Source organism: Rhodosalinus sp. FB01 (assembly GCF_041365715.1).
GTDB lineage: Bacteria > Pseudomonadota > Alphaproteobacteria > Rhodobacterales > Rhodobacteraceae > Rhodosalinus.
The window spans coordinates 1-54,890 of record NZ_JBGFSH010000004.1; the positions used below are offsets into that span (position 1 = coordinate 1).

Annotated in this window: 53 protein-coding genes, 2 tRNA genes, 1 other RNA gene and 3 pseudogenes (1 of these 59 running past the window's edge); 19 read left to right on the forward strand and 40 right to left on the reverse strand. The window is 69.1% G+C overall.

What is annotated here, in order from left to right:
- A pseudogene (locus AB6A65_RS06950) lies at positions 1-105 on the reverse strand (IS5/IS1182 family transposase); the annotation flags it as partial.
- Positions 86-517 (reverse strand): annotated as a pseudogene (locus AB6A65_RS06955) (hypothetical protein); the annotation flags it as partial. The pseudogenes AB6A65_RS06950 and AB6A65_RS06955, both read right to left, overlap by 20 nt.
- Before the next feature lie 213 nt (positions 518-730).
- Here AB6A65_RS06955 and AB6A65_RS06960 point away from each other — a divergent pair.
- A complete protein-coding gene (locus AB6A65_RS06960; RefSeq protein WP_371037652.1) occupies positions 731-1,816 on the forward strand; it encodes a calcium:proton antiporter in 1,086 nt (361 codons plus the stop codon).
- Positions 1,817-1,878: 62 nt separating this feature from the next.
- Here the strand turns inward: AB6A65_RS06960 and AB6A65_RS06965 are convergent, their stop codons facing one another.
- The 5 genes from AB6A65_RS06965 to AB6A65_RS06985 are packed head-to-tail and all read right to left on the reverse strand — an operon-like array spanning position 1,879 to position 4,832.
- Positions 1,879-2,511, reverse strand: coding sequence for a DUF6441 family protein (locus AB6A65_RS06965; protein ID WP_371037654.1), 633 nt, complete (start codon positions 2,509-2,511; stop codon positions 1,879-1,881).
- 5 nt (positions 2,512-2,516) lie between these two features.
- The gene (locus AB6A65_RS06970) at positions 2,517-2,828 is read right to left on the reverse strand and encodes a hypothetical protein (RefSeq protein WP_371037655.1); all 312 of its coding nucleotides are present in this window, start codon (positions 2,826-2,828) and stop codon (positions 2,517-2,519) included.
- Entirely contained in the window at positions 2,828-3,841 is a 1,014-nt protein-coding gene (locus AB6A65_RS06975) for a major capsid protein (protein ID WP_371037656.1), read from the reverse strand. Before AB6A65_RS06975 ends, AB6A65_RS06970 begins: the two co-directional genes overlap by 1 nt.
- 41 nt (positions 3,842-3,882) lie before the next feature.
- Entirely contained in the window at positions 3,883-4,248 is a 366-nt protein-coding gene (locus tag AB6A65_RS06980; RefSeq protein ID WP_371037657.1) for a head decoration protein, read from the reverse strand.
- Complete coding sequence (locus AB6A65_RS06985) at positions 4,245-4,832, reverse strand: ATP-dependent Clp protease proteolytic subunit (protein WP_371037658.1); 588 nt, start codon at positions 4,830-4,832, stop codon at positions 4,245-4,247. Before AB6A65_RS06985 ends, AB6A65_RS06980 begins: the two co-directional genes overlap by 4 nt.
- A gap of 22 nt (positions 4,833-4,854) precedes the next feature.
- Between AB6A65_RS06985 and AB6A65_RS06990 the strand changes: the two are divergent.
- From AB6A65_RS06990 to AB6A65_RS07000, 3 genes and pseudogenes are all read left to right on the forward strand, one after another.
- Positions 4,855-5,076 (forward strand): annotated as a pseudogene (locus AB6A65_RS06990) (DUF2924 domain-containing protein); the annotation flags it as partial.
- Complete coding sequence (locus AB6A65_RS06995) at positions 5,073-6,398, forward strand: recombinase family protein (RefSeq protein WP_371037659.1); 1,326 nt, start codon at positions 5,073-5,075, stop codon at positions 6,396-6,398. The pseudogene AB6A65_RS06990 and the gene AB6A65_RS06995, both read left to right, overlap by 4 nt.
- Complete coding sequence (locus tag AB6A65_RS07000; protein WP_371037660.1) at positions 6,398-6,580, forward strand: hypothetical protein; 183 nt, start codon at positions 6,398-6,400, stop codon at positions 6,578-6,580. The genes AB6A65_RS06995 and AB6A65_RS07000 overlap by 1 nt, the downstream gene beginning before the upstream one ends.
- Before the next feature lie 204 nt (positions 6,581-6,784).
- Here AB6A65_RS07000 and AB6A65_RS07005 read toward each other — a convergent pair whose 3' ends face one another.
- The 13 genes from AB6A65_RS07005 to AB6A65_RS07065 form a co-directional block, all read right to left on the reverse strand.
- Complete coding sequence (locus AB6A65_RS07005) at positions 6,785-7,621, reverse strand: DUF3883 domain-containing protein (protein WP_371037661.1); 837 nt, start codon at positions 7,619-7,621, stop codon at positions 6,785-6,787.
- A gap of 388 nt (positions 7,622-8,009) precedes the next feature.
- Positions 8,010-8,099 (reverse strand) — tRNA-Ser (locus tag AB6A65_RS07010).
- Between the two features lie 47 nt (positions 8,100-8,146).
- Positions 8,147-8,869 (reverse strand): alanyl-tRNA editing protein, encoded by a 723-nt coding sequence (locus AB6A65_RS07015; RefSeq protein ID WP_371037662.1) that lies wholly within the window; start codon positions 8,867-8,869, stop codon positions 8,147-8,149.
- A 46-nt stretch (positions 8,870-8,915) separates the two neighbouring features.
- Positions 8,916-11,306 (reverse strand): DUF3772 domain-containing protein, encoded by a 2,391-nt coding sequence (locus AB6A65_RS07020; protein ID WP_371037663.1) that lies wholly within the window; start codon positions 11,304-11,306, stop codon positions 8,916-8,918.
- A gap of 4 nt (positions 11,307-11,310) precedes the next feature.
- On the reverse strand, positions 11,311-12,345 hold the full coding sequence (locus AB6A65_RS07025) for a cysteine synthase A (protein ID WP_371037664.1): 1,035 nt from the start codon (positions 12,343-12,345) through the stop codon (positions 11,311-11,313).
- 72 nt (positions 12,346-12,417) lie between these two features.
- Entirely contained in the window at positions 12,418-13,551 is a 1,134-nt protein-coding gene (locus tag AB6A65_RS07030) for an NUDIX domain-containing protein (RefSeq protein ID WP_371037665.1), read from the reverse strand.
- Positions 13,548-13,988, reverse strand: coding sequence for a TrgA family protein (locus tag AB6A65_RS07035; RefSeq protein ID WP_371037666.1), 441 nt, complete (start codon positions 13,986-13,988; stop codon positions 13,548-13,550). Before AB6A65_RS07035 ends, AB6A65_RS07030 begins: the two co-directional genes overlap by 4 nt.
- A complete protein-coding gene (locus AB6A65_RS07040; protein WP_371037667.1) occupies positions 13,988-15,196 on the reverse strand; it encodes a class I SAM-dependent methyltransferase in 1,209 nt (402 codons plus the stop codon). Before AB6A65_RS07040 ends, AB6A65_RS07035 begins: the two co-directional genes overlap by 1 nt.
- Positions 15,197-15,275: 79 nt before the next feature.
- Positions 15,276-16,697: a deoxyribodipyrimidine photo-lyase gene (locus AB6A65_RS07045; RefSeq protein WP_371037668.1), complete on the reverse strand. Its 1,422-nt coding sequence runs from the start codon at positions 16,695-16,697 to the stop codon at positions 15,276-15,278.
- A gap of 51 nt (positions 16,698-16,748) precedes the next feature.
- Positions 16,749-17,972: an aminotransferase class V-fold PLP-dependent enzyme gene (locus AB6A65_RS07050; protein ID WP_371037669.1), complete on the reverse strand. Its 1,224-nt coding sequence runs from the start codon at positions 17,970-17,972 to the stop codon at positions 16,749-16,751.
- Between the two features lie 132 nt (positions 17,973-18,104).
- Entirely contained in the window at positions 18,105-19,763 is a 1,659-nt protein-coding gene (locus tag AB6A65_RS07055; protein ID WP_371037670.1) for a BCCT family transporter, read from the reverse strand.
- A gap of 67 nt (positions 19,764-19,830) precedes the next feature.
- Positions 19,831-20,244: a universal stress protein gene (locus AB6A65_RS07060; RefSeq protein WP_371037671.1), complete on the reverse strand. Its 414-nt coding sequence runs from the start codon at positions 20,242-20,244 to the stop codon at positions 19,831-19,833.
- Positions 20,245-20,503: 259 nt separating this feature from the next.
- On the reverse strand, positions 20,504-21,493 hold the full coding sequence (locus AB6A65_RS07065) for an MDR family oxidoreductase (protein ID WP_371037672.1): 990 nt from the start codon (positions 21,491-21,493) through the stop codon (positions 20,504-20,506).
- 224 nt (positions 21,494-21,717) lie between these two features.
- On the opposite strand from AB6A65_RS07065, the gene ssrA reads away from it, so the two are divergent.
- The 5 genes from ssrA (at position 21,718) to AB6A65_RS07090 (ending at position 24,596) form a co-directional block, all read left to right on the forward strand.
- Positions 21,718-22,072, forward strand: a transfer-messenger RNA (tmRNA) gene (gene ssrA, locus AB6A65_RS07070).
- A 164-nt stretch (positions 22,073-22,236) separates the two neighbouring features.
- Positions 22,237-22,737, forward strand: coding sequence for an SspB family protein (locus AB6A65_RS07075; protein ID WP_371037673.1), 501 nt, complete (start codon positions 22,237-22,239; stop codon positions 22,735-22,737).
- Between the two features lie 67 nt (positions 22,738-22,804).
- Positions 22,805-24,196, forward strand: coding sequence for a class II fumarate hydratase (gene fumC / locus AB6A65_RS07080; protein WP_371037674.1), 1,392 nt, complete (start codon positions 22,805-22,807; stop codon positions 24,194-24,196).
- Complete coding sequence (locus AB6A65_RS07085; RefSeq protein WP_371037675.1) at positions 24,193-24,369, forward strand: DUF4169 family protein; 177 nt, start codon at positions 24,193-24,195, stop codon at positions 24,367-24,369. The genes fumC and AB6A65_RS07085 overlap by 4 nt, the downstream gene beginning before the upstream one ends.
- Positions 24,366-24,596, forward strand: a complete 231-nt coding sequence (locus AB6A65_RS07090) for a ribbon-helix-helix domain-containing protein (RefSeq protein ID WP_371037676.1) — start codon at positions 24,366-24,368, stop codon at positions 24,594-24,596. The genes AB6A65_RS07085 and AB6A65_RS07090 overlap by 4 nt, the downstream gene beginning before the upstream one ends.
- A 19-nt stretch (positions 24,597-24,615) precedes the next feature.
- Here AB6A65_RS07090 and AB6A65_RS07095 read toward each other — a convergent pair whose 3' ends face one another.
- From AB6A65_RS07095 to AB6A65_RS07110, 4 genes are read right to left on the reverse strand one after another with little or no spacing between them, the layout of a single operon-like run.
- A complete protein-coding gene (locus AB6A65_RS07095; RefSeq protein ID WP_371037677.1) occupies positions 24,616-25,515 on the reverse strand; it encodes a fructose bisphosphate aldolase in 900 nt (299 codons plus the stop codon).
- Between the two features lie 60 nt (positions 25,516-25,575).
- The gene (locus tag AB6A65_RS07100; protein WP_371037678.1) at positions 25,576-26,928 is read right to left on the reverse strand and encodes a cytochrome P450; all 1,353 of its coding nucleotides are present in this window, start codon (positions 26,926-26,928) and stop codon (positions 25,576-25,578) included.
- On the reverse strand, positions 26,925-28,169 hold the full coding sequence (locus tag AB6A65_RS07105; RefSeq protein ID WP_371037679.1) for a hypothetical protein: 1,245 nt from the start codon (positions 28,167-28,169) through the stop codon (positions 26,925-26,927). The genes AB6A65_RS07100 and AB6A65_RS07105 overlap by 4 nt, the downstream gene beginning before the upstream one ends.
- A 58-nt stretch (positions 28,170-28,227) precedes the next feature.
- Entirely contained in the window at positions 28,228-28,977 is a 750-nt protein-coding gene (locus AB6A65_RS07110; RefSeq protein ID WP_371037680.1) for a cytochrome c biogenesis CcdA family protein, read from the reverse strand.
- 93 nt (positions 28,978-29,070) lie between these two features.
- On the opposite strand from AB6A65_RS07110, the gene AB6A65_RS07115 reads away from it, so the two are divergent.
- Positions 29,071-29,295, forward strand: coding sequence for a sulfurtransferase TusA family protein (locus AB6A65_RS07115; RefSeq protein ID WP_371037973.1), 225 nt, complete (start codon positions 29,071-29,073; stop codon positions 29,293-29,295).
- A 9-nt stretch (positions 29,296-29,304) separates the two neighbouring features.
- Here AB6A65_RS07115 and AB6A65_RS07120 read toward each other — a convergent pair whose 3' ends face one another.
- The 7 genes from AB6A65_RS07120 to purC all read right to left on the reverse strand — a co-directional run bounded on the left by AB6A65_RS07120 (position 29,305) and on the right by purC (position 38,395).
- Positions 29,305-31,941, reverse strand: a complete 2,637-nt coding sequence (locus tag AB6A65_RS07120; protein ID WP_371037681.1) for a ribonuclease E/G — start codon at positions 31,939-31,941, stop codon at positions 29,305-29,307.
- 422 nt (positions 31,942-32,363) lie between these two features.
- Complete coding sequence (locus tag AB6A65_RS07125; RefSeq protein ID WP_371037682.1) at positions 32,364-33,698, reverse strand: sigma-54-dependent transcriptional regulator; 1,335 nt, start codon at positions 33,696-33,698, stop codon at positions 32,364-32,366.
- 7 nt (positions 33,699-33,705) lie between these two features.
- Positions 33,706-35,469 (reverse strand): ATP-binding protein, encoded by a 1,764-nt coding sequence (locus AB6A65_RS07130; protein WP_371037683.1) that lies wholly within the window; start codon positions 35,467-35,469, stop codon positions 33,706-33,708.
- Positions 35,470-35,505: 36 nt separating this feature from the next.
- Positions 35,506-36,174: a phosphoribosylformylglycinamidine synthase subunit PurQ gene (purQ, locus tag AB6A65_RS07135; RefSeq protein ID WP_371037684.1), complete on the reverse strand. Its 669-nt coding sequence runs from the start codon at positions 36,172-36,174 to the stop codon at positions 35,506-35,508.
- Between the two features lie 11 nt (positions 36,175-36,185).
- Complete coding sequence (locus AB6A65_RS07140; RefSeq protein WP_371037685.1) at positions 36,186-37,229, reverse strand: alcohol dehydrogenase catalytic domain-containing protein; 1,044 nt, start codon at positions 37,227-37,229, stop codon at positions 36,186-36,188.
- Positions 37,229-37,459 carry a phosphoribosylformylglycinamidine synthase subunit PurS gene (gene purS / locus AB6A65_RS07145; protein ID WP_371037686.1) on the reverse strand — a complete coding sequence of 77 codons (231 nt, stop codon included), beginning with the start codon at positions 37,457-37,459 and terminating at the stop codon, positions 37,229-37,231. Before purS ends, AB6A65_RS07140 begins: the two co-directional genes overlap by 1 nt.
- A gap of 174 nt (positions 37,460-37,633) precedes the next feature.
- Positions 37,634-38,395 (reverse strand): phosphoribosylaminoimidazolesuccinocarboxamide synthase, encoded by a 762-nt coding sequence (gene purC, locus AB6A65_RS07150; RefSeq protein WP_371037687.1) that lies wholly within the window; start codon positions 38,393-38,395, stop codon positions 37,634-37,636.
- A 156-nt stretch (positions 38,396-38,551) separates the two neighbouring features.
- Between purC and AB6A65_RS07155 the strand changes: the two genes are divergently transcribed.
- Together AB6A65_RS07155 and bmt are read left to right on the forward strand one after the other, a co-directional pair.
- Positions 38,552-38,866: a DUF1476 domain-containing protein gene (locus tag AB6A65_RS07155; RefSeq protein ID WP_371037688.1), complete on the forward strand. Its 315-nt coding sequence runs from the start codon at positions 38,552-38,554 to the stop codon at positions 38,864-38,866.
- A 100-nt stretch (positions 38,867-38,966) separates the two neighbouring features.
- Positions 38,967-39,983 (forward strand): betaine--homocysteine S-methyltransferase, encoded by a 1,017-nt coding sequence (gene bmt, locus AB6A65_RS07160; RefSeq protein ID WP_371037689.1) that lies wholly within the window; start codon positions 38,967-38,969, stop codon positions 39,981-39,983.
- A gap of 42 nt (positions 39,984-40,025) precedes the next feature.
- Here the strand turns inward: bmt and AB6A65_RS07165 are convergent, their stop codons facing one another.
- Positions 40,026-41,117, reverse strand: coding sequence for a PA0069 family radical SAM protein (locus AB6A65_RS07165; RefSeq protein WP_371037974.1), 1,092 nt, complete (start codon positions 41,115-41,117; stop codon positions 40,026-40,028).
- A 194-nt stretch (positions 41,118-41,311) separates the two neighbouring features.
- Here AB6A65_RS07165 and AB6A65_RS07170 point away from each other — a divergent pair, with 194 nt between their 5' ends.
- Both AB6A65_RS07170 and AB6A65_RS07175 read left to right on the forward strand, forming a co-directional pair.
- Positions 41,312-42,019 carry a corrinoid protein gene (locus tag AB6A65_RS07170; RefSeq protein WP_371037690.1) on the forward strand — a complete coding sequence of 236 codons (708 nt, stop codon included), beginning with the start codon at positions 41,312-41,314 and terminating at the stop codon, positions 42,017-42,019.
- A gap of 122 nt (positions 42,020-42,141) precedes the next feature.
- Positions 42,142-42,813: a DUF1638 domain-containing protein gene (locus AB6A65_RS07175; RefSeq protein ID WP_371037691.1), complete on the forward strand. Its 672-nt coding sequence runs from the start codon at positions 42,142-42,144 to the stop codon at positions 42,811-42,813.
- Positions 42,814-42,912: 99 nt separating this feature from the next.
- Here AB6A65_RS07175 and AB6A65_RS07180 read toward each other — a convergent pair whose 3' ends face one another.
- Positions 42,913-43,320, reverse strand: coding sequence for a SufE family protein (locus tag AB6A65_RS07180; RefSeq protein WP_371037692.1), 408 nt, complete (start codon positions 43,318-43,320; stop codon positions 42,913-42,915).
- Between the two features lie 134 nt (positions 43,321-43,454).
- Between AB6A65_RS07180 and AB6A65_RS07185 the strand changes: the two genes are divergently transcribed.
- Entirely contained in the window at positions 43,455-43,949 is a 495-nt protein-coding gene (locus AB6A65_RS07185; RefSeq protein WP_371037693.1) for a hypothetical protein, read from the forward strand.
- A 9-nt stretch (positions 43,950-43,958) separates the two neighbouring features.
- On the opposite strand, the gene rnd is transcribed toward AB6A65_RS07185, so the two are convergent.
- From rnd to AB6A65_RS07205, 4 genes are all read right to left on the reverse strand, one after another.
- Positions 43,959-45,125, reverse strand: a complete 1,167-nt coding sequence (gene rnd / locus AB6A65_RS07190) for a ribonuclease D (RefSeq protein ID WP_371037694.1) — start codon at positions 45,123-45,125, stop codon at positions 43,959-43,961.
- Positions 45,126-45,225: 100 nt separating this feature from the next.
- Positions 45,226-45,816, reverse strand: a complete 591-nt coding sequence (purN, locus tag AB6A65_RS07195) for a phosphoribosylglycinamide formyltransferase (RefSeq protein ID WP_371037695.1) — start codon at positions 45,814-45,816, stop codon at positions 45,226-45,228.
- Positions 45,813-46,856, reverse strand: a complete 1,044-nt coding sequence (gene purM / locus AB6A65_RS07200; protein WP_371037696.1) for a phosphoribosylformylglycinamidine cyclo-ligase — start codon at positions 46,854-46,856, stop codon at positions 45,813-45,815. Before purM ends, purN begins: the two co-directional genes overlap by 4 nt.
- A gap of 93 nt (positions 46,857-46,949) precedes the next feature.
- A complete protein-coding gene (locus tag AB6A65_RS07205; protein WP_371037697.1) occupies positions 46,950-47,510 on the reverse strand; it encodes a peptide-methionine (R)-S-oxide reductase in 561 nt (186 codons plus the stop codon).
- A gap of 339 nt (positions 47,511-47,849) precedes the next feature.
- Between AB6A65_RS07205 and AB6A65_RS07210 the strand changes: the two genes are divergently transcribed.
- Together AB6A65_RS07210 and AB6A65_RS07215 are read left to right on the forward strand one after the other, a co-directional pair.
- A complete protein-coding gene (locus AB6A65_RS07210) occupies positions 47,850-48,203 on the forward strand; it encodes a hypothetical protein (protein WP_371037698.1) in 354 nt (117 codons plus the stop codon).
- 119 nt (positions 48,204-48,322) lie between these two features.
- Positions 48,323-48,399: transfer RNA gene (locus tag AB6A65_RS07215), tRNA-Ile, on the forward strand.
- Between the two features lie 99 nt (positions 48,400-48,498).
- Here AB6A65_RS07215 and AB6A65_RS07220 read toward each other — a convergent pair.
- The 3 genes from AB6A65_RS07220 to AB6A65_RS07230 form a co-directional block, all read right to left on the reverse strand.
- Entirely contained in the window at positions 48,499-51,225 is a 2,727-nt protein-coding gene (locus AB6A65_RS07220; protein WP_371037699.1) for a calcium-binding protein, read from the reverse strand.
- A 583-nt stretch (positions 51,226-51,808) separates the two neighbouring features.
- Positions 51,809-52,198, reverse strand: a complete 390-nt coding sequence (locus AB6A65_RS07225) for a hypothetical protein (protein ID WP_371037700.1) — start codon at positions 52,196-52,198, stop codon at positions 51,809-51,811.
- A gap of 135 nt (positions 52,199-52,333) precedes the next feature.
- On the reverse strand, positions 52,334-52,879 hold the full coding sequence (locus tag AB6A65_RS07230; protein WP_371037701.1) for a transcription termination/antitermination protein NusG: 546 nt from the start codon (positions 52,877-52,879) through the stop codon (positions 52,334-52,336).
- A gap of 214 nt (positions 52,880-53,093) precedes the next feature.
- Here AB6A65_RS07230 and AB6A65_RS07235 point away from each other — a divergent pair, with 214 nt between their 5' ends.
- Complete coding sequence (locus AB6A65_RS07235) at positions 53,094-54,452, forward strand: nucleotide sugar dehydrogenase (RefSeq protein WP_371037702.1); 1,359 nt, start codon at positions 53,094-53,096, stop codon at positions 54,450-54,452.
- 6 nt (positions 54,453-54,458) lie between these two features.
- On the forward strand, positions 54,459-54,890 hold the 5' end (the start) of the coding sequence (wecB, locus tag AB6A65_RS07240) for a non-hydrolyzing UDP-N-acetylglucosamine 2-epimerase (protein ID WP_371037703.1). Its footprint extends 705 nt past the window's final position; only the first 432 of its 1,137 coding nucleotides appear in the window; its start codon is at positions 54,459-54,461; its stop codon lies off the right edge, out of view.

Genomic DNA, 54,890 nt, shown 5'->3' on the forward strand with positions numbered 1-54,890 from the left:
CATCTCGGGATCGAACCAGACCGTCAGCGAGCCCCAGCGCTTGAGCGCTTCGTTGTGGGCCGGCCAGTTTCTGGTCTTGTAGGTCGGGGGTGCCGGTCTGCTCATGCACCACAGCTACCACGCTGGATTCACAAGATGAATCCCTCACGGGGTTTGTGCAACAGAGCCCTCGACCGGCCAAATCGACCGGCCGGGGCGCCTCCGCCGCGGCCCAGTCGCAATGCCCGCCCAGCGTCCGGTCGGCCGCGAGCGCCACGCCGATGCTCGCGCAGAGCGCATCGAAGGCATCGTCACGGGCGGCGCCTTGCACGATCGCCTCGATCGCCGCGCGGTGCTGGTAGTGGTAGGCGAGCGGCGACAGCGTGACCTCCGGCTCTCCCGGTTCGCCATCGCGCATGATCAGAAGGCCCTCGGCCGGCACGCGCTCGGGCAGCACCTCGCCGCGCAGGGCCGTGGCGGGCAGCGCTGCCAGCCGCGCGTGCAGCGCGGTGAGGATGGTTTCACGGGGCGTGGGCATATGCGACCACTTGTCGAAAGGCTGAACGATACACTCGGGCCGAACTCAATCCGGACTGGATCGGTCGAACCTTGGCCGGCGCCGTCGGACGTATTGGGCGGTGCCGGAACACATTCCCAGATCGACTCGTGGGAACTGCGCGTTTATGGGAGGGCGAACACGGCGTCTTGCGAAAGCTTGATGGGCCAAGAAATCTTGCGGAGGTACGTCGTCGTGTCAGCCAATTCCGGAACACCGTGGTGGTCGTGGGCCGCGCCGACTGTCGCCATTGTTATGGGCGCTGCCGGGACCATCGTTCTGCACGGCCAATTCCCGGTCGCGGTCTTCGTGGTCGCGGTTCCCGTTCTTTTCGCCGCCGTCTTCGCAGCTGTGCACCATGCCGAGACCGTGGCCCTTCGGATCGGCCAGCCTTTCGGGTCCATCCTTCTGGCTCTTGCAGTCACCGTGATCGAGGTCTCGCTGATCGTGTCGATGCTCCTCTCGTCGCCAGAGGCCGACAGCAGCATCGCCCGCGACACCGTCTTCGCGGCCATCATGATCGTTCTGAACGGCATTGTCGGGATGTGCCTTCTTGTTGGCGGTCTCCGGTTCCATGAGCAGAGTTTTCAGGCCGGGAGCGCGAGTGCAGCCCTTGGAGTGCTTGGCACGCTGGCGGTTCTCGGTCTCGTGCTGCCGAACTACACGACGACGGTTCCCGGACCGGTCTATGCACCTGCTCAGCTGGCTTTCGTGGCAGTGGTCTCCCTCGCGCTCTACGGCCTGTTTCTTTATGTGCAGACGGTCAGGCACAAGGACTCCTTCCTCGAACTCGACGAGGACGACGAGCATCATGCGCCACCGGACCGGCGCACCTTTCTGATCGCCCTCGTCCTCCTGCCGCTCTCGCTGCTTGCGGTCGTTCTGCTGGCCGAAGTCCTGGCGCATCCAGTGGGCGATGCCATCGTCGGATCGGGCTTTCCTGAAGCTCTGATCGGCGTTCTTATCGCGTTGATCGTGCTCATGCCCGAGGGTCTGGCCTCCTTGCGGGCCGCGCGATCGAACCGGCTACAGACCAGCATCAACCTCGCCCTCGGATCGGCACTGGCCAGCCTGTGCCTGACCATCCCGACCGTCGCAATCCTGTCGATCGCCATGGGCCAGACGCTGATCCTTGGGCTCGAGGCCGAGCATATGGTGTTGCTGCTCCTCTCATTGTTCATGGCGACGCTGACACTGGCCACAGGTCGGACGACCGTGCTTCAGGGGGGCATTCATCTTGTGATCTTCTTCGCGTTCCTGACGATCTCTGCCATTCCCTAGCAACAATGTGCTGCGTGAGATCTTGCGCACGTATTTTCAGCTACCACGACCACCAGCAGCCTTCAGCGAACCCGACGTTCCACCCAGTTTGCCAGGATCAGCCCCGGCACGCTGCCGTGCGCGCGCTCGGCGTCGCGGTCGAGGTCGAGCCGCTTCGGCAGCTTGACCTGCGGCACCAGCAGGAAGATCGGCACTGTTGTGCGCCCTCTGCCGGTCTTCGAGCGTGACGCAACGCCGAGCCCCCGGCTGTTCAGTCGCCCTTCCGCCACAAGCAGGCTCGGCCCGCGGCGACGGTAGACAAATCGCAGGCGCAGGCCGCGGCGGCGCTCCCATTCCCCGGGGGTGATCTTGCCGCTGCGAAGGCCCCGGCCGGCGGCCTCGGTCGGGATCGCCAGCCAGAACCCGTCCTTCGAGCGGATCAGCGGGCCGGTGTCGTGGGCGCCAACGATGACCGGGGCCTTTGACCAGACCAGCGCCGCGGCGTTCAAGCTCTCGCCGGCCTTCGGATAGGTCTGGCTCCGGATCGAGTTAGCGAGCCGTCGGCCGAGCCCCGCGCCGATGATCTGACCGCGCCAGGCGGTCTTCAATCCGGTCCCTGCCTCGCGCATGGCGGCGGTCACTGCCTTTTCGCCGGCCTTCACCTCGGCGGCCATGGCGGCGACGAGATCGGGCGTGATGTCGAGCCTCAGCTTCATCACTGTCACGCTGGGCGCAGATCCACAGTCCAGACGAGCCGCTCGCGGTCACGGACGGGCTCGCCCTGAATAAGGAAGGCCTCGCCGTCGATCTCGATGCGGTCGCCCGGGCGCGGGTTGGCGATCTCGGCGAGGCGCAGGTCCAGCCGCGTTGTCTCCGACAAGATGCGCGCATCGCCGAAGCCGGTGGTCTCGTCCGCGCGGCGGGTCACCGCCCGGACGAGGACGGGGGCACCACCCTCGGGGGTGTAGACCGCGTCGCGGGCGACGTTGTCATCCGCGAAGAGCGCATCGAGGGCCATGGCGGCGGCGGTCATCACGTCCGCCGTGCGCTGCGCAGCACCTGCGGGCGGGTGCAGATCGGCAGCGGGTTGCTCTCGATCTCGAGCCGCACCCATTCGTCGCGGTCGCGATCCGGGATCATGCGCGCGTAGAGTGGCAGGCCCACGGTGTTGACCGTCTCGAAGGTGTCGGCGGGGGCGTAGTAGATCTCGAACAGCCCCTCGACGCCTTCGGGGTAGAAGTAGGCCTTGTCGGTGGGCACGCCGAAGCCCAGCCCGCCCCGGTAGCGCCGGAAAGTGATGCCGCCGAAGCTGACCTCCTCGCCCACGCGGCCGCGCAGATCGGCCGCCGCGGCGGTGTTGAGGTAGGTCTCGCGCACTTCCTTGTGGGCCACAAGATCGGCGAAGAAGGCCGAGCCGCATTCGGCGCGGATCTGCACCTGGCCGGCGGCGAGTCCGCCAAGGCTGTCCTCGACGCTCTCGATCAGCGCCTGGCATCGCTTGCGCAGCGCGCCAGAGGCGGGGCTCGTGTTATCCAGATCGAAGTCGACCTCCGCCGCGGGCGTGATGCCGAACTCGGCGTGGTAGTCGATCACCGTGGCGCCGTCGCGGGGATCCTTCACCACGCCCTGGATGCCGTTGAAGAGGTGGAACTCGAAGGTGGCCTCGGCGTCGTTCCTCAGCCGGCCGAGCTTGCGTGCCACCTCGGCCTGGACCTGCTGGACGGCGGTCTCGGACCCGAAGTCGCGGATGGACTGGATTTCCGAGGCCCAGAGCACGTCCTGCTTCTTGAACTGCCGGCAGACGAAGGCACGCATCTCGCGGCGTTCGGGGATCTGGGACTCGTAGGCCGAGCCCCGCTCCGAGAACGGGATCAGCGAGAGCGTGCCGTCTCGGCTCTCGATCATCACGGTGCGCGAGCGCACGCCGCGGGCGCCGAAGAGGTTCGCGCCCGACAGGATCGCGGGCTTGTAGGGGATGGTCTCGAGCGCGCGAGTGAGCTCGACAATGGTGAAGGCATCGCCTTCGAAGATGTCCATGGTGGCCATGGGAATGCCTCCGGATCAGGGATGGGTGTGGGGATACGCGGTCAGCGGACGAGGATGCCCGCGGCGAGGAGCGCCGTGTGGGCGGCCGCGATCTCGGGATCGCTCGGCGTGCCGGCGAAGACGAGGTCATGGCGATTGACGATGGCGGGGCCGCGGACCACCGCGACGGCCGGGGCGTCGCCGTCGCTCGCATCCGCCTTGCCCCAGAGAACGGCGACGGCGGTCTCGGTGCCGTCGGTGGCATTTGGATCGTGCGCGGCGTATTTGCCCGAGGCGGTGATCTGGCCCAGCACGGTGCCGGTGGAGAGCGTGCCGGAGGCGACGGTGATCGTCTCGCGGGTGTAGTCGCGATGGGCCTCCCAGACGAGGAAGCCGCCGGGATGCGTGCCCTCTGTCAGCGTGGTCATGGGATCATCCTTTCAGCATGAAGGTGCGGGCGATGACGTCGCCCCAGGGGCGGGTCGCGGCGCTGCGCCCGGGTTGCGGGTNNNTCCAAGCTCGCGTCCTCCTCGAGGAACCGCCCGGCCATCTGCGGCTGGCCCGCCAGGCGGCAGAGATCGACGACGGCCCGCGCATGGGCGATGGCCTCGGCGCGGATGGCCGCGGGGTCGGGGCCCGTGCTGGCAGCTGCCGCCGTGCCGTCCGGATCGTGCGCCTCGGGCTGCGGTGCGGCATCGGGCGGCGCCGCGACATCGTTGGCGTCTTCAACGATGTCGGATCCCGTCGTGGCGTCGTCCAGATCGGCGGTCTCGACCGCTTTGACCAGCTCAGGCGGCGCGTTCCGGAAGCGCGCGATGTCGAAGCTGGCGGCGATGCGCACGGGCTCGGCCAGCTGCGTGGCGAGCCCCGCCTCCAGCGCCTCGGCGGCCGAGAACCAGGTCTCCGCCGCCATCAGCGCCGCGATCTCGTCCTCGGTCTTGCCGGAACGTGCCGCGTAGCCGCGGGTCATGCCGGCCGCGATCTTGTCCAGCGTCCCGGCCATGTCGCGCATGTCCGACGAGGTCATGAGCGGCAAGCTGGATGGCATGGTTGCGGATCCGCGGAAACCGGCGCCCGGCACGAAGCTGGTCCGCGAATGGGGCGGCGAAGAACACATCGTCACGGTTCTGGCGGACGGCTTCGAATGGCAGGGCCGGAGCTTCAGGTCGCTCTCGGCCGCGGCCCGCGCGATCACCGGGGCGCACTGGAATGGCTGGCGTTTTTTCGGGCTCGATCAAATCGGAGGCGCGCGATGACCAGAAAGACCCAGACCGAACCAGCGCGCCGCCTGCGCTGCGCCATCTACACCCGCAAGTCGAGCGAGGAAGGGCTCGACATGGAGTTCAACAGCCTCGACGCGCAGCGGGAGGCCTGCGAGGCCTACATCGCCAGTCAGCGCGCCGAGGGGTGGGCGTGCCTGCGCGAGCGCTACGACGACGGCGGCTTTTCGGGCGGCACGCTGGACCGCCCCGCGCTCAAGCAGCTGATCGCCGATGTTGAGGACGGGCTGATCGACGTGGTCGTGGTCTACAAGATCGACCGCCTGAGCCGGGCGCTGATGGATTTCTCCAAGCTGGTCGAGATCTTCGACCGCCACGGCGTGACCTTCGTCTCCGTCACCCAGTCCTTCAACACCACCACGTCCATGGGCAGGCTGACGCTGAACATCCTGCTCAGCTTCGCCCAGTTCGAGCGCGAGGTCATCGGCGAGCGGATCCGCGACAAGGTCGCCGCCTCCAAGAAGAAGGGAATCTGGATGGGCGGCTACGTGCCGCTCGGCTACGACGTGGTCGACCGCAAGCTGATCGTGAACGAGGCCGAAGCCGCGCAGGTCCGCACCATGTTCGAGCTCTTCGCGCGGTCGGATTCCACGGCTGCGGTGATCCGGGAGCTGAACGCACGCGGCATCCGGTCCAAGCGCGGCCGGCCCATCGACCGCGGCGCGCTCTACAAGCTGCTACACAACCGCATCTATCGCGGCGAGATCACCCACAAAGACGAGACCTATCCCGGCATGCACGAGCCCATCGTCGATGCGAAACTGTGGGACGCGGCCCATGCCGTGCTGGCCGGCAACCGGAACCAGCGGGCCGGGCGCACCCGAAGCACCGAGCCGGCGCTGCTGCGCGGCTTGATCTTCACCGCGACCGGCGCTGCGATGACCCCGCACCACACGAAGAAGGGCAACAGGCGCTACTGTTACTACGTCTCGATGGACGTCATCCAGAAACGCCCGGCAGCCGAGCTGCGCGGGCCCCAGCGGCTTCCCGCGGCTATGGTCGAGGAAGCGGTCATCGGCGAAATCCGGCGGCTGCTGCGCACGCCGGAGATCATCGCGCGGACGGCGCGGGTTCTGAAGAAGGAACGTCCCGACCTCGACGAGGGTACCGTGACCAAGGCGCTCACGCAGTTCGACGATCTCTGGAAGGCACTGATCCCGGCTGAGCAGGCCCGCGTCGTCCAGCTGCTCGTGGCGCGCGTGACGGTGGGCGAGGACGGGCTCGACATCGACCTGCGCCACGACGGGCTCGGCGCGCTTGCAAGTCTGATGGCGCCCGCGCGGGAGGACGCCGCCTGATGCCCGCGAACGAGACCATCCGCGTCCACATCCCGCTCACGGTGCGCAAACGCGGCGGCCGGCCACGCATCCTGCCACCGAAGGACATCGACACCTCGGACCCGCCGCCGGGACAGGATCCCCGCGTGCTGCGCGCCATCGGCCGGACATGGGCGTGGCGGCAGCGGATGAAGCGCGGCTAGGTAACCACCATCGCCGATCTCGCCGCCGAGGAGGGACTTTCGGACCGCTATGTCAGCCGCCTCCTGCGCCTCGCATGGCTGGCGCCGGATGTTCTCGAGCGGCTGGTCGTGCGTCGCGAACCCTGCGCGATCAGCCTATACGACTTGTGCTTCGTGGCGTCCCTGCCGTGGGACGAGCAGCCGGCGCGCGCGTTCGACTGACGGTCAGTGAAAGCTGGCCTGAAACGACGTCGGGGTCAGCGAGACATGCGCATCAAGAGGCGGGTAGAGCTCGAACGCCCTTGGCTCTCGCGAGAAATTCCACATCCGGAACAGACACCACTCCGCGCGCCGCTCATCAGCGACGGCCAGTTCGTTCCGCGTGATGTGGAAAGGCGTGCGCTCCCACCCGTTCGTCGTCTTCACCTCGATCAGGCGCGGCCGGCCATCGGGCGCATAGCTGGCGATGTCATAGCCCGCGCCATCGCCTTCCTCCTCCGATACCCAGCGGACCCTTCGCGCGAGGTCATCACGCCCTGCGGTCTTCAGCGTGGCATGCTCGTGCGCCAGTACGCGCTCCTCACCCGCGCGGCCGAGGGCGCGATTGCGCTCGTCCCGGCCCGCCACGTCGAACTTCCGGGCGATGTGCAGCATCTGGTCCAGCTCCTGCGGCGGAGGCTGGTTTGACAGCGTGGGCGGAGGACCGATCCAGATCTGCGCCGCCTCGCGCATGCCGGTCGCAGGGAGCGTTCCTGGCAACCGGCCCAGCCAATCCGGATGCAGGTCCAGCCACCGCGCCACCGCGTCGACCAGCGTCATCTGGAAATTGAAGGCGGGCTTGTAGCCCAGGATCCAGTCCTCGCCGAGCCCCTTCAGCACCGCGCTGATGTTCTGGTGCTTGAACTCGACCGATCCCTCCGACCGATCGTTCAGCAGAGGCAGGAGGGCCCGGCGATGCTCGGCCTTGCTGTAGCGGTGCCCGGCGATGTCGTCAGCCAGCATCGCGAAGTAATCCGCGACGATCAGGTCGTTTTCTTCATCGGTCCAGGGGCCACTCGCCATGCCGCCAGGCTAGAGGCACGATGTGCGTTTGTCATCAATGGCTTCGCGAAGGCCGCAGCCGATTGATCCGCCACCGCTACGCGCCGTTCTGCCAGAGCACCTACCGGCTACGCCTCCTGCATGTTCGGTCTCCGTTTCGGTCGGTAGCGATGGAAACAGGGCGCGCAGTTTTGGCGGCGCTGCGAGTCAGGCCATTGGAAAGGCAAGGAAAATTTTGACCGAACCGAAATCGGCACGGTTCGCCCGACCAGAGACGAGAGGCCATTCAGAGACGGAAATCGCTGCATGCCGGGGTCTCAGCGGTTCGCACCCACCCGGCAAACCCCTTTGAAAACAGGAAAAATTCTGCTCCCGCCGGACGGCCTGCACCGGTTCGCAATGGTGATAGTGGCGGAGAGACAGGGATTCGAACCCTGGAGACGGTTTCCCGCCTACACGCGTTCCAGGCGTGCGCCTTCGACCGCTCGGCCACCTCTCCGTGAGGATGGTGTTTGCCTCAGGCGCGCGCGCGATGCAAGGGGGCGCTCAGTCGGCGAGGTGCAGCGTCACGCGTCGGTTCTGGCGGCCCTTCTTCTCGATCTTGCCGAGGCGCAGCCCCCCGATCTCGCCGGTGCGCGCCACATGGGTGCCGCCGCAGGGCTGAAGATCCACCTGGTCCTCGCCCGCGCCGATCCGGACGAGACGCACCCGCCCCGCGCCGCTGGGCGGGGCGACCGACATGGTCTTGACGAGGCCGGGGTTCGCGGCGAGTTCCTCGTCGGTGATCCAGTCCTCGGTCACGGGAAGATCGCGTGCCACCAGCGTGTCGAGCTCCGCCTCGAGCGCGGCCTTGTCTTCGGGCGCCTCGGGCATGTCGAAATCGAGCCTGCCCTTGCCCTCGCCGATGGCGCCGCCCGTGACCGGCAGCGGCAGGACCACCGACAGCAGATGCAGCGCGGTGTGCACCCGCATGTGCGCGTGCCGCCGCGCCCAGTCGAGGGTCTGCACGACCGCCGCGCCCACCGGCGGTCGCGCCGCGTCGCCATCGTCAGGCACGAGCACGATCGCGTCCCCCTCGCCCTTGACGGTCGTGGCCACGCGCAGCGCCCCACCCTCCCATTCGAGCGTTCCGCTGTCGCCCGGCTGCCCGCCCCCGGTGGGATAGAAGAGCGTGGCGTCGAGCACCACGCCGCCCTCGGGCGTCACCGCCGCGACGCGGGCGGGGGCGGTCTTGAGGTAGGGGTCCTCGCGGTAGAGAAGACGTGTCATGGGCCTGTCGGTCTCCTTAGGATTGGGGGGCGCGGCGGCCTCTGCCTCAGGCCTCGCGCGCGACGGGGGACCCGCCGTCCTGCGGCGTGCTTTCGTCGGGCGCGGCCGCCGCGGGGGGCGGCGGCGCGCTCTTGTGCAGCGTCTCGGGGGTTTTCAGCCACACGTCGCGCTGCGGGAAGGGAATCTCGATCCCCTCCTCGGCGAAGCGTTGGGCGATGTCGTGGTTCATGTCGGAATGGACCGAAAGCATCCAGTTCACGTCGCGCAGGATGGCGCGGATCTCGAAATCCAGGGACTTGTCGCCGAAGCCCTTGAAGAGAACGGCGGGCGGTGGATTGACCAGCACCATGGGATGATCCTCGGCCACGTCCATGAGGATCTTTTCCACCTTGCGGGTGTCGGTACCGTAGGCCACGCCCACGGGCACGATCACGCGGCCGATCGTGTTCCCGCGCGTCCAGTTGGTCACCACCCCCGAGACGAGATCGGCGTTGGGGATCACCACGTCCGTGCGGTCGAACGTCTCGATGCGGGTGGAGCGCACCGAGATCGCGCGCACATATCCCATCTGCCCGTTGACCTCGATCCAGTCGCCCTCGGAGACCGGGCGCTCGATCAGCAGGATGATGCCCGAGACGAAGTTCTCGACGATCGTCCGCAGCCCGAAGCCCACGCCGACCGAAAGCGCGCCCGCGACGATCGCGAGACCGCTGAGATCGATCCCCGCCACCGAGACCGCGAACAGACCGGCAAGCAGGATGCCCACATAGCCCACGCCCGAGACGATGGCGTTGCGCCCGCCCACGTCGATCTTCGTCTTGGGCAGGATGGAGTTGCGCAGCGTGCCCTGCAGCAGGCGCGTTCCGAGATAACCCAGCAGGAAGACGATCAGGAGGGTGAGGAAATCGCTGAGCGTGATGCGCGTCTCGCCGAGGACGACCCCCTCGCGCAGCGTCGCCCAGAACTCGGTCAGATCGGCCACGCGCGCGCCCCAGACGAGCGCGATGAACGGCAGCGCGAGAAGGCTCAACAGCATTCCCAGCATGACCGGAATCAGGCCCTCCGGATCGGCCTCGGTCCGCTTGGTGACGAGCCGGTAGACGTCGCGCACGAAACGCTGGAGGATCAGCACGATCCCCGCGATCGCGAGGGTGAGCACCCAGGGGTAGATCACCTCCGCAGCGGCGCGGTAGCCGATGCCGGCCAGCACCGGTGCGGCGACGGCGACCACCATGGAAATCCGGCCCGCGAGGCGGATCAGCCGGTGATGAAAGACCTCTTCGCCATCATCTTCGGGCTCCGCGCTGTAGTTCGACAGGATCTGCCCCAGCCGGAAAAGCACGAGCCCGACGAGGGCGATCACGGGAAAGGCGAGGACAGAAACGGATTCGGGCGCGTAGTTCTCCAGTTCGACGATGCGGCCCAGAATCAGGTGCAGGACCATCAGAAGAGCCAGCGCGGACGTGTACCACCGCGCCTCGAAGCGCGCGGTGCCCTCGATCGGGATGATCGCCTCGCGCTCGTGCTGACTGAAAAGGCGCAGACCGATCCAGCGATAGCCCAGAAGCAGCGCCGCCGCGCCCGGCAGCAGCGACAGCAGAAGCTCGCCGCGCACCCCGGCCCCGCCCCCGTCACGCAGCGCCAGCACGATGGTGGAAAAGCCCACGAGCGGCAGGATGATGGTCCCCAGCGAGACCAGCGTGGTCCACACGCCGGTGCCGCGCCGCGTGCTCTGTCGCAGCCGCGCGCCGGCGATCCGAACCCAGCGCGGGCCGCGCAGCGCAAGCAGAAGCCCCACGGCGATCATGCCGAGCGTCACGGGCGCGCGGTCGCGCATCTGCGCGCGTACGGTGGGAGACGCCCAGTTTTCGCGGAATTCGCGCTGCAGCGCGACCGCGGAGCGCGACAGATCCTCCAGCGCATCCGGCCAGTGGATCGGGTTCAGCGGACTGGGCCCGAGCGAGCGAAGTTCGCGCAGCTGGCGCTGGCGGATCGTGCCGTCGATCTCGCGGATCAGCCCGTCCGCGCGCTTGAACGCTTCCTCGGCCCTGAGCACCGGTGCGAGCAGCCCCTCGAGCTGGGTGCGCAACTCGGCGCGCCGCGCGGCGATCTCATCGCTTTCGGTGCCGTCCTCGGGCACGGGGCCGAGCGCGGCGAGCTGGGTGCGCAGGGTCGCGATCCGCGCGGCATTCTGGTCCTGCGCCTCGATGAAGCGCATCCGCCACTCCGCGATCTGCCCGCGAAGATCCTCCAGCGCTTCGTTCGACGCGCGCCCGGCCTCCACGACCTGTTCGGCGCGATCGGCCACCATGGCCCAGCTTTCGTAATCGATGGGGCCCACCGGGGCATCCTGCGCAAGCGCGCCGACCACCATCCAGAAAAGGACGGCCGCGGCAAGCGCCGTGGCGCGGATCATCCCGAACGCGGATCTCGACATGCGCTCACTTCCCTTCGAATACCGACGGCAGCGACGCCGGCGCGCGCGTCAGGAAGCCCGGCATCGGCAGATCCTTCTCGCGCAGGAACTCGGGGTTGTAGAGCTTGGACTGGTAGCGGGTGCCGTAGTCGCACAGGATCGTCACGATGGTATGGCCCGGGCCCATCTCACGCGCCATGCGCATGGCGCCCGCCACGTTGACGCCCGAAGAACCCCCGAGGCACAGCCCCTCCTGCTCCAGCAGGTCGAAGACGACCGGCAGCGCCTCCTCGTCGGGGATCCGGTAGCAGAAATCGGGCGTGAAGCCCTCGAGATTGGCGGTGATCCGCCCCTGCCCGATGCCTTCGGTGATCGAGCTGCCCTCGGCCTTGAATTCGCCCGTCGTGTAGTAGCTGTAAAGCGCCGCGCCCATCGGGTCGGCAAGGCCCATCTTGACGCCCCTGGGCTGCAACGCCTCTGCCACGCCTGCCAGCGTCCCGCCCGAGCCCACCGCGCAGATGAAGCCGTCGACCTTCCCCTCGGTCTGCGCCCAGACCTCGGGCCCGGTGCTCTCCACATGGGCCTGGCGGTTGGCGGTGTTGTCGAACTGGTTGGCCCAGATGGCGCCCTGCGGTTCCGACTGCGCCAGCCGTTCGGCCAGGCGGCCGGAATAGCGGACGTAATTGTCCGGGTTGCGGTAGGGCGCGGCCGGGACCTCCACCAGCTCCGCCCCCGCAAGGCGGATCATGTCCTTCTTTTCCTGGCTCTGGGTTTCGGGGATCACGATGACGGTGCGAAAGCCCATCGAGGCGCCCACCAGCGCAAGCCCGATGCCGGTGTTGCCCGCCGTGCCCTCGACGATGGTGCCCCCGGGGCCGAGCGCGCCCCGCTCCACCGCGTCGCGGATGATCCAGAGCGCCGCGCGGTCCTTGACCGACTGGCCGGGGTTCATGAACTCGGCCTTGCCCCAGATCTCGCAGCCGGTGGCCTCGCTCGGGCCGTGGAGCCGGATGAGCGGCGTATTTCCGATCGCATCGGCGAGATTCCCGGCCACGCGCATGAGGCACCCTCCCTTCACGCTGTTTCGCCCTGTCTATGGGCGGCTCGCCGCGAACTCAAGCGGCCCCGAAGATCACGCCTGCGTGCGCAGACGCGCCCGGTGCCGCGCCAGCCAGTAAAGCGCCAGCAGAAGCGGGCCGACATCGAGCTCCGCGGCCTCGGCGAGCGCCATCGCGGTCTCGAACGGCATCACGTGGCGGCGGATGTCCTCCGCCTCGTCGTCGAGCCCGCCGGTGCCCTCGACCCGCTCGGGCAGGCGGCAGATCCCGACATAGACGTGGAAGTATTCGGTGGTGCTTCCGGGGCTGGGATAGTTGCGCGACACGAATTCAAGCCGGTCGAAGGACAGGCCGGCCTCCTCCGCGCCCTCGCGCAGGGCGGCCTGCTCGGGCGTCTCGCCGCCATCCACGCGCCCGGCCACCGGTTCAAGGCACCAGGGCCGGGGATCGCCGCGGAAATACGGGGCCGGCCGGAACTGTTCCAGCAGCATCACCCGGTCCGAGACCGGGTCGTAGGGCAGCACGATCGCGGCATCGGTGCCCATCAGCGCCGCGCGCGTCACCACCGGGCCGTAACCGCCCTCGAAGCGCGGGTAGGAAAGGTCGCGCTCCTCGACCGAATAGAACCGCGCGTAGGGGATGCGGCGCGCTGTCTCGCGCACGGTGTCCGCGCCGAAGCCCTGCGGGGCGCGATCCGGCGCGGGCGCCTCAAGCGCGTTCAACCGGGCCTGCGCGCGGGCGCGGATCATCGGAAACATCGCCGCGACGCTATCGGCGTCCCGCTGCTCGCGGTGGATCATCACCTCCTCGGCGGCCGCCACGCTGAGCGCGCCCCACCGCGCGGCCCACGCGTCGAGGCGGAAAGGCGCGCCCGGCGTCCAGCGCCCGGGCGGGCAGGCATAAACCTCGGCCCTGCGCGGCCCCTGCCCCGTCTCGACCGTCACCTGCCGGCGCGCGAAATCGAAGCCGCCCTCGTAGAAATCGAGCCGGGCGCGCCCCTCCGCCGAAAGCCGCTCGAGCAGAAGCCCCTCGGCCCGGGCGCCCGGCTCCTCCAGCAGCATCGGGAAGGGTTCGTCCTCGACCCGACGCACCGCGTGGTCGTGAAGCGCGGCGGGCACGGCGCCCGCGTCCCCGGCGGGCGCGCCCAGCACCGTTTCGAGCAGGGGCGGATGGCGCAGCGTTCCGTAAAGGAAAAGCGGCGCGCTCATCGCCAGCGGCGCGACGCGAATTCCGCGACGAGCCCCGACAGAAGCGCCCCGGCAAGCAGGGTCCAGATCACCTGCCCGTCAAGCAGGTAGGCGCCGTATTCGACCAGAAGTTCGAAGACCGCCGCGATCGCCTCCATCGGGCCGTCGTAGACCCGGCGCAGCGACAGCCGCACCATCTCGTTCACCGCTTGCAGGAACAGCGCCCAGAACACCAGCGCCGCACCCCCGGTCAGCCCGTTGCCGATCGCGGCCGAGTAGCCGCGCCCGGCGCGGCTGCCGACCACGATCCAGCCGCAGAGCGCGCCCAGCACCGTGTTGATCAGCGTCAGCCAGCCGAAATCCATCTCCTGCTCGATGACGGATTTCACGATTTCCGAGGCCAGGAATCCCGTCGCGGCGAGGATCAGGGCGGCGACGAGACGCGCGGCGGTCGGCATCAGACAGGCCTTCGGATCGAGATCTGCGTGACGTCACAGATACCGCTGTGAAACAGCGCCGCGCAAGAGGTGAGGTAATAGTTCCACATCCGGCGGAAGCGGTCGTCGAACCCGGTGGCCGCGATCCGGTCCCATTGCGCGTTGAACGTCTCGTGCCAACGGCGCAGCGTCAGGCTGTAGCTTTCGCCGAATTCGCGGCTGTCGTCGAAGGCCAGACCCGCACGCTCCACCTGCTGGCGCAGCACCGTGGGCGACGGCAGCATGCCCCCCGGGAAGATGTATTTCTGGATGAAGTCGACGCTCTTGCGGTAACTCTCCCAGCGGCGGTCCTCGACGGTGATTATCTGCAGACCCGCCGAGCGTCCGGGCTTGAGCCGCTCGCGCACCGTGTCGAAGTAGACCGGCCAGTAACGCTCGCCCACCGCCTCGAACATCTCGATCGACGCGACGCCGTCGAACTGCCCGCGGATGTCGCGGTAATCCTCGAGCCGGAATTGCACGCGGTCGGAAAGTCCTGCCTTCGCGATCCTTTGCTGGGCGTAGTTGAACTGTTCCCGGCTGATCGTGACCCCGGTCACGCGCAGGCCCCGCTCGCGCGCGGCGTATTCCGCGAAACCGCCCCAGCCGCACCCGATCTCGAGGACGTGCTCGCCGGGCTTCACGCCGATGCTGTCCACCAGCGCGGCGTATTTTGCCTCCTGCGCGCGCTCGGTGCTTTCCTGGCCCGTCTCGAAGAGCGCCGAGGAATAGGTCATCGTGTCGTCGAGCCAGAGCGCGTAGAAATCGTTGCCGAGATCGTAATGGGCGGATATGTTCCGCCGCGCCTGCCGCTTCGTGTTGGACTGAAGCCAGAAGCGCAGCCGCTCCAGCGCGCGCACCAGTCCCATGCCGGGAAAACCGTCGTAGACGACATCGTTGTCGTTGTGCACGAGGTCCATGAAGGCCTGAAGGTCCGGCGTGCTCCATCCGCCCTCGAAATAGGCCTCGGCGAAGCCCAGGTCGCCGTCGCGCAGAAGGCGCGCGAAGATGTCCGGGTCATGGACATGCAGTTCGGCAACCGGGCCCGGGTTGCGCCCCTCTGCGCGAAAGCGTCGCCCGTCCGGCAGCACGAAATCGGCGCGCCCGTTGTTCATCCGGCAGGCCATGGCGAACACCCGCGCGAAATAGAGCGGCAGGCCGGTCTGGCCCTCGGTGGTGGTCAGGATCATGCGCGTCTCCATCGGGGATCATCCGGAACAGCTATGCCGAAACAGGCCGAAGCGGCAAGCGCGGGCATGTGGATACCGGTCAGAAATCCTTGTTTTCATAGGCTTCCAGGGCAATCTTGCGCCCTTCGGAGGCATCGACCACCGGGTCGGGATAGTCGTCGTCCGGCGAAAGCGCCCAGGATCGCGGCACGGCGTCGAAATAGGCCAGCGCATCGGCCGGCGGGTCGTCCTGACCCTCCGCGATCCAGCGGCGCAGATAGGCGCCGTCGGGATCGAACCGCTTGGCCTGCGTGAGCGGGTTGAAGACCCGGAAATAGGGCGTGGCGTCGGGGCCGGAGCCCGCGGACCACTGCCATCCCATCGCGTTGGAGGCCGGGTCCCAGTCGATCAGGTGCTCCTCGAACCAGCGCATCCCGATCTTCCAGTGCGTCAGCAGGTGCTTGGTGAGATAGCTCGCCACGACCATCCGGGCGCGGTTGTGCATCCGCCCCGTGACATACATCTCGCGCTGGCCGGCATCGACGAAGGGAATGCCGGTACGCCCGCGGCGCCAGGCGGTCACGCGCGGATCGTCCTCGTCCTTGTTCCAGGGAAAGGCATCCCACTCTTCCCGCCAGTTCGAGGTTGCAAGGCGCGGGGTGTGATGGAGCAGGTGATAGGCGAACTCGCGCCAGACGAGCTCCTTCATGAAGGTTTCCGCGCCCGGTTTGCCCTCCTCGCGGGCGCGGATCGCGGCGTGCCAGCACTGATGCGGGCTGATCTCGCCCAGCGAGAGGTTCTCGGACAGCGCCGATGTGCCGTCCTCGGCGGGCAGATCGCGGCTGTCGTCGTAGCCCGCCACGATCCCGTCCATGAACTGCTCGAGCCGATCGCGCGCGGCGGCCTCGCCCACGCGGGCGAAGCGCGCCACCACCTCCGCGCCGCGCCTCATGGCGCGCCCCAGTTCCCAGTCCGAAAGGCTTTCGCTTTCGGGCCAGGCGTCCGGGGCCGGCACACGGCCCGGTGCGGGGTGCGGCGCGTCCACGTCGCGGCCCGACACGGCGCGCCAGAAGGGCGTGTAGACCTTGTAAAAGCTGCCCTGCCCCGTCTCCACGGTCCAGGGCTCGAACATCAGGTGGCCGCCGAAGCTGCGCGCCTCCATCCCGTCCTCGCGGAGCGCCGCCTTGACCTCCTTGTCGCGCGCCACGCTGTCGGCATCATAGGCGCGCGTCCACCAGACCGCGGCGGCCCCCGTCTCGGCGGCGAGGGCCCGCAGCACGGGCAGCGCGGCGCCGGCGCGCAGAACGAGGCGGCTGCCGGCATCCTGCAACTCCGCCGCGAAGCGTTCCAGCCCGAGGCCGAGGCGGAACTTCGGCGCGGCGCCAAGCCGATCGACCAGATCGTCCCGCAGGAAGACCGGGATCACCGGCCGCCGCGACGACACGGCGGCGTGAAGCGCGGGGTGATCGGCCATCCGCAGGTCGCGGCGAAACCACAGAATGATGGGCGCGTTGTCGCTCAAGACGCTCTCCGGCTCAGGTCAGAGCGGGAACATAGCCCGCGCGGGGCGGGATCAAAGGGCCGCGTCGAGCGCGGCGATCAGGCGGTCGACCTCCTCCGCGGTGGTGTAGTGCACGAAGCTCACGCGCAGCACCCCGTGTTCGGGATCGATCCCCATCGCGCGAAGGGGCCGGTGGGCGTAGAAATCCCCGCCGCCGGCCATGATGCCGTGCGGCGCGAGCCGCGCGGCCGCCTCCGCGCCCGGCCGCTCCAGCGCCACCGCGACCGTGGGCGCCCGCGCTTCGGCGCGGGCCGGACCCAGAAGGCGCATGTCGTCGCGCCCGGCCACGTGATCGAGCAGCGGCTGAAGAAGCGCCGTCTCGTGGGCGCGGAAAAGATCGTGCACCGCGGCGGCGCGATCGGCCGCGCGCTCCGCGGTCACGCCGTGATGGGCGGCGAGCGCGTCCCAGTAATCCGCGATCCCGGCGCAGGCCGCCACCTGCGCATGATCCGGCCCGGCGGGAACGAAGCGTTTCTCGGGAACGTCCGCGTTGAAATGATGCCCCTGCACCGGCAGCAATTGCGCGAGCGCGCGCCGGATCACCATGGCGCCCTGGTGCGGCCCGTAGGTCTTGTAGGTCGAGAAGAGGTAGATGTCGGGTCCGAGCCGGCCCACATCGGGCAGCCCGTGGGGCGCATAACTCACCCCGTCCACGCAGACGAAGGCGCCGGCGGCATGGGCGATGGCGCTGATCTCCACCACGGGGTTCACCTCGCCCACCACGTTCGAGCAGTGGGGAAAGCAGACGAGCCGCACCTTCTCGTCGAGCAATGCGGCCAGATCGTCGGGGTCGAGCCGTCCGGTTTCGGGGTCGACAGCCCATTCGCGGATCTCGAAGCCCTCCTCGGCCAGGCGCCGCCACGGGCCGGAATTGGCCTCGTGGTCCTGGTCGGTGACGACGATCGCCTCGCCCTCGTCCATGAACCCCGCGAAAGCGCGCGCGAGCACGTAGGCGTTCTGGGTGGTGGAGGGCCCGAAGGACAGCTCGTCCTCGCCGACACCCAGCAGGGCGGCCATGCGGCCGCGCGCCTCGTCCATCTCCTCTCCAGCCAGCCGGCTTGCCTCGAACGGGGCGTAGGGTTGAACCTTGCGCGCCCGGTAGAACCGCGTGAGGCGCTCGATCACCGGGGCGCAGGCGTAGGACCCGCCCGCGTTCTCGAAGAACGCCTGACCCTCGAGCGAGGGCTCGGCGAAGGCGGGAAACTGCGCCCGCGCGAAATCCACATCCAGCATCATGGGGCGCACTCAAAGCGTGTCGGGCGCGCACCGTCAAGCGCGCGCCCGATCCTTGTTCTCAGCCGGGTCCTGTCTCGGGCCCGGCGATGCCGGGCGGGACGCGAGGGGACGAACGCCCCCTCGCGTCATGTCTCAGCCCCGGGGCTCGGACATGAGCCCGCGAAGGATCGCGTAGCAGATCATCAGCAGGATCAGCGTGAAGGGCAGACCGGTGGAAATCACCATCGCCTGCAAGGCCGTCAGCCCCCCGCCGACAAGCAGCGCGATCGCCACGAGCCCCTCGAAGGTGCACCAGAACACCCGCTGCGGCACCGGCGCGTCGACCTTGCCGCCGGCGGTGATCGTGTCGATCACGAGGCTGCCGGAGTCCGACGAGGTGACGAAGAACACGATCACGAGCACGATCCCGATGGTCGAGGTGATCGCCGCCAGAGGCAGGCTTTCCAGCATCGCGAAGAGCGAAAGTTCAGGCGAATAGCTGTCGATCACGTTCGCCTTCACCGCGCTGGTGTCGGGGTTCGCGATCATGTCGCTGATCGCCGAACCGCCGAAGACCGCCATCCACAGGATGCAGACAAGCGACGGGATGATCAGCACGCAGGTGATGAATTCGCGCACCGTGCGGCCGCGGCTGACCCGCGCGATGAACATGCCCACGAAGGGCGACCAGCTGATCCACCAGGCCCAGTAGAAGGCCGTCCAGCCCTGCATGTAGCCGGTGTCCTCGCGCCCGAACGGGTTCGACAGCGGCACGACCTCGCGCGCGTAGGCGCCAAGACCCGCGACGAATTCCGAAAGGATCGTCGCCGCGCCGGCCGTGAACAGCACAAAGATCAGCAGCAGCGTCGCGATGCCCATGTTGATCTCGGACAGCACCTTCACGCCGCCGTCGAGGCCGCGCAGCACCGAGATGAGCGCGATGCCCGTGATCGCGACGATCAGGAACACCTGGAAGCCGACGCTGCCCGGATCCTCGGGGAAGCCGTAGACGTAGGACATGCCCGCGGCCGCCTGCTGCGCCCCGATGCCGAGCGACGTGGCAAGGCCGAAGAGCGTGGCGAAAACGGCCAGCGTGTCGATCGTGTGGCCCCACCAGCCCCAGACGCGCTCTCCGAGGATCGGGTAGAAGGCCGAGCGGATCGAGAGCGGAAGGCCCTTGTTGTAGGAGAAGAGCGCCAGCGCGAGGGCCACCACGGCGTAGATCGCCCACGGATGCAGCGCCCAGTGATAGGACGTGGCCGCAAGCGCCATGCGCCGCGCCTCCTCGACATTGGCGGCGATCAGGTTGCCATCGTCGTCGAAGGGTCGGACGGTGCCGAGTGGCGCATCCCCCCAGGGCGTGCCGAAGTAATAGGCGGGCTCGAGCACGCCGAAGAACATCAGCCCGATCCCCATGCCGGCGGCGAACAGCATCGCGAACCAGCCGAGATAGCCGTAATCCGGCGTGGCCTCCGCCCCGCCGAGGCGTACCGCCCCCCAGGGCGACACGATCAGGAACAGGCAGAAGATCACGAAGACGTTCGCCGAAAGCAGGAAGAACCAGTCGAAGGTCGAGGTGAGCTGCGGGCGCAGCCAGCCGAAGAAGTCCGAAGCCTGCTGCGGCAGGATCAGCGCATAGGCCACGAAGGCCACCACGACGAGGCCCGAGATCACGAAGACCGGGTTGTGAATGTCGAAACCGAAGGGACCGACCTTCCCTTCGATGTTGTCCTGACCGATCTCGTATTCGGTCTCGATGATGTCCGATTCGCCTTCCGGCGCGGGGACACCCTGACTTGTTTCGTCGGCCATTTCCGGCCTCCCTTGGTTGATGTCGTTTCTTGCCGACCGGCCACGCGTCCGCGTGGCCGTGCCGCCCTTAGCGGACGAGGAAGACGGACGCTTTCGCATGCTCCGCCACGTAGCCGCCATTCGACGGCCAGACGTAGTCGCTGAAATTGGGCGGATGGGTCGCCATCACGACGAGGTCCGCTCCGGTCTCGTCCACCGCCTTGAGAAGCGTGGGATCGAGGTCGATGGTCGGATCATGGCTCGTCAGCGCATGGGACGACGTTTCGATCCCGTGCGTGTCGGCCTGTTCCTTCGCGAACGCCTCGAGCTTCTGCGCGAACTCCTGCGGCGTGTGGGCGATCTTGCTGGGCTGCCCGGTCGTCACGGCGACATAGACCACCTGCGCCTTGTAATGCGTGGCAAGGTCGGCCGCGCATTGCAGCGTCTTCTCCAGCGTTTCGACATGGGCCAGGTCCACTGGCGTCATGATCTTGCTCACCACGTCGTCACTCCCTCCTGTGCGCGCCGTGGCAGAAACCGGCAAGGGCCCTCGGGCAGGCGCTGACCGGCGCGTCGCGTATCGTGTGGACCCGCAGCCTTGGCTGCGTGGATCTTGAGACATAAACGTTAGCGCGTTCTGGCCGCGGAAAGCAAACCGCGTTCCGCGGCCCTGATCAAAAAAACGCGCAAGTCGAACCGTCAGCGTTATTGACTTTTCAACGCCTTGCGACCCCGTCGCGTCTTGCGGCCCATGTGCGCGCCTAAAGATCGATCACCACCCGGCCCTTGACGCGCCCGGCGAGGATCTCGGCGCCGAGGCGCGGCAGATCCTCTAGGCCGGCCGGCTCGATCATCGCCTCCAGCTTTTCCATGGGCAGATCGCGCGCGATTCGCTCCCAGGCGCGCACCCGGTTGTCGTAGGGCTGCAGGACCGAATCGATTCCCAGCAGGTTCACCCCGCGCAGGATGAACGGCGTGACAAGCGCCCCCTCGATCGCCGCGCCGCCGGCAAGCCCCACGGCCGCGACCGAGGCGCCGTATTTCATCTGCTTGAGCACACGTCCCAGCATGGGCCCGGCCACGGCGTCCACGCAGCCCGCCCAGCGTTCAGACTCGAGCGGCTTGCGCGTCACCTCGGTCAGTTCCTCGCGCGGCACCACCTCCGTCGCGCCGAGACCCCTGAGATAGTCGGCCTGCTCCGGCCGGCCGGTGACGGCCGCCACCTCACGCCCGAGGCGCGCCAGGATCGCCGTGGCGACCGACCCCACGCCCCCCGCCGCGCCCGTCACCAGCACGGGCCCGTGATGGTCGGCGAGCCCGTTATCCTCGAGCGCCTGGATCGCCAGCATCGCGGTCAGGCCCGCGGTGCCCACCGCCATGGCCTGCCGCGTCGTCATGCCCTCGGGCAGCGGCACCAGCCAGTCGGCCTTCACCCGAGCCTTTTGCGCGTAACCGCCCCAATGGGCCTCGCCCACGCGCCATCCGGTCAGCACCACCTTGTCGCCGGGCTTGTAGCGCGCGTCCGAAGAGGCCTCGACGGTGCCGGCGAAGTCGATGCCCGGCACATGGGGATAGTGCCGCACGAGGCCGCCGCCCGGGCCGATGCACAGCCCGTCCTTGTAGTTGAGCGTCGAATGCTCGACGGTGACCGTGACCTCGGCGTCCGGCAGATCGCTCTCGGAAAGCTGCTTCACCTCGGCATGGGTCTTGCCCGTGTCCTCGTCCTTCTCCACCACCAGCGCGTCGAACATCGGTCTATTCCTCCTTCGCGGGGCGCGATGCCCCCGGGGTTTCTCGTGAGAGGCCCCGCCGGGCCCCGTCGCGTCACCCTGCGCCACGGGGGCGCTCGAAGCCAAGGCCCCTCTTTCGGCAGAAGGCTGGGATCGGCGGGCGCGGTCGCATGTCCCGCCGTGATCGGCTGGGCGTGGATGACCGAGGGCGGCGGGTCGCGTGCGCGGGACGGGGCGGCGGAATCCCCCTTCAAATGCCCGCCGCGCGCCCCTATATTGGCCGTGTCTCGCAAGAGACTATGGACATAAACGCGCGCGGAATAAGCGGTTCGGACCCGGGGGCGGTACCCGGCGGCTCCACCATAACCCTGCCTCGTTGGGGCGGACACGAGGGGCCGAAACAGGATCGACGAACGTGTAAAGGCGTGGCTTTGTCCCGGTGAGGTACCACCGTTATCGGTCCGTAACGCATAGTTGCCAACGACAACCGTGCTCCGGTCGCGCTCGCTGCGTAAGCAGCGCGCAAGACCGAAACTTAAGTCCTAGCCTCTAGCAGGGTTAGGCGGGGTTCGCAGGCACCTGGCAACAGAAGCCTGCACTTTCCCCCTTTCCGCAGCGGCCCGCGCACCTTCTGCGACCCGGACTGCCCCTTTCGAGGCCCCCGAAGGCCCGCCTGCGCGCCGCTGGGGCGCGAACACACGCGTGCCCTTCCGTTTCTGTCCGAATCCCTTATGGTCAAGGCGAAACCGAGCCGGGCAGAGGCCATGACCGACAGCATCGACTACGGCAAGCTCATGCACAACGCCATGCGCGGGCTGATCCGCGAGGTTCTCTCGGTCGTGGCCGAGCATGGGCTGCCCGGCGAACACCATTTCTTCATCACCTTCGACACGCGTCACGCCGACGTCGATATCGCGCCTTGGCTCTGCGAGCGATATCCCGACGAGATGACCATCGTCATGCAGCAGTGGTTCGACGCGCTTCAGGTCGGCGAGGACGGCTTTGCGGTCACGCTGAACTTCGGCGATCAGCCCGAGCGCCTTCACGTCCCCTACGACGCGATCCTGACCTTCGTGGACCCTTCGGTAGAGTTCGGCCTGCGCTTCGAGGCGCACGCGGAAGCCGAGGCGTCCGAAGGCGGCGAGGAAGAGGCGCCCCACCTCGCGGGCGAGGAAGACGGCGAGGCGGACATCCACGTGGCCGAACCGGAAGACGCGCCGAAGAAGGACGCGGACGTCGTCAGCCTCGACAAGTTCAGGAAGTAGCCGCGGCGTTGTCTTGCGCGGCGGGGGCAGCTAAAGGTATGCGACCGCATGCCAGAGGAGCCCGCGCATGACCGACACCCGCACCGAGAGCGACAGTTTCGGCCCCCTCGCAGTGCCCGCCGACAGGTATTGGGGCGCGCAGACCCAGCGATCGATCATGAACTTCCCGATCGGCTGGGAGCGTCAGCCCGTGGCCATCGTCCGCGCCCTGGGCGTCGTCAAACGCGCCTGCGCCGAGGCGAACAGGGCCAGCGGCAAGCTCGACGCGGACCTCGCCGACGCGATCATCGCCGCCGCGCAGGAGGTGATCGACGGAAAGCTCGACGACAATTTCCCCCTCGTGGTCTGGCAGACGGGCTCGGGCACGCAGTCCAACATGAACGCCAACGAGGTGATCGCGAACCGCGCCATCGAGATGTTGGGCGGCGAGATCGGCTCAAAGGCCCCGGTGCACCCGAACGATCACTGCAACATGGGCCAGTCGTCGAACGACACCTTCCCCACGGCCATGCACATCGCAGCGGCGACGACTGTGCACGACACGCTCTTGCCCGGGCTGGAGAAGCTCGCGGAGGGGCTGGAAGCCAAGTCCGAAGAGTTCCGGGACATCATCAAGATCGGCCGCACCCATACGCAGGACGCGACACCGCTGACGCTGGGCCAGGAGTTCTCGGGCTACGCGCACCAGGTCCGCAACGGGATCGAGCGGATCAGGCTGGCACTGCCCGGCATCTACGAGCTGGCGCAGGGCGGCACGGCCGTGGGCACGGGGCTCAACACCGCGAGGGGCTGGGATACCACGGTGGCGGCCAACATCGCGGCCATCACCGGCCTGCCCTTCGTCACCGCGCCCAACAAGTTCGAGGCGCTGGCCGCCCATGACGCGATGGTCTTCATGTCCGGCGCGATCAAGACGGCGGCGATGGCCTGCTACAAGATCGCCAACGACATGCGCTTCCTCGGGAGCGGCCCGCGCTCGGGGTTGGGCGAACTGATCCTGCCCGAGAACGAGCCGGGATCCTCGATCATGCCCGGAAAGGTGAACCCGACCCAGGCCGAGGCGCTCACGCAGGTCTGCGCGCATGTCCTCGGCAACGACGCGGCGATCTCCTTCGCGGGCAGCCAGGGCCATTTCGAGCTCAACGTCTACAACCCGATGATGGCCTACAACCTGCTGCAATCCATGACGCTTCTGGGCCAGGCGGCCGACAGTTTCACCGAGCGGATGCTCATGGGCACGACGGCGAATGTCGAACGGATCGACAAGCTGATGCGGGAAAGCCTGATGCTCGTCACGGCGCTCGCCCCCGAGATCGGCTACGACAATGCGACGACGGTGGCCAAGACGGCGCACAGGAACGGCACCACGCTGCGCGAGGAGGCGGTGCGCCTCGGCTTCGTGGACGAGGAGACCTTCGACCGCGTGGTGCGCCCCGAAGAGATGATCGGGCCGAAATGACGACGCCGGTGAACCTCAACCGCTACCGCAAGGCCAGGGCGCGGACAGAGGCGAAGGCCCGCGCCGACGAGAACGCGGTGAAGTTCGGGCGCACGAAGGCCGAGAAGGAGGCCGCCCGCGCCGAAGCCGAGCGGATCGTCCGGGCGCTCGAGGGGCTGAAACGCGAGGAATGAGCGCGCGGCCCGTCAAGCGCTCGCTGACGCTGCGGGGCCACCGCACCTCGGTGTCGCTCGAGGAGGAGTTCTGGCGCGCCTTCCGCGAGATCGCGGCCGAACGCGGGCAGAGCGTGAACGGCCTCGCCGCCGAGATCGACGCGGCACGCGGGCTGGAGACGGGGCTCGCCTCGGCCATCCGCGTCCATGTTCTGGAACACTACCGGCAGAAGGCGCGCGACGGCTGATCGTGCCGGCCGGCCCCGCTCAGACAGAGGCGCGGTAGATCTTGTCGATGTTCGCGCCGAGGGCCGCCTCGAACTCCGCGTCCGACATCTGCTTCGTCAGCCCCTCGGTGAGCGCGCGCGAGAAGGAGGCGATCATCCCGGTGTTCCGCGCGAGCCGCGCGCAAGCGTCCTCGGTGGAGTAGCCGCCCGAAAGCGCCACGACGCGCAGTACGCGCGGATGGGCGACGAAGGGCGCGTAAAGATCGTCCTGCGACGGGATCGTGAGCTTCAGCATCACCGGCGCCTCGCCGGGCAGCGCGTCGAGATGCGCGGCGATGCGGTCGCGCAGGATCGCCTCCGCCTCGGGTTTGGTCTGCGAATGGATGTCCACCTCGGGCTCCACGATCGGCACCAGCCCATGGGCCATGATCTGCCGCGCCACCTCGAACTGCTGGTCCACAACGGCCTCGATGCCGGCGGCGTCCGCCTCTTGGACGACCGAGCGCATCTTGGTCCCGAAGATGCGTTTTTCCACCGCCGCCTCCAGAAGCGCGTCGAGATCGGGCATGGGCTTCATCAACTGCACACCCTCGGCCTTCTCCGCGAGGCCCTTGTCCACCTTGAGGAAGGGCACCACCCCGCGCTCCTGCCAGAGGTAGCCGGGCACGGGCTTGCCGCCCACCTCGCCGTTCATGGTCCGCTCGAAGAGGATCGCGCCCAGGACCTTGCGGCTGTCGAAATCCGGGGCCTGCATGATCCGCGCGCGCATGGCGTGGATCTCGGCGAACATCTCCTCCTCGCCGGAATAGGCGTCTTCCGGCACGCCGTAGAGGCGCAGCGCCTTGGGCGTGGAGCCGCCCGACTGGTCCAGCGCGGCGATGAAGCCCTGCCCCTCGGCGATCTGGCGGCGCTGCTCTGTCAGGCGGTCGGCGTCGGTCATCGGGGCTTCCTCCGGGCTCTTGCGGGTGTCGACGGGTCATGCCGCGCCGCCGCGCGCCCGTCAATCCCGGCGCCGCACCCGCAGCCAGATACCGTCGCGCGCGCGCACCGTCAGATGGGCCCCCGGCACGGGCGGCGGGCGGTCGGCAAGCTCCACCCGGACATCGCGCAGCAGCCGCGACAGAAGCAGCACCCCTTCCATCATGGCAAAGCCCGCGCCGGTGCAGACCCGAGACCCCGCCGAGAACGGCATGTAGGCCACCCGCGCCGAGGCCCTGCCCTCTTCGGTCTCCCAGCGGGCGGGGTCGAACCCGTCCGGGTCGTCCCAGAGCCGCGTGTGCCGGTGCTGGTGCCAGGGCGACAGCACGATCTGCGCGCCGGGGGCCACGTCGCGGCCGCGGAAATGTTCGGGCCGCGTGGCCTCGCGCACCATCATCGGGACAGGCGGATAAAGGCGCAGCGTCTCGCGGAAGACGTCGCGCGCCACGCGAAGCCGCGAGACGCAGGCGAAATCAGGGGCGAGATGGGCGCGGGCCTCCTCGGCCACCTTGTCCTGCCAGTCGGGAAAGGCCGCCATGAGGTAGAGCGCCCAGGCCAGTGCCGAGGCCGAGGTCTCGTGGCCCGCGAGGAAGAAGATCGCGACCTGGTCCACCATCTCGGCCTCGGTGAAGGTCTCGCCCGTCTCGGGATCGCAGGTGGTCATGATCTTGGTGGCAAGGTCGTCCGGCGCCTCTCCCGCCGCGATGGCCTGCATCCGCCCGGCGGTGAGCTCGGCAAGAAGGGCGCGGATGGCGCGCGCGGCACGGCGCGTCCCGCCTCGATGACCGCGCGGCACCCAGCGCGGCAGGCGCAGGAAGGCGGCGGCGTTCAGAATGGGCTGGCTGCGCTGGTAGGCGCGGAACTCACGGAAGACCCGGGTGGCGATCCGGTCCTCGATCGGGATGGAAAAGAGCGTGCGAAAGATCACGTCGGCGGCCGCGTGGCTTGTTTCGGCTTCGATCTCGACAGTGTCGCCCGCCCGCGCGGCGAGCCGCGCCGCCGCCGCCTCGGCGGCATCCCACATCGCCGGGAAGGTCTCGCGCAGGCGCCCACCGTCGAAGGCCGGGTCGATGATCCGGCGCTGGCGCTTCCACGTGGCGCCGTTGGTGAGGAACACGCTCTCGCCCAGAAGCGGGCGCAACCCCTCGGAAACCCGCGCGGATTTCGGGAAGTCGTCGGGGCGTTCCTTCAGCACGAGGTCCACAAGCGCAGGGTGGTTCACGAGGTAGGAGCGGAAGAAGGGCGTGCGGAACTCCGCCATCCAGGCGCGGTAGAGACGCGCGGGCTGCGCCGACAGGATGTCCTGCCGGAAAAGCCTGAGATAGCGCCATGGCGAGACGCGATCGGGCCGGGCGGCGGGCTTTGGCGGGATCATGCGGCGCGGCCGCGATAGCCGGACACCGCCCGTTCGATCCGCGAGCGCGAGGGCCGCCGCCCGGCGAAGCGCTGCGCGAGCGTCTTCGGCCCGGCGGTGATGCGGAAATAGTCGTAGTCGCCCGGACGGTCGAAGGCGCAGAGATACTGGAAATGCAGCCGAAAGAACCGCCAGCGCAGCGCCTTCCAGCGGTCGGGCGACAGCGTCCGGGTGAAGGCCGCCGAGATCACCAGCGGCCAGCGCTTGCCCGGGGGTGCAACGCCCGAGACCGCGACGGGATCGCAGAGCGCGAAGGAACAGCCGTCGCCGGGCGCCGAGACGTCGACCCAGGTGATCTCGGCGCGCGCCGAGAGGAAGGCAAGGTCGGCGCGAAGGCGATCGGCGCCGGGCAGGAAGGAGACCATGGGCACGACCTGACCGAGGCTCAGGAAGGAGAGCGCGGAGCCGTCCGCGGGCACCCGGCCCTGGCGGATCACCTCGGCGAGCGCGGAGACGGCGAGATGCGCGCCGGAGGAATGGCCCACCACCAGCACCTCGTCCACATCCTCTGCGAGCGCCTCGGCGATGCGGTCGGCGAAATCGGCAAGCCGCGCCTCGAGCGCGGGTGGGGTCGCGCCGCGCTGCCGCGCCGAGAAGGCGAGATCGTGCATCAGGTAGTAGGCGAAGAGCTTGCCGTCCCGCGCGCGGAACCAGGCCAGCACCGCCCAGCCCGCAAGCACGCCCGGCATTACGCCGGCGAGCGCGCCCCAGCCCTCCGCTCCGCCGGCGAGCGCCCAGAGCCGCGCCGCCGCCGTCATGGCGAGCCACGCGGCCGCCAGGGCGAGGGCGAGCTCTGCGAGAAGCATCGCGACGGGGTAGAAGCCCGCGATCACCGGCCCCTTGCGCAGCCGCATCAGCCGGAAGAGCGCGCCCGTGGAGATATAGACCCAGGCCGTGCGCAGAAGCTGGGCGTAGGTGCCGGCGATGGAGTGCGACATGCTCTCCTGCACGATATCCGACCAGACGAGCACCTCGATCGCGGCCTCGCTCCGCGCGCCGTCCATCTCGGCCGTCACCTGCCAGTCAGGGGCCTGCCCGCCGCCCGGCAAGAGCGCGATGGTGTAGCCCGAGATCCCCGCCTGTCGCGCGGCCTCGTTGCGGTAGAGTTCGCGGTAGCGGCGCGGCGGAAAGGGATCGTAGCCGGGGATGTAGAACACCCGCCGGCGCGCCACCTTCCCCGCCTGAGCCGCGCGCATCGTCATGGATGTCGAGTGTAGCAGCCCATGCGGGCGAGAGTAAGGCCGCGCCGGGGCGTGGCCCTCAGCCGAGCGCGGCGAGCGCCGGGAAGGTTTCGAGCAGCCAGAACGAGAAGGCGGAGAAACCGCCCGTCAGCATCATGAGCCCGATGGTCCAGAGCAGAAGGCCCATCACCCTCTCGATCCGGTCCATGTGCCGCTTCATCCACGCCATGAGTCCGCCCATCCGCGGCAGGAAGGCCGCCACCAGCAAAAACGGCACGCCGAGCCCGATCGCGTAGACGGCAAGAAGGGTCGTCCCGCGCGCCACGTTCGCCTCGGACGCGGCGAGCGACAGGATCGCGCCCAGCTGAGGCCCGATGCAGGGCGTCCAGCCGAAGGCGAAGGCAAGCCCAAGTATATAGGCGCCGAAGGCCGTCCCCCCGTGATCGCCCGCGTCGATCCGCGCCTCCATGTCGAGAAAGCCTAGCCGGTAGACGCCCACGAAATGCGCCCCGAACGCCATCACCAGCAGTCCCGCGACGGTATTGAACCAGCCCTGGTAGGCCAGAAACACCTGCCCCACGGCGGAGGCGGTGAAGCCCAGGAAGAGGAAAACGGTCGACAGGCCCAGCACGAAGAAAAGCGCGGGGAAAAGGGCCCGGTTGCGCCCCTCGCCCGCGCTCAGCTCGGTCACCGTCACGCCGCTCATGTAGGCGAGGTAAGGCGGCACGATGGGCAGCACGCAGGGCGACAGGAAAGAGATGACGCCGGCGAACATGGCCACGAGCATCGCGGGCAGCAGGCTGGCGTCGATGATTTCTATTCCGAACATCGTTCCTCACATAGGCGATCGGCGCGGGGCCGTCACCCTCTGGGGCCTCACATCCGCGTGGACAGAACGGCGCAGGCCGCCTATGCCACCGCCATGACCGAGGAGCTGGACGCCCGCGGGCTCAAATGCCCGCTTCCCGTGCTGAAACTGCGCAAGCGCCTCGCGGCGCTGCCGCCCGGTGCGCGCCTGCGCCTGCTTGCCGACGACCCCGTCGCTGTGGTGGACGTTCCGCATTTCTGCCGCGAAGCCGGGCACAGCCTGGAAGAGACCGCCGAGGCGGACGGGGCGCAAAGCTACCTCATCCGCCGCGGCGACTGACACAAGGGCTCAGCGCCCCAGCGACCACCAGCCGCGCCGCCGGGGCTTCGACCGGTCTTCCTCGGTCGTCTCCTCGGCGCCCACGGGTTCGGGCGTCTTGTCGTCCTCGCCCGGCTTCGGCGCGGGTTCGGCCGGCGTCTCCGCGGCGGGCGCGGGCGCCTCTTCGGCGGGGTCGGGCGTCTCGGCGGCCGCCGGGACGGGCTCACCGGCATCTTCCGCCGCAGGCGCGGGCGCCTCCGCCTCGGCAGGTGCGGGCGCCTCGTCCACGGGCGCGGGCGCGGGCGTTTCTTCCGCCGCAGCCGCGGGCGCCTCGGTTGCGGGCGTTCCTTCCGCCGCGGCTGCGGCCGCGGGCTCCTCCTGCGCAGGCTGGGCCTTGGGCTTTCCGCGCGAGCGGGTGCTGGGCTTGCGCCTGGGCTTGGCCGGCGCCTCCGCGGCGGCGGGTTCCTCCGCGGCCTCCCCGGCCGCGGGCGCGGCGCCGGATCCGGCCCCCGCCCCTGCGGCGCGCTTCTCCGCGGCCTCTTCACGAGGCTCGGTCGCGGGCTGTTCCCCGGCTTGCGGGGCCTCGCCCTCGCCCGATTTCGACGATTTGCGCTTGCGCCGGCGGCGGCGCTTCTTCTTGGGCTTCTCCTCGGACGCGGCCGGGGCTGGCGCCTCTTCGGGCGGCAGGTTGTCCGGGGCCGCCTCGTCTTCCTCGTCGATGGTGTCCATGAGCGAGGCGTTGGCCGAGACGACCGGCGCGGTGACCTCGGGGACCGTTCGGGTCGCCGTCTTGAGCTTCTCGACGGTGAAATCGGGGCTCACCAGCATCGGGTCGCCCTCGACGCGGACGGACAGGCCGTAGCGCGCCTCGATCTGTGCGACGTGCTCGCGCTTGTGGTTCATCAGGAAATTGGCGATGCCGACGGGGCATTTCACCACCACCTCGCGCGAGCGGCCGCGCACGCCCTCCTCCTCGATCTGGCGCAGGATCGACAGCGCAAGGCTGTCGTCCGACCGGATGAGGCCGGTGCCGTGGCAGGCCGGGCACGGCTGCGTCGTGGCCTCCAGCATGCCGGGACGCAGGCGCTGGCGGCTCATCTCCAGAAGACCGAAGCCCGAGATGCGGCCGACCTGGATGCGGGCGCGATCGGACTTCAGCTTTTCCTTGAGCTTCTTCTCCACGGCGGCGTTGTTCTTGCGCTCGTCCATGTCGATGAAGTCGATGACGATGAGCCCGGCGAGATCGCGCAGACGCAACTGTCGGGCGATCTCCTCGGCCGCCTCGAGATTGGTCTTGACGGCGGTCTCCTCGATCGAGCCTTCCTTGGTCGCCTTGCCCGAGTTCACGTCGATCGCGACCAGCGCCTCGGTCACGCCGATCACGATGTAGCCGCCGGAGCGCAGTTGCACGGTCGGGTTGAACATCGAGGCGAGGTAGCTTTCCACCTGGTAGCGCGCGAAGAGCGGAAGCGGATCCTGGTAGTGCTTCACGTTCTTGGCGTGCGACGGCATGATCATCTTCATGAAGCCCTTGGCGATGCGGTAGCCCGCCTCGCCCTCGACCAGGACCTCGTCGATCTCGCGGTTGTAGAGGTCGCGGATCGACCGCTTGATGAGGTCGCCCTCCTCGTAGATCTTCGCCGGGGCGATGGATTTGAGCGTAAGCTCGCGGATCTGCTCCCACAGGCGCTGCAGATACTCGTAATCGCGCTTGATCTCGGTCTTGGTGCGCTGCGCGCCCGCGGTGCGGATGATGAGCCCAGCCCCGGCCGGAAGCTCGATCCCCGAGGCGATCTCCTTGAGCTTCTTGCGATCGGCCACGTTGGTGATCTTGCGGCTGATGCCGCCGCCGCGGGCGGTGTTCGGCATGAGCACGCAATAGCGCCCCGCCAGGCTGAGATAGGTGGTCAGTGCCGCGCCCTTGTTGCCGCGCTCTTCCTTGACGACCTGGACCAGCATGATCTGCCGGACCTTGATCACTTCCTGGATCTTGTATTTCCGCGGGCGCGGCTTGCGCGGCGGGCGGATGTCCTCCTGGTCGTCGTCGTCGGACACCGCCTCGATGCTGTCGTCGCGTTCCGCGGCGTGATCGGCGGCCACGAAGGGCTCGTCGTCCTCGTCCCCGTCCGCAGCGGCGTGGCCGTTGTCACCGTTTTCCGGTTCCTCGACGGGCGTGTCCTCCACGCGCTCCATCGGAGAGCGGCCCTCTTCGTCCGCCTCCTCCGTTGCGGCCGACGCCTCGCCGGCTTGCGTCTCGACCGGTTCGGAGGCGATCACGGCGTCCTCGGCCTCGGTCTTGGCGGGCCGCGCGCCGCGACGGCGGCGCGTCGGCTTGGGCTTGTCCTCCTCGGCCTCGGCCTCGGCGCGCATCGCCTCGGCGTAGGCGCGCTCCTCCTCCATCAGCGCCTCGCGGTCGGCGACGGGGATCTGGTAGTAGTCGGGGTGGATTTCCGAGAAGGCCAGGAACCCGTGGCGATTGCCGCCGTAGTCCACGAATGCCGCCTGAAGCGACGGTTCGACCCGCGTCACCTTCGCAAGGTAGATGTTGCCCGCTAGCTGGCGCTTGTTCTCCGACTCGAAGTCGAATTCCTCGACCTTGTTTCCGTCCACCACCACGACGCGGGTCTCTTCCGCGTGGGTGGCGTCGATAAGCATCTTGTTTGCCATTTTATCCGTCTGCACGCAGCCGGCACGCCCCCCTGCAAGGAGCGGCGTGAGCGGCGGCCGTGTCTGGTCTGGGCGATGATCGCCGCGCTGACGGAGCAAGCCCCGGGGGCTTCGCTCTCATGATGTGCCTGTCGCGCGCGCGTCATCGCGTTTCTTCTCCGACATCCCGCTCGGGGACATCCGTTCAAAGCCCGGCGCGTCGAAGCGCGGCGCGGGCAATCCTTTGCTGGCCCGAGGGGCCGGTCGGTCTGCTCCGGAGCGCCGGGCCGGATGGCCCGCGACTGTCAGAAACAGCAAAACGTCTGGCGGCCGCCGCAGAAATTGCGTGATGCGGCCTGCCCGACACCATAAGAGGAGTGCGCCGGCAATGACAATGGAGAAAACGCGCGGGCGCGGCGCGCCGGGCCGGCCGGCCCGGCCTTTCACAGGTAATCCGCCCGCTGAAGCCCGTATTTCGCCATCTTCTCGTTGAGCGTGCGCCGCGGCAGCGACAGTTCCTCCATCACCGCCGCGATGGAGCCCTTGTGCCGGCGCATCGTGTTGTCGATGAGCATGCGCTCGAATGCCTCCACGTATTCCTTGAGCGGCTTGCCCTCGGTCGTCATCACCGGCTGCATGTCCTCGTGGTCGTTCATCAGGAGCGACGCGATGGAGCCCTGGCCCCGCCGCGCCTGCAGCACCGCGCGCTCGGCGAGGTTGATTAGCTGGCGCACGTTGCCGGGCCAGGGCGCCTGAAGAAGCTGCGCGGCCTCCTGCGCGGAGACCTCGGGCACCTCGCAGCCGTATTCCTCCGCGAACTGCTCGATGAGCCGGGTGAAGAGCGTCAGGATATCCTCGCCCCGCGCGCGCAGCGGCGGCACGGTGATCTTGAGCGCGGCCAGCCGGTAATAGAGGTCGGGCCGCAGCGCGTCCTCGCAGGTGCGCCCCTCGTCCTGCAGGTTCGAGATCGCCACGATCCGCGTCTCGGCGGGCTGGCCCTGGTCGTTGATCGCCGACAGAAGCCGCGCCTGCGCGGCCTCGGTCAGCGTCTCGATATCCTCCAGCACCAGCGTGCCGCCGCGCGCCTCCTCGAAGGCCGGCAGCCGCCCGTCCTCGGGCAGCATCGGGCCGAAGAGCCGCCGGATCAGCGCGCTTTCCTCGAAGGCCGCGCAGGGCACCAGCACGAATTTCTTTCCCGCCCGCGAGCCCACGGCATGAAGCGCGTGCGCCACCAGCGTCTTGCCGGTCCCGGTCTCGCCGTCGATCAGGACATGCCCGTCGGCCTGCCCGAGATCGAGGATATCCTCGCGCAGGCGCTCCATCGCCGGGCTGGAGCCGATGAGCTTCTTCATGATCTGCCCGCCATCGGCAAGCTCGCGGCGCAGCGCGCGCGCGTCCAGCGTCAGCCGGCGCGCGTTCGACGCGCGCTTCGCCAGCTCGGTCATCCGGTCGGGGTTGAAGGGCTTTTCGAGGAAGTCGAACGCGCCGAGGCGCATCGCCTCCACCGCCATCGGCACGTCGCCGTGGCCGGTGATCATGATGACCGGCAGCGCGCTGTCGGCGCCCATCAGCTTTCGCAGGAACTGCATGCCGTCCATGCCGGGCATCTTGATGTCGGTGATGACGATGCCGGGATAGTCCGGGCCGAGCGCCTTGAGCGCCTCCTCGGCCCCCGCGAAGGTCTCCGTGTCGTAGCCCGACAGCGCAAGCCACTGGCTGATCGACTGGCGCATGTCCCGCTCGTCGTCGATGATCGCGATCTTCATCGCCTTGGTCATGGCACGCTCACTCCGCGGCTCTTGGTTCTTCGGTCAGGACCGGCAACTGCATCTCGAACACTGCGCCGCCCGCCTCGGCGTTGCGCGCGGTCAGCCTGCCGCCGAGATCGGCGACGATGCCGGAGGAAATGGCAAGCCCCAGCCCGACGCCCTCGCCGGGCTGCTTCGTCGTGTAGAAGGGTTCGAAGAGCGCGTCGAGATCCTCGATGCCCGGGCCGTTGTCGCGCACGGTGAACACCGCGGTCTCGCCGCTGGCGAGAATGATGTCGATCTCGGGCGCCGCCTCCCCGCGGGTGGCGTCGATGGCGTTGCGCATGAGGTTGACCATCACCTGCTCGATCCGCACCCGGTCCCCCATGACGATGACCGGCTGGCGCGGCAGGACCCGGTTGATGCGGATATTGCCCTGCCTCAACTGCGGCTCCATCATCGACAGGACCGAGGCCAGCGCCTCGCCGAGATCGACCGGTGCGAGACCCTGGTCCCCCTTGCGGGCATAGGATTTCAGCTGCCGCGTGATCGCGCCCATCCGCTCGATCAGGTCGTCGATGCGGTGAAAGGCGGCCACCGCCTCGTCGGGCCGGTTGCGCCGCAGCAGAAGCCGCGCGCCGGCGAGATAGGTCTTCATCGCGGCGAGCGGCTGGTTGAGCTCGTGGCTGACCGCGGCCGACATCTCCCCCAGCGCGGCGAGCTTGGAGGACTGCGCCAGCGTCTGCTCGGCCACGGCGAGGGTCTCCTGCACGCGCTCGCGCTCGGCGATTTCCCGCTGAAGCCGCTGGTTGAGCGCGCGAAGTTCCGCCGACTCACGCTGGAACAGCGCCATGCGGAGCGCGGTCTTGCGCGACAGGAAGTAGAAGCTCAGCGCCAGCAGGATCGCGAAGCCCATGATCTCCAGCGCGAGAACGGCGTTCACCCGCTCGCGCACCGACGCGTAGGTGGTGAAGCTGGCCATGCGCCAGCCGCGGAACGGCAGGCGTGTCTCGGTGCGCATCACCGCCTGCCCGCCCAGGTAGGCGTCGGCGGGCAGCGCGGTCCAGTCGGCCGTGGCCTGGATCGCGCGCTCGATCGCGCTGTCGGGGGGCTCGCGCTCGAGCGCCGCGTCCTCGGTCAGCCCGCGCCAGCGCGGCTCGGTCGACAGGATGATGCTGCCCTCGCTGTCGGTGACCAGAACCGCGTCGGAGATGCCGGCCCAGGCGCGCTCGAACTTGGCGAGATCGACCTCGACCACGATCACGCCGAGCACGCCGCCCTGCCCCTCCACCCGGCGCGAGTACATGAACCGATAGCCGCCCGCCTCGCGCGGCAAGGTGGTGAAGACCGTGCCGGATGCGCGCAGCGCCTCCACGAAATAGGGCTCCGAGCGATGCGTCGCGCCCAGCTGGTTGCGGTCCGTCGCCGCCACCGTCCGCCCGTCGCGGTCCAGCAGAGTGAGCGATGCCGCGCCGATCTCGTCGACGAAGCCGATGAGCCGCTGGGTGGACTGACTGTAATCGCTCGAACTCAGCGCGTTGATGAGCGCGGGATCCCGCGCGAGAAGCTGCGGGACGATGGCGTTGCGCCGAAGCTCCGACAGAAGGTTGCCCGAGTAGAGCGCGAGCCGCAGTTCGGCACGGTTGCGCGTCGTCTCGGTGAACCGCTCGGTGAGCAGGTGGTTGGTCAGCCAGACGGTGATCGCCGCCAGGCCGAGCAGCAGAAGAAGCGCCAGGCGCACCTTCCACCCGATGGGCCCGGTCCGGCGACCGAGCGACGTCATGGGCACGAGCTTCGTCATGGGCCGAGATTACGGGGCGGGGCCCGGCCGCTCAAGTCAGGCCGCCGCGAGCGCGCCCACGAGCGACGCGAAGAGCGCCCGCCCGTCGGTGCCGCCATGGGCCGGGTCCACGGCGCGTTCGGGATGCGGCATCATGCCCATCACGCGGCGGTTCTCCGACAGGATGCCCGCGATGCCGCGCGCGGAACCGTTGGGGTCGTCGAGATAGGTGAAGGCGATGCGATCCTCCCCCGCAAGCCTGTCGAGCGTGGCCGCGTCGGCGGTGTAGTTGCCGTCGTGGTGGGCCACCGGCACGACGATCTCCTGCCCCGCGGCGTAGTCGCGGGTGAAATCGCTCTCGGTCGTGGCGACGCAAAGCCGCTCCGGCCGGCAGACGAACTTCAGGCCCGCGTTCCGCATGAGCGCGCCGGGCAGAAGCCCGGTCTCGGTCAGCACCTGGAAGCCGTTGCAGATGCCCAGCGCGTAGCCGCCCCGCCCCGCATGCTCGACCACGGCCCGGCAGATCGGCGCGTTGGCGGCGATGGCGCCGCAGCGCAGGTAATCGCCGAAGGAAAAGCCGCCGGGCAGCGCCACGAGGTCGATCCCCTGCGGCAGTTCGGTTTCCTTGTGCCAGACCATGCTCACCTGCGCGCCGCCGGCGGCGAGCGCCACGGCGAGGTCTCGGTCGCAGTTGGATCCGGGAAAGACGATGACGGCGGCGCGCATGGCGTGGTTCCTCAGCTGGCGAAATCGGTGATGACCGCGACCCCCGGCGGCGCGGGCTGGTCGAAGGCGGCAAGTTCCTCGGTGACGGAGGACAGCGCGATGTGCCGCGTGACGAGGGCCGAAAGATCGACGCGCCCCGCCTCGACGAGGCTCAGAAGCGACGGGTAGCGCCACGCCGGCATCCCCCGCGTGCCGTAAATCGCAAGCTGCCCGGAATAGACCGCGTCCATCGGCAGCGTCATGGCGACGTTGGCGCCGGCGGGCATCCCGACCAGCACCATCCGCCCCATCTTGCCCAGGCTCTTCAAGGCGCTTGCCGTGGTTTCCTCGATCCCGAGCGCCTCGACGGCGAGATCCGCGCCACCGCCGGTGATCTCGCGCACGGCGAGGGCCGCGTCCGTCTCGCGGGCGTCGACCACCGCCTCGGCGCCGAGGGCGCGGGCGAATTCCAGCTTCTCGGGGACCACGTCCACCACGATCACCCGCGCGCCGAGGGCGCGGCCCAGAAGCAGGGCCGAGATACCCACCCCGCCGCCGCCGAAGACGGCGAGCCATTCGCCGGGGCCGAGCGCGGCACGGCCTGTCAGCGCCTGCCAGGCGGTGGTGACCCGGCAGCCGAGCCCCGCGGCGAGATCGGGCGCCACGGCAGGCGGAAGCGCGGTGAGGTTGGCGTCGGCATGGGCCACGGCGACATATTCGGCGAAGGCGCCCGGCACGGTGAAGCCCGGCAGGACCTGGCGCGCACAGGTGGTCTGGCGGCCCGCCGCGCAGGCCGGGCAGGCGCCGCAGGCCAGGATGAAGGGCGCGATCGCGCGATCGCCCTCCCGCCAGCGGGTCACGCCGTCGCCCACCGCGACGACCTCGCCGCAGTATTCGTGCCCGGGAATGTGGGGCAGCGCGACGTCCGGGTCGGCGCCCGTCCAGACATGCCAGTCGGACCGGCAGACGCCGCAGGCAAGCACGCGCAGCACCACGCCGCCCGGGGGCGGCGCCGGATCGGCCTCCGCGACGATGTCGAGAGGCGCGCGCCAGCCGGTGAGCCGCGCCGCCCGCATCAGCCCATCTCGATGTCGTAGCGTTCGATCACGGTATTGGCGAGCAGCGCCTCGCACATCCGCTCGACGGTCTCGCGGTCGGTGCCGGGCGCGAGATCGAGTTCGATCACCTTGCCCTGGCGCACGCCCGTCACGCCCTCGAAGCCGAGGCTGCCCAGCGCATGGCGCACCGCCTCTCCCTGGGGGTCGAGCACGCCCTCCTTGAGCATGACATGCACCCGTGCCTTCATCGCGTCTCTCCCGTCTCGTTCGCCCCGGGCCCGTCGCGCCCGTCGTGCCGCCGCCCCCGGATCGCGCCGGCCCCCGCCCCGGTGACGCTCACCGCGGCGACGCGGCACGCGCCGGATCTCTGCCGAAGCGGGTCCTTGCGGTGAGAAGGGCCGAACATGCGCGCCGGGCCGGGGTCAGTTGATGAGGTGCGGTTTCGTCATCTGCCCGCCCTGCCTGGGCATCACGCCCAGCCGCCGGGCGACTTCCGTGTAGGCGTCCGACAGGTTCCCCAGATCACGGCGGAACACGTCCTTGTCGAGCTTCTCGCCGCTTTCCATGTCCCACAGCCGGCAGCTGTCGGGGCTGATCTCGTCGGCCACGATGAGGCGCTGGTAATCGCCCTCGTAGACGCGCCCGATCTCGATCTTGAAGTCCACCAGCCGGATGCCGACCGCCATCATCACCCCCGACAGGAAATCGTTCACCCGGAGCGCAAGCCGCACGATGTCGTCCATGTCCTGCTGCGAGGCCCACCCGAAGGCGTGGATGTGTTCCTCCGTCACCAGCGGGTCGCCCAGCTTGTCGTCCTTGTAGTAGTATTCGACGATGGGCTGCGGCAGCGGCGTGCCCTCCTCGATGCCGAGCCGCTTCGACATGGAGCCGGCGGCGAAGTTGCGCACCACCACCTCGAGGGGAATGATCTCGCAGGCCCTCACGAGCTGCTCGCGCATGTTGAGCCGCCGGATGAAATGGGTCGGCACGCCGACGTTGTTCAGCCCTGTCATGAAGAACTCGGACAGGCGGTTGTTGAGAACCCCCTTGCCCTCGATCACCTCGTGCTTCTCGGCGTTGAAGGCGGTCGCGTCGTCCTTGAAATACTGGACGAGCGTTCCGGGCTCGGGGCCTTCGTAGAGGATCTTCGCCTTGCCCTCGTAGATCTTCTTGCGGCGCGCCATGGGAATCCTTGCAGGTTGCGCCGAAAATGCGTTCCGGCGCCGATGCGCTCTCTTAGTGCATGGGGCCCCCGCCCGCAAGCCGCGCGACCCTTGCGGGCGAAGCCCCGGGCAGGCATATCTTGACCGAGCCCCGGACAGCCAAGGGAATCCCGAACCATGACCACCTTCAACGATCGCGAACGCGCCTTCGAGAACAAGTTCGCTCACGACGCCGAAATGCAGTTCAAGGCCGAGGCGCGGCGCAACAAGCTGCTCGCCTACTGGGCCGCGGAGCTTCTGGGCAAGTCGCCCGAGGAGGCAGCGGACTACGCCAAGGAGGTCATCAAGGCCGACTTCGAGGAGGCGGGCCACGAGGACGTGGTCCGCAAGGTCGCCGGGGATCTCGGCGACAAGGCCACGCCCGAAGAGGTGCGCGCCAAGATGGCCGAACTGCTCGCCGAGGCGAAGGCGCAGCTTCTCGAGGAACACTGACACCGCGCGCCCGGCTCATGCTTAACATGAGCCGTTTGCGTTTGCCCGGCCCGGCGCTTCCGTGACAGGAAGGCCGGGCCATTCGCATGGAACGATCCGCATGACCGACGCTCTCTCCCGCCTGCTCGACGCGCGCCCGTGGCTGCTGGCCGACGGCGCGACCGGCACGACCCTTTTCAACATGGGGCTGCAATCCGGCGACGCGCCCGAGCTTTGGAACGTGGACCATCCCGACCGGATCCGCGCGCTCTACTCCGGCGCCGTCGAGGCGGGCAGCGATCTCTTCCTCACGAACTCCTTCGGCGGCAACGCCTCGCGGCTGAAGCTGCATTCCGCGCAGGACCGCGTGTTCGAGTTGAACAGGGCCGCCGCCGAGATCGGCCGCGAGATCGCCGACAAGGCCGGGCGGCCGGTCGTGGTCGCGGGCTCGGTCGGGCCCACGGGCGACATCATGGAGCCCGTCGGCACGCTCACCCACGCCGACGCGGTGGAGATGTTCCACGAGCAGGCCGAGGGGCTGAAGGCCGGCGGCGCGGACGTGCTCTGGCTGGAGACGATCAGCGCGCCGGAGGAGTATCGCGCCGCCGCCGAGGCGTTCCAGAAGGCGGACATGCCCTGGTGCGGGACCATGAGCTTCGACACCGCGGGGCGTACGATGATGGGCGTGACCGCGCCGGACATGGTCGCGCTGGTGGAGGGCCTGCCCAACCCGCCCATCGCCTTCGGGGCGAATTGCGGGACCGGTGCGGCGGACCTGATGCGCACGGTGCTGGGCTTCATGGAGGCCGGCCCGAAACGGCCCGTGATCGCCAAGGGCAACGCCGGCATCCCGAAATACGTGGACGGCCACATCCACTACGACGGCACCCCGGCGCTGATGGCCGATTACGCGGTGCTCGCACGCGACGCGGGCGCGCGGATCATCGGCGGCTGCTGCGGTACCATGCCCGAGCATCTGGAACGGATGCGCGAGGCGCTGGAGACGCGCCCGAAAGGCCCCGTGCCCACGCTCGAGCAGATCACCGCGGCGCTTGGCGACTTCTCGTCCGCAAGCGACGGCACCGGCGAGGCCGAGCAGGGCGCGGCACCGCGCCGCCGTCGCCGCCGCCGGGGCTGAATGGCCGCGCGGCGCATCGAGCCCGGCCCGCCCTCGGCCCTGTCAGAAGAGCGAGGGCTGCGCCGGATCGCCCGATCCGGGCGGCGGTGCGAAGAGATCGGTGCGCAACTCCGGCAGCGCCTCGGCCAGCCCCTCGCGCCGGGAGGCCAGCGCGAAGCGCTGCGCCACGAGCGCGGCGTAGGGCCCCTCACCCCTCATGCGCCGGCCCCAGTCGGAGGCGTAGTCGCGCCCGCCATGCATCTCCCGCAGCCGCGCCATCACGCGCCCTGCGCGATCCGGGTAGTGCTCGGCCAGCCAGTCCCGCCAGAGCTCGGAAACCTCCCGGGGCAGGCGCAGCATGACCCAGCTCGCCGCGACGGCGCCCGCCTGCCGCGCGGCCGCGAGGATCGACTCGAGCTCGGGGTCGGTGAGGCCGGGCACGACCGGCGAGACCATGACGCGCACCGGGACGCCCGCCTCGGACAGGCGCCGGATCATGGCGAGGCGCCGCGCCGGCGCGGGCGCGCGCGGCTCCATCCGGCGGGCGAGGCCCGCATCGAGCGTTGTGAGCGAAATGCCCACCCGCACCAGCCCCCGCGCCGCGAGGCGCGCGAGGATGTCGATGTCGCGCTCCACCACCGTGCCCCGCGTCACCACACCCACCGGATGCGCGAAGCGGTCCAGAACCGCGAGGCAGGCGCGCGTGTGCCCGCGGTCGCGCTCGACGGGCTGGTAGGGGTCGGTCGCGGTGCCGAGGGCGATCGTCGCGGGCCGGTAGGACGGGCGGGAAAGCTCACGCTCCAGCGCCGCGGCGATACCGGGCCGCGCCACGAGCCGCGTCTCGAAATCGAGCCCGGGCGAGAGGCCGAGATAGGCGTGGGTGGGCCGCGCGAAGCAGTAGACGCAGCCATGTTCGCAGCCGCGATAGGGGTTGAGCGAGCGGTCGAAGGGGATGTCGGGAGAGGCGTTGCGCGTGATCGCGCGCCGCGTCGCCTCTTCGGTCACGACCGTGCGCAGGACCGGCGTCTCCTCGGCGATGTCCCAGCCGTCCTCCACCGCGACCCGCGCATGGCGCTCGAAGCGGCCCGCGCGGCAGCTCGCGGCGCCGCGGCCGGGGCGGCGGGCAGGATCGATCAGAGGCACGTCGCGCTCCATGGGGCGAGCGTAGAACACAAGCAGAACATTCGCAACGCTGCGCGCGGGCGCGCCCGCGCCGCTCACAAAGCGCGGCCGCGTCGGTGCAGGCGCGGCGCATGTCGCAATCCGCCAAGTGCGGCTGCGACGAATTGACCAAACAGCACGAAGCAATACCGCCGCGCCAGACTGCGGCGGCGTCAGGGGAACGCGACATGGCCGAAGAAGAAGACGACATCATCCTGTCCGAACTCGACGACGAGGAACTCGTCCAGCAGATGCACGACGACCTCTACGACGGTCTCAAGGACGAGATCGAGGAAAGCGTGAACATCCTGCTCGAGCGTGGCTGGCAGCCCTATGGCATCCTGACCGAGGCGCTCGTGGCCGGCATGACCATCGTGGGCAAGGACTTCCGCGACGGCATCCTTTTCGTGCCCGAGGTGCTTCTGGCCGCGAACGCGATGAAGGGCGGCATGGCGATCCTCAAGCCGCTGCTGGCCGAGACCGGCGCGCCGCGCATGGGCAAGATGGTGATCGGCACAGTGAAGGGCGACATCCACGACATCGGCAAGAACCTCGTCTCCATGATGATGGAGGGAGCGGGCTTCGAGGTGGTGGATCTCGGGATCAACAACCCGGTGGAGAACTACCTCGAGGCGCTGGAGGCCGAACAGCCCGACATCCTCGGCATGTCGGCCCTGCTGACGACCACCATGCCCTACATGAAGGTCGTGATCGACACGATGGTCGAGAAGGGCATCCGGGACGACTACATCGTGCTCGTGGGCGGCGCGCCGCTGAACGAGGAATTCGGCCGCGCGATCGGGGCGGATGCCTATTGCCGCGACGCCGCCGTGGCGGTCGAGACGGCCAAGGACTTCGTCCTGCGCAAGCACAACCAGATGACCGCGGGCGCCTGATACGCTCCTGTCTTTCGCTGCCGGCGCGCGCCCCCCAAGGGGCGCGCCGGCCTTGGCCCGCGCGGCTTGGCGGGGCGGGGCGGCACCTTCCCGCGGGCCGGCAGGCAGACTAGGTTCAGCCCATGACGCCCGAGACGCCCGCCACCCTGCCTGACGACGCCACGCTCACCCGCGAGGGGCGGAGGACCGTGCCCGCGCGGGCGGGGCGGGTGCTGCTGATCGCCTGCGGCGCCCTCGCGCGCGAGATCCTGGACCTCAAGGCCGCGAATGGCTGGGAGCACCTGGAGCTGCACTGCCTGCCGGCGATCCTGCACACTCACCCCGACCGCATCCCCGAGGCGGTGCGCGAGGCGGTCGCCCGCCACGGGAACGGTTTCGCACGGATCTGCGTGGTCTATGCCGATTGCGGTACCGGCGGCCATCTCGCGGCGGTCTGCGAGGAGCTCGGCGTGGAGATGGTCGCGGGGCCGCACTGCTACAGCTTCTTCGAGGGCAACCGCGCCTTCGCGACCCGCGCCGAGACGGAATTCACCGCCTTCTATCTCACCGATTTCCTCGTCCGGCAGTTCGACGCCTTCGTCTGGGAACCGCTCGGTCTCGACCGCCACCCGGAATTGCGCGACAGCTATTTCGGCCATTACGAAAAGCTCGTCTACCAGGCGCAGACCGACGATCCGGCGCTGACCGACCGCGCCCGCGACTGCGCCGTGCGGCTCGGGCTGCCGTTCGAACGCCGGTTGACGGGATACGGCGACCTGGAGGGAACGCTCGCCCACTGGGCGCGGCAGGGCTGACGGGCGGCGCGTCCGGGGCGGCTGCGGCGCCGCGCGACAGTCCCACGGCAGCCCGGCACGCTCCAGGACTGCGCGGGGCTTTGCCGTGCGCGGTGCCCCTTACATCCCGGCCGCGCTTTCGCGGATGCGCTCGATCATGGCGCGCAGCCCGTTCGAGCGCTGCGCCGAAAGATGATCGTTCAGTTCCAGCCGCGCCAGTTCCGCCCGCGCATCGACGGCGGGCACCTCGTCCACGGGCAACCCGTTGTAGAGTTGCCGCAGCACCGCGATCAGCCCGCGCACGATCAGCGCGTCGCTGTCGCCGTCGAAATAGAACCGGCCCTCCTCGGCCCTGGGATGCAGCCAGACCTGGCTCGCGCAGCCGTCGACCTTGGTGGCCGGCACCTTGAGCGCCGGGTCGAGCGGATCCATCGCCTTGCCCTGCTCGATCACGTAGCGATACCGGTCCTCCCAATCGTCGAGGAACTCGAAATCCGCCACGATGTCCTCGAAGGCCCCACTCGCCATCGCCTGATCCCCTGCATGTGCCATCACTCGTGACCTAGGCGCGCCGGGCGGGCGGGTCCAGCCCCGCCTTGCCGCTTTTCAAGCCCGCGACGATGCGCTACTCGGAGGGAAAGGCGGGAAAAGGGGCAGTGTCCATGCGCAGATCGGTGACCGTGCTCGTGCTGGCGGCGACCCTCCTGGCGGGCTGTGCGACCGTGCGCGAGTCGCGCCTCAACCCGTTCAACTGGTTCGGCCGCTCCGTCCCCGTCGAGGCCGCGGGCGACACCAACCCGCTGATCCCGCAGCGGCGCGCCTTCGCCCGTCCCGAGGACGTCTATCGCGGCGTGCCGATCGACCAGATCACCGAGCTTCGCGTGGAGCCGATGCCGGGCGGCGCCATCGTGACGGCCACCGGCCTCGCCGCGCGCCAGGGCCCCTACGAGGTGCGGCTCGTGCCCCTCGGCGATCCCGACCGCGCGGATCTGCGTGCCTACAGTTTCAACGTGATCTATCCCGCCTACCGCACCGCGGTGGGTCCGGCCCGCTCGCGCGAGGTGACGGTGGCAACGTTCCTCTCGGACGGAGAGCTCGAGACCGTGCGAATGATCCGCGTGCAGGGCGCGCGCAACGCGCGCGAGTCGCGGCGCTGAAGGACCGGCTCAGCCCTCGGGCAGGTCCACCACGGCCACGTTGCGCCCCTTCGCGGCCAGCGCGATGCCCCCCTCGCAAAGCCGCAGCGCGTCGGCGCCGAACACCTCGCGCCGCCATCCCCTGAGCGCGGCCACGTCGCGCGCGCCGCCCGCGAGCGCGTCGAGATCGGCGGCCGAGGCGATGAGTTTCGACGCGACGCCCGCCTGCTCGGTCTTGGCCTTCAGAAGCACCCGAAGCAGATCGGCCAGTGCCGGATTGGCCTGCAGCTTGTCGCGTCCGCGCTCGGGCTGCGGCAAATCCTGCTGGGGGCATTCCAGACCCACGCGGACGGCCGTCAGGATCCCCTCGGCGATCTCGCCCTTGCGCGCCTCGCGCAAGAGCAGGCGCGCGCGCGACAGCTCCTGCTGGTCGCGCGGCTTGGTCGAGGCAAGCTCCAGCAGCGCGTCGTCCTTGAAGACGCGCGAGCGCGGGATGTCGCGCGATTGCGCGTAGCCTTCGCGAAAGCGGGCAAGCTCGCGCACCACGGCAAGGAAGCGGGGCGAGTCGTTCCGCGTCTTGATGCGCTTCCACGCATCCGAGGGGTGCAGCTCGTAGGTGGCCGGATCGGTGAGCGTCGAAAGCTCCTCCTCGACCCAGCCGGTGCGGCCGGTCTCCTTCAGTCGCCGCGCCAGATGCTCGTAGATCTGGCGCAGATGGGTCACGTCGGCCAGCGCGTAGGTTTTCTGCGCGTCGGTGAGCGGGCGGCGCGACCAGTCGGTGAAGCGCGAGGACTTGTCGAGCGGCGCCTTTGCGATCTTGCGCACCAGCGTCTCGTAGCCCACCTGCTCGCCGAAGCCGCAGACCATCGCGGCGACCTGCGTGTCGAAGAGCGGCTTCGGGATCACGCCCGCATCCACGTAGAAGATCTCCAGATCCTGCCGCGCGGCATGAAAGACCTTCACCGTGCCCTCGTGGCGGAAAAGCTCGTAGAGCGGCGCGAGCTCCAGATCGCCCGCGATCGGATCCACCAGCACCGCGTCGGCGTCGTCCTCGCCGGGCATGGCGAGCTGCACGAGGCAAAGCTTCGAGTAATAGGTCCGCTCGCGCAGGAACTCCGTGTCGACGGTCACGTAGGGGCGCGTCATCGCCTCGCGGCAGAAGGCGGTCAGCTCTTCGGTGTTGGTCAGTGTGCGCATGAAACCCTGTCGCTTGAAACCTTCGCTCGTGGCCTGCCCGTCCTCGCGAGCGGGCGGCCGGGTGGTCGTAAGCCATGGCGGCGCGGATGAAAAGCGCCGCTCACAGCAGACGTACCGGCGTCGTGTCGCCGGCCGCGAAACGCCGAAGCACCGCGGGATAAAGGCGATGCTCGGCCGCCAGAACCCGCGTGGCCAGCGTGCCGGGGGTGTCGTCAGGCTCCACCGGTACCCGCGCCTGCCCGAGGATCGGGCCGTCGTCGAGCGCGGCCGTGACCTCGTGCACGGTGCAGCCATGCGCCTCGTCGCCCGCGGCGAGCGCGCGGGCATGCGTGTCGAGCCCGCGGTATTTCGGCAGAAGCGAGGGGTGGATGTTGAGGATCCGCCCGGCCCAACGGCCCACGAAGCCTTCGCTCAGCACGCGCATGAAGCCCGCGAGGCAAAGAATGTCGGGCCGGGCCGGGGCGAGCGCGGCGTCGAGCGCGGCCTCGAAGCTCTCGCGGTCGGGAAACCGCGTGTGATCCACCACCGCCGTGGGCACGCCGAGCGCCTCGGCCCGCGCGAGCCCGCCCGCGCCGGGGCGGTTCGACAGGACCAGCACGGGGCGGGCGGGATGATCGCCCGCCATGCTTTCCACGAGGCGCACCATGTTGGAGCCGCCGCCCGAGATCAGGATGGCGACCCGCCGCGTCACCCGAGCGCGCCCCGGTAGCCGACCCCCTGCCCCGCGGTGACCCGGCCGATCCGGTGCACGGTCTCGCCCTCGGCGCGCAGCAGCGCGGCCAGCGCGTCGGCCCGGTCGGGCGCGACCACCGCCACCATGCCGATACCGCAGTTGAAGCTGCGCAGCATCTCGGCGCCGTCCACGCCGCCCTCGGTCATGATCCAGCCGAAGACCGGCGGCAGCGCCCAGGCGGCCAGATCGATCTCGGCGCCGAGCCCCTCGGGCAGGACGCGCGGCAGGTTCTCGGTGAGCCCGCCCCCGGTGATGTGGGCGAGTGCCCGAACGCCGCCCGCGCGCCGCGCCGCGAGCGCGGGTTTGACGTAAAGCCGCGTGGGGGTGAGAAGCGCCGCGCCGAGCGATCCCGCGCCCCAGGGGCACGGCGCGTCCCACGCGAGTCCCGCGCGCTCGGCCACCAGGCGCACGAGCGAGAAGCCGTTCGAATGCACGCCGTCCGAGGCGAGGCCCAGCAGCACGTCGCCCTCCGAGACGCCCGACGGAAGCGCCTGACCGCGTTCCATGGCGCCCACGGCGAAGCCCGCGAGGTCGAAATCGCCCGCCCCGTACATGCCCGGCATCTCCGCCGTCTCGCCGCCGATGAGCGCCGCGCCCGACCGCGCGCACCCTTCCGCGATCCCCTCGATCACGTCGGCCGCCCCATCGGGCTCGAGCCGCCCGGTCGCGAAATAGTCGAGAAAGAAGAGCGGTTCCGCCCCCTGGCAGACGAGGTCGTTCACGCACATCGCCACGAGATCGACCCCCACGCCCGCGAGCGTGCCGGTGTCGATGGCGATGCGCAGCTTGGTGCCGACCCCGTCGGTCGCAGCCACGAGGACCGGGTCCGCGTAGCCCGCCGCCTTGAGGTCGAAGAGCGCGCCGAACCCGCCGAGCCCGGCCATGACGCCCGGCCGCGCGGTGCGCGCGGCGGCGGGCTTGATCCGCTCCACCAGCGCCTCGCCGGCGTCGATATCGACGCCCGACCGGGCGTAGGTCAGTCCGTTCTTCTGGGTCATCGGCTGTGCTCCGGGCGGCTCGCGGGTGTGCGAGGGCGTATCCCAACGCTCCGGACCCCGCAACTCCCGCGGCCGCGCCATTCACTCGCCCGGTCAGGCGTCTTTCGGCTCGAAGACGAGGCTCGTGCCGTTGATGCAGTGCAGCACCTGCCCCTCGACCAGCAGGATATGGCCAAGATGGCTTCCGCAGCGGCGGCAATGCGCCTCGATCTCGGGTTTGGCGACCGGCTCGTCCTGCGATGTTCCGGCGCTCATGTCCGTAACCTGCACCTCGAAATACTGGATCCCGGTGAGGACGGCGTTGGGCTCGCTGTGGCGGAAGAAGACCCAGCCCTTGTCGAGCGGTTCCTTGTACCGCGCGTCGTAGGCGGGCAGGTCGCACCCCCGGCAGCGGTAAAGGCCGGCGCGGCCTTCCGTCACCAATGGGCTCGTGTGCGGGCGCTCGGTGACTTCCTCGCGCAGAACGCGGAATTCCGTGTCGTCGAGCATGGCGCGCCACTCGGCCTCGCTGCGCTGGATCTCGAAGGTGAAGCCGTCGCCGGCGGTGGCGGCATCCGCGGAACGCGGCCGGCCGGCCGCCAGCGTCGCGGCCGTCGCCGCCGCGGATCCCAGAAAACTGCGGCGGCCCAGCCTGGCGTGATGTGCGTCGGTCATGGCATCTGTCTCCCTCTTGCGTGTCCGGACAGGCTACACCCGCCGCCCGCTCACACGCGACGAAACCCGTCGTGAGCCGGACGCGCGCCGCGCGCACGCCGCCGTGCGCAAGGCTGCGGTGACTCGTCGCGGCCCTGTAGGGTGGTCGTGAACGCCGCCGGCAAGCCGCGCGTCGCGGACCAGGGCGCGCCCGGACACCGAGACCGTGAAAGGCCATGATCGCAGGCGCAACGCGCCGCTCACAGGACGTTCACCCGTGATCCTCGCAAGGTGTTTTGTGCGTGAACGGCCCGTGGACCTAGCGTCATCCCTGCCTGAACATCAACGAAGGAGGGCAACATGAAACTGAACCTGAAAACCGTCATCTCCGGCCTCGTCGCCGCGAGCGCACTTTCCACTTTTGCCGTCGCTCAGGGCAGCGGCGACATGGAAAGCAACATGCAGGAGGGCGACTACCGCATCGAGATCATGGCCAAGGGCGACGCGCCGGTGGGCTATCGCATCTTCGCGGACGGCAACATCGTCCAGCTGCACGAATGCGGCATCGGCATGGAGGACTCGGTCTACGACAACAACGCCGCCGGGACCGTGTTCGACGGGCGCGACTGCTTCCAGGTGAGCGGGACCCTGCGCAACATCCAGGTGACCGACCGCGCGAACGCGACCATCCTCGTGAACGGCGAGGAAGTGTAAGGCCCCGGGCTCCAGCGGGGCGCGGCGGCACCGCCGCCGCGCCCTGCCCCGCCCCGCACGCGGCCCCACCGCCGGGCGGACTTGACCTGACCACCCGCCCCTGCCAATCAGATCGCGGCGGGCCTGTAGCTCAATCGGTTAGAGCAGAGCGCTCATAACGCTTTGGTTGGGGGTTCGAGTCCCTCCGGGCCTACCAGTCCTCTCGAGACATGCGCTGGCATCACGCGACACCCCCGGCGTGCAAACGGCCGGGCGCGGGTCGCGCCCGGCCGTCGCCGGTTTCGGATCCTCTTGGTCAGGCGATGATCAGATCGTCTGCCAGATCCACGGTGGTGCCGAGGCCGAGAAGCGTTACCGTGTCGCCTCCGCCGAAATCGAACACCACATCCGCTCCCGACAAGCTCGCGAAAGTGGCGACCACGCTCGCCGCATCGGTCTCGCCGCCCGTAAGCGTCGAAGACAGGAACATCCGGTCCTCTCCGATCACGAAGTCCGCGACGCGGTCGGCACCTATTCCGGTCTCGTTGAAAATGAAGAGATCGGTGTTGCCGCCCCCCAGCAGGTAGTCGTCTCCGGCATCGCCGCGAAGCCGGTCGGCGCCGTTGCCCCCGTTGAGAACGTCATTGCCGACGCCTCCGACCAACTGGTCGTTGCCGCCTCCCCCGATCAAGCGATCGTTTCCGGCATTGCCGAACATCACCGAGCCTCCGGAGCCGTCAAGCAGGGTGTCTGCTCCCGTGCCGCCATACATCTCGTTACGTTCCGTGCCGCCGGACGCGACAAGCGTATCGTCGCCCGCATCACCGACAAACCGGTTGGCCCCGGACCCGTCCACCAGACGGTCGTTGCCCTCGCCGCCATTCAGGATGTCGTCGCCGGAGCCACCATCGAGCGTGTCGTCGCCGCCGAGGCCGATCAGCACGTCGTCGTCGTCGCCGCCGTCGATGACGTCGTTGCCGTCACCCCCGTTGAGAACGTCGTCGCCCGCGCCGCCGTCGATCGTGTCGTCGCCGCCCAGACCCTGAACGCTGTCGTTGCCGCCAAGCGCGAGGATCTCGTCGGCGTTCTCGGTGCCCAGGAGATCGTCGTCGCCTTCCGTTCCGGTGATGACGCCCGGCGGTGCCGTTGGAACATCATAGTTCGCGAGCAGGAAGTCCTCGATCGCGAGGGCCTCGTCCACGCCGTTGAGCGTCGCGACATCGGTGCCGTCGATGCTGACCGTGAGGTTGCCGGCATCCACGGTCTGCGTCACCAGCGTGTCGAAGGTCACGTCGTCCACGCCGTGATTGATCAGCCCGAGGATGTCCGTGCCGACCTCGAAGTCATTGATCGTGCTCGCCACGAGGCTGGCCAATGCGGTGGCGTAGCCCACCACGAAAAGATCGGTCCCCGTGTCGCCGGTGAAGGTGTTGCCGCCGCGGCCAGCGAGGTGATCGTCCCCCGCGGTCCCGGTCACCGTCTCGCCGGCCGCCGCGATATCGATCTCCTCGTAGTCCATGAGGAGTTCGGTGCTGTAGAGCGTCGCGGGCTTGATGTCGCCCTTGACGTAGAAGGAAACGTCGAAGTTGTCGGTCAGGTTGAGACCGTTTTCAGACACTTCGCCGGCGTTGTTCATCCATCCGGCGCTGATCGACAGCGGCGACACCGGGAACTCCCAGTCGAGCAGGTTGAGAACCGTCTGCGTTTCCGCGCCCGTCTCGTACTTGATCTCGTCCTGCCGCGGCGGCGGGGGCGAGCTGGGATCGGTCGTCACCTCCACGCCCGGCAGATCCTGCCCGTACTTGTTGGGCTTGAGCCGCCAGCGCGGGCCGGTGTCGTAATCCGTTTCCGTCTCGTTCAGCACCGGCTCGAAGGGCTCCCGGTCCATCGTGGTGTACCAGGCGTTGGTGAAGCCCTCGGCCCCGTCGTTCGCGCCGATCGCGGCGATGTCGCTGGCCGCCCACTGGTCCGCGAGCAACTGGTCCTTCAGGATCGTGCCGGCGGGATAGAGCGTGCCGTCGCCCGCGTAGTAGTCGTCGGTCGAGACCCAGACCTCGCGCGGCCCCTGCCCGTCGAGATTGTAGTCCGGAACGCTCTCGTAGGTCGGCAGCGTGCCGATCGCCGACTCGTTCTCGTAATCCTCGGGCCGGACCTGGTCGTTGGGGTTGTTGGTGATCGTGTGATGGGTCACCAGCTCGGCCGAGGTGATCCGGTAGAGCGGCATCACGTCGGGATCTTCCGCGGTCGGCGTCTTCCACTCGTCCGGCAGCGGCATTTCCACCTCGAGGCGGATGTCGTTGGGACGCTTCACCATGTTGCCCCACCGGTAGAGGAGCTTGCCGTCGTCCTTCAGCGTCACGGAGTAGTCCGTGCTCACGGCGATGTCCGCGGCGATGGTGGTCTCGTTCGGAGCGAGCACGTCCTTGATGTCCTCGACGCCGTCGCCGTTCACGTCGCCCACGATCGGGATCACGTCGGCGACGAACTGCCCGTCATAGGTGCCCCCGACGATCACGAGGTTGTCGTCCAGCGGATATTCGGCATCCGGGTCGCCCGGATAGCGCTGGTCCGACAGGATGTTCTGCATCACGATATAATGCTCGGTGGAGGCTTTCACCGAGTTGCCGCCGAGGCCGGCGAGCCAGGTGCCGAGAAGCGCCGGGGCCTTGAACTCGTCCGTCGGTGCGTCCGACAGCACAAGGCCTATCTGTTCGCCGCCGTCGCCGAGCAGATCGCCCGCGAAGCCCTCTTCGTATTCGGGGTTGAGGACGAAATCCTTCTGCACGGCGCCGTCGAAATCGGTGACGAGGAAGCCGAACTCGCTGTTGATCGGGTAAAGGCTAACACCGTCGTTGGTGACCTTCGGATCGGCGGTGAAGTCGATGACCGGGGTTTCGCCCGGCGGCACGTCACCCTGCGTGAGCCCGTCGAAGGTGCCGGTGACATCATTGGTGCTGAAGACGTGGACCACGCTGTAGTCCGGCGTCGTGTTCAAAGGTTGGTCGAAATCCTGAACATTCTCGGGATTGATCGGTGTAGCCATTCTTCCCTCCACTCCAAAACCATTGGCGAACAATAAAGTGCCGACGTCGCAATCACATCCGGGACCAGACGACTCGCTTCCGCGCGCTCACTCCGCCATGGAAAACGCTAGGCGCGGCCCGGTGGGGGGGCATTGATAGATATCAACGTGACGCCAGCACCGGCACGGGATCGTACATCGGCGCACTCTCTGGCCTGTGCCCGCTGCCGCGGCGGAACATGCGCCGGGACGCCTGTCCGCGCCCGCCGTGACGGGGCCGCCCCTTGGCCCGCGGCCGCACCCGGAGGACGCGGCCCGGGTCTGCCGCGCGCCGCCTAGGGAACAGTTGCACGGCGCGCGCTCCGACATGGCCCGCGAGGCCTGGGAAATGAGTGCTCGGGCGGGTCGGACCGCCATTTCCGCAGATGTCGACGTGCGAAGAAATGGCCGCTTTGCAGTCATCGGGCCAATCTTGCGCCGAAAGCCCGCATCGAGGTTTGGATCGCAAGCAATTCCCGCCGGCAGATGTGCCGCCGGGATTTGAGTTCGGTCGCGCCCGGGCCACGCGCAGACCGGACGCGCAAGCATGGCCGGAGCGCGGCGGTCAGCGGCGCGAACCTGCCCCGTTGCCACCACCATGGCCGCCATTACCGTTACCACCACCATGGCCACCACCACCATGGCCGCCACCACCATGGCCGCCACCGCCGTGGCCGCCATCGCCACCGCCATTGCCGGAGCCGCCATGGCCGCCGCCACCACCACCACGACCGGACCCGTCCGTGTCGAGCTTGCCATGCGCGTTTCTGGCCAGCGCGCCGCGCATCTCGTCTTCGCCCGGGGTATCGGCGCTGCGCGCCTGGTTCGCGTCGTGATACTTGGACAGGACGGTATCGTCCTCGCCCGCCCACGGATTGCCGTGGTCCGCCTGCAGCGGTGCGCCAAGGCATAGCGTTGTTGCGACGAAGGTCGCGGCCAGTGTCGATCGTTTCATGAAAGTCTCCTCGCTCAGGTCAGGCCCCCACCTGAAACGGGAAGATATCACACATAACGCAATCGTGATATATCAAATATGGAATTCGTTGCGGCCTGCGCAGGAAACCGCCGGCACGGTGCGGCGGCGTCCGGCTCAACGCAGCGGTTGCAGGTTTTCGGCCGGCACCGTCGCGCGCACCTCCCGTCCCATCATCGAGAACAGGATCCGCAACCGCGCCGGTTCATCCATCGCCTCGATCCGGCCCGCGAGATCGGTGAAGGGCCCGGCCACCACGCGCACCCGGTCGCCCTCCGCGAGGCAGGGCGCGCCGATCAGCCGGCCCTCCTCATCGCAGCGCGCGCGCAGCACGTCCACGAAGCCCGCAGGCAGCGGGCTCGGCCCGCGCTGGGCCGTCTGCACCAGACGCGCCACGCCGCGCGTGCCCTGCACCGCGCGCCAGGGGCCCGCCCGGGGCGTCGCGCGGACGAAGAGGTAACCGGGAAACAGCAGCCTGCGCAGGCCGCGCAGCCGGCGGCCCCGGCGGCTCGTCTCGAGGCGCCAGGGGGCGAAGGTGTCGAAACCCTGCCGGCCGAGATGGGTGACGGCCATGGAAAGACCGTTCGGCTTGAGCTGCGCGACGAACCACCCATCGCTTTCGGCCCGGGTGGCGGAGGTGTCGGCGACGGCGTGCAAGCTCATGTTTTCGGGCCACTCCTGTGCGTGTGGGAAGGCTCCGGAAAACTGGTTAAGACACCGTTAATGGGCGATGTTAAAAATGAATTGACCCGCATGGCGGGAATCCGCGAAGGTCTTTCCATGACCGCGCCGCGGATATCACGGGCGCCCTGACCGGGCGACTTCCGCTGCGGTAGCCATGGCGCGCCGCCCCCCCCCGCGCGCCGCCTTTCCGATCATGAACGACGCCCGCCCCATCGCCGCGCCGCCCCATGCCGCGCTTCTTCGCCGCCGGATCGCGTCGCGCGACGCGATTTTCGGCGTGGTGGGCCTTGGCCATGTCGGCCTGCCGCTCGCGGCGGTGGCGGCCGGCGCGGGGCTTTCCACGCTCGGCTTCGACATCGACGACGCGACCTGCGCGGCGCTCATGCGCGGCGAAAGCCATTTGCGGCACTTCCCCTCCGAGGGGATCTCCGGGCCCGTCGCGGCGGGGCGGCTTCGGGCCACCACCGATGTCGCGCGCCTCGCGGAGCCCGACGTGCTGGCGATCTGCGTGCCGACGCCGCTCACCGACGCGCGGGAGCCCGATCTCGGCCCGCTGACGCGCGCCGCGCGGGACATCGCCGCGCGGCTGCGGCCGGGGCAACTCGTGATCGTCGAGTCGACCACCTATCCCGGCACCACCGAGGAGGTCGTGCGGCCCATCCTGGAGGCGGGCGGCCTCGTCTGCGGGCACGACGTCTTCCTCGCCTTCGCGCCGGAGCGCGAGGATCCCGGCAACACCGCCTTCGGGACGCGGAACACCCCCAAGGTGGTCGGCGGGTCCTGCCCGGAGGCGCGGCGGCTCGCCCGCGACCTCTACGGCCTTTTCACCGACCGCGTCGTCACCGTGTCCGACACCCGCACCGCGGAGGCGGTGAAGCTGGCCGAGAACGTGTTCCGCGCCGTGAACATCGCGCTCGCGAACGAGCTCAAGGACGTGCTGGAGCCGATGGGCGTGGACATCTGGGAGGTGATCGAGGCCGCGGCCACCAAGCCCTTCGGCTACATGCCCTTCCATCCGGGGCCGGGCCTTGGCGGGCACTGCATCCCGGTGGACCCCCACTACCTTGCCTGGAAGGCGCGCGCGCACGGGCGGGCCGCGCGGGTCGTCGAGCTTGCCGCGGAGATCAACGCGGCGATGCCCGGCCGCGTCGCGGACCGCGTCGCCGAGGCGCTCGCGCGGCGGGGCGGGACGGGCGTGCGCGGCGCACGGATCCTCGTTCTGGGCGTGGCCTACAAGAGGAACGTGGCCGATGTGCGCGAAAGCCCCGCGCTGCGGATCATCGAGCGGCTCGAGGCGATGGGCGCGGCCACGGATTTCCACGACCCGCAGGTCGCGCGCCTGCCCGCCCTCGCCGCGCATCCCGGCCTCTCGGGCCGCGCGGGCGTGGCATGGCGTGACGACCTCGCCGCGGGCTATGACGCGGCGCTCGTCGTCACCGACCACGACGCGGTGGATTACCGCGCGGTGGTGCGCCATGCGCCCCTCGTCGTGGACACGCGCAACGCCTGCCGCCGCGCCGGGGCATCGGGCTCCAACCTCGTGCTCGCCTGAGACGAGATGGCCGGAGGCTCCCGGATCGACTGCGTGGTGGGCGCCCGGCCCAATTTCGTGAAGATGGCGCCGATCCTCCGCGCGCTCCGCGCGGAAGGCGTCTTCGCGCCGCGGCTCTTGCATACGGGGCAGCACTACGACCCCGAGATGGACGCGGTGTTCTTCGAGGAGCTCGGGCTGCCGCGCCCCGACGTGCCTCTCGGCGCGGGCGGCGGCACGCAGACGGTGCAGACCGCCCGGATCATGGAGCGGCTCGACGCCGCTTTCGCGACCGATCGCCCGGCGCTCGTGCTGGTCGTGGGCGACGTGACCTCCACCCTCGCCGCCGCGCTCGTGGCCGCCCAGCACCGGATCCCGCTCGCCCATGTGGAGGCGGGGCTTCGCAGCGGCGACCGCGCCATGCCCGAAGAGATCAACCGGCTCGTGACCGACCGGCTC

Coding starts and splice junctions, on each gene's coding strand:
- AB6A65_RS07000 (WP_371037660.1), top strand. CDS start 6,398: ATGCCCGCGAACGAGACCATCCGCGTCCACATCCCGCTCACGGTGCGC.
- AB6A65_RS07025 (WP_371037664.1), bottom strand. CDS start 12,345: ATGCGCGTGGCCGGGAATCTCGCCGATGCGATCGGAAATACGCCGCTC.
- AB6A65_RS07185 (WP_371037693.1), top strand. CDS start 43,455: ATGCGCAGATCGGTGACCGTGCTCGTGCTGGCGGCGACCCTCCTGGCG.
- purC (WP_371037687.1), bottom strand. CDS start 38,395: ATGGCGCGCCGCAAGAAGATCTACGAGGGCAAGGCGAAGATCCTCTAC.
- AB6A65_RS07235 (WP_371037702.1), top strand. CDS start 53,094: ATGAACGACGCCCGCCCCATCGCCGCGCCGCCCCATGCCGCGCTTCTT.
- AB6A65_RS07125 (WP_371037682.1), bottom strand. CDS start 33,698: ATGACCAAGGCGATGAAGATCGCGATCATCGACGACGAGCGGGACATG.
- AB6A65_RS06980 (WP_371037657.1), bottom strand. CDS start 4,248: ATGACCACGCTGACAGAGGGCACGCATCCCGGCGGCTTCCTCGTCTGG.
- AB6A65_RS07040 (WP_371037667.1), bottom strand. CDS start 15,196: ATGATCCTGACCACCACCGAGGGCCAGACCGGCCTGCCGCTCTATTTC.
- AB6A65_RS07090 (WP_371037676.1), top strand. CDS start 24,366: ATGAGCGCGCGGCCCGTCAAGCGCTCGCTGACGCTGCGGGGCCACCGC.
- AB6A65_RS07170 (WP_371037690.1), top strand. CDS start 41,312: ATGGCCGAAGAAGAAGACGACATCATCCTGTCCGAACTCGACGACGAG.
- AB6A65_RS07065 (WP_371037672.1), bottom strand. CDS start 21,493: ATGTTCGACGCGCTGGTGGTGGAGAAGGACGAGGACACGGGCAAGACC.
- AB6A65_RS07155 (WP_371037688.1), top strand. CDS start 38,552: ATGACCACCTTCAACGATCGCGAACGCGCCTTCGAGAACAAGTTCGCT.
- AB6A65_RS07075 (WP_371037673.1), top strand. CDS start 22,237: ATGACCGACAGCATCGACTACGGCAAGCTCATGCACAACGCCATGCGC.
- AB6A65_RS07165 (WP_371037974.1), bottom strand. CDS start 41,117: ATGGAGCGCGACGTGCCTCTGATCGATCCTGCCCGCCGCCCCGGCCGC.
- AB6A65_RS07175 (WP_371037691.1), top strand. CDS start 42,142: ATGACGCCCGAGACGCCCGCCACCCTGCCTGACGACGCCACGCTCACC.
- fumC (WP_371037674.1), top strand. CDS start 22,805: ATGACCGACACCCGCACCGAGAGCGACAGTTTCGGCCCCCTCGCAGTG.
- AB6A65_RS07100 (WP_371037678.1), bottom strand. CDS start 26,928: ATGATCCCGCCAAAGCCCGCCGCCCGGCCCGATCGCGTCTCGCCATGG.
- AB6A65_RS07095 (WP_371037677.1), bottom strand. CDS start 25,515: ATGACCGACGCCGACCGCCTGACAGAGCAGCGCCGCCAGATCGCCGAG.
- AB6A65_RS07180 (WP_371037692.1), bottom strand. CDS start 43,320: ATGGCGAGTGGGGCCTTCGAGGACATCGTGGCGGATTTCGAGTTCCTC.
- AB6A65_RS07230 (WP_371037701.1), bottom strand. CDS start 52,879: ATGAGCTTGCACGCCGTCGCCGACACCTCCGCCACCCGGGCCGAAAGC.
- AB6A65_RS07030 (WP_371037665.1), bottom strand. CDS start 13,551: ATGAGCGCGCCGCTTTTCCTTTACGGAACGCTGCGCCATCCGCCCCTG.
- AB6A65_RS07110 (WP_371037680.1), bottom strand. CDS start 28,977: ATGTTCGGAATAGAAATCATCGACGCCAGCCTGCTGCCCGCGATGCTC.
- AB6A65_RS07225 (WP_371037700.1), bottom strand. CDS start 52,198: ATGAAACGATCGACACTGGCCGCGACCTTCGTCGCAACAACGCTATGC.
- AB6A65_RS07115 (WP_371037973.1), top strand. CDS start 29,071: ATGACCGAGGAGCTGGACGCCCGCGGGCTCAAATGCCCGCTTCCCGTG.
- AB6A65_RS07120 (WP_371037681.1), bottom strand. CDS start 31,941: ATGGCAAACAAGATGCTTATCGACGCCACCCACGCGGAAGAGACCCGC.
- bmt (WP_371037689.1), top strand. CDS start 38,967: ATGACCGACGCTCTCTCCCGCCTGCTCGACGCGCGCCCGTGGCTGCTG.
- AB6A65_RS06975 (WP_371037656.1), bottom strand. CDS start 3,841: ATGGCCACCATGGACATCTTCGAAGGCGATGCCTTCACCATTGTCGAG.
- AB6A65_RS07005 (WP_371037661.1), bottom strand. CDS start 7,621: ATGGCGAGTGGCCCCTGGACCGATGAAGAAAACGACCTGATCGTCGCG.
- AB6A65_RS07220 (WP_371037699.1), bottom strand. CDS start 51,225: ATGGCTACACCGATCAATCCCGAGAATGTTCAGGATTTCGACCAACCT.
- purM (WP_371037696.1), bottom strand. CDS start 46,856: ATGACCCAGAAGAACGGACTGACCTACGCCCGGTCGGGCGTCGATATC.
- AB6A65_RS07210 (WP_371037698.1), top strand. CDS start 47,850: ATGAAACTGAACCTGAAAACCGTCATCTCCGGCCTCGTCGCCGCGAGC.
- AB6A65_RS06965 (WP_371037654.1), bottom strand. CDS start 2,511: ATGAAGCTGAGGCTCGACATCACGCCCGATCTCGTCGCCGCCATGGCC.
- purQ (WP_371037684.1), bottom strand. CDS start 36,174: ATGCGCGCCGCCGTCATCGTCTTTCCCGGATCCAACTGCGACCGAGAC.
- AB6A65_RS07140 (WP_371037685.1), bottom strand. CDS start 37,229: ATGCGGGCGGCGCGGCTCACCGGCTGGCGCGCGCCTCTCGACATCGTC.
- AB6A65_RS07015 (WP_371037662.1), bottom strand. CDS start 8,869: ATGACACGTCTTCTCTACCGCGAGGACCCCTACCTCAAGACCGCCCCC.
- AB6A65_RS06995 (WP_371037659.1), top strand. CDS start 5,073: ATGACCAGAAAGACCCAGACCGAACCAGCGCGCCGCCTGCGCTGCGCC.
- AB6A65_RS07085 (WP_371037675.1), top strand. CDS start 24,193: ATGACGACGCCGGTGAACCTCAACCGCTACCGCAAGGCCAGGGCGCGG.
- purS (WP_371037686.1), bottom strand. CDS start 37,459: ATGAAGGCACGGGTGCATGTCATGCTCAAGGAGGGCGTGCTCGACCCC.
- AB6A65_RS07055 (WP_371037670.1), bottom strand. CDS start 19,763: ATGGCCGACGAAACAAGTCAGGGTGTCCCCGCGCCGGAAGGCGAATCG.
- AB6A65_RS07105 (WP_371037679.1), bottom strand. CDS start 28,169: ATGACGATGCGCGCGGCTCAGGCGGGGAAGGTGGCGCGCCGGCGGGTG.
- AB6A65_RS07130 (WP_371037683.1), bottom strand. CDS start 35,469: ATGACGAAGCTCGTGCCCATGACGTCGCTCGGTCGCCGGACCGGGCCC.
- AB6A65_RS07035 (WP_371037666.1), bottom strand. CDS start 13,988: ATGCCGACCGCCGCGCGTCTCGTCGCCGCCCTGATCCTCGCCGCGACG.
- rnd (WP_371037694.1), bottom strand. CDS start 45,125: ATGCGCACACTGACCAACACCGAAGAGCTGACCGCCTTCTGCCGCGAG.
- AB6A65_RS07205 (WP_371037697.1), bottom strand. CDS start 47,510: ATGACCGACGCACATCACGCCAGGCTGGGCCGCCGCAGTTTTCTGGGA.
- AB6A65_RS07020 (WP_371037663.1), bottom strand. CDS start 11,306: ATGTCGAGATCCGCGTTCGGGATGATCCGCGCCACGGCGCTTGCCGCG.
- AB6A65_RS06970 (WP_371037655.1), bottom strand. CDS start 2,828: ATGACCGCCGCCGCCATGGCCCTCGATGCGCTCTTCGCGGATGACAAC.
- AB6A65_RS07050 (WP_371037669.1), bottom strand. CDS start 17,972: ATGATGCTGGATGTGGATTTCGCGCGGGCGCAGTTTCCCGCCTTCGCC.